Annotated in this window: 61 protein-coding genes, 1 tRNA gene and 3 riboswitches; of the genes, 20 read left to right on the top strand and 42 right to left on the bottom strand. The window is 39.8% G+C overall.

Annotation, left to right across the window (positions count from 1 at the left end):
* Positions 1-152: 152 nt before the first annotated feature.
* From CVD28_RS15410 to CVD28_RS15400, 3 genes are all read right to left on the bottom strand, one after another.
* Positions 153-650, bottom strand: a complete 498-nt coding sequence (locus CVD28_RS15410; protein ID WP_180954183.1) for a competence protein ComK — start codon at positions 648-650, stop codon at positions 153-155.
* 387 nt (positions 651-1,037) lie between these two features.
* Positions 1,038-1,427 (bottom strand): hypothetical protein, encoded by a 390-nt coding sequence (locus tag CVD28_RS15405; protein ID WP_101593313.1) that lies wholly within the window; start codon positions 1,425-1,427, stop codon positions 1,038-1,040.
* Between the two features lie 51 nt (positions 1,428-1,478).
* Positions 1,479-2,360, bottom strand: a complete 882-nt coding sequence (locus tag CVD28_RS15400) for a helix-turn-helix domain-containing protein (RefSeq protein ID WP_101593311.1) — start codon at positions 2,358-2,360, stop codon at positions 1,479-1,481.
* A gap of 296 nt (positions 2,361-2,656) precedes the next feature.
* Here CVD28_RS15400 and CVD28_RS15395 point away from each other — a divergent pair, with 296 nt between their 5' ends.
* Positions 2,657-2,986 carry a hypothetical protein gene (locus CVD28_RS15395; protein ID WP_101593309.1) on the top strand — a complete coding sequence of 110 codons (330 nt, stop codon included), beginning with the start codon at positions 2,657-2,659 and terminating at the stop codon, positions 2,984-2,986.
* A 240-nt stretch (positions 2,987-3,226) separates the two neighbouring features.
* On the opposite strand, the gene CVD28_RS15390 is transcribed toward CVD28_RS15395, so the two are convergent.
* From CVD28_RS15390 to CVD28_RS15380, 3 genes are all read right to left on the bottom strand, one after another.
* Entirely contained in the window at positions 3,227-3,808 is a 582-nt protein-coding gene (locus CVD28_RS15390; RefSeq protein ID WP_101593307.1) for a TIGR00730 family Rossman fold protein, read from the bottom strand.
* 360 nt (positions 3,809-4,168) lie between these two features.
* Complete coding sequence (locus tag CVD28_RS15385) at positions 4,169-4,804, bottom strand: class D sortase (protein WP_101593305.1); 636 nt, start codon at positions 4,802-4,804, stop codon at positions 4,169-4,171.
* A 1-nt stretch (position 4,805) separates the two neighbouring features.
* Complete coding sequence (locus tag CVD28_RS15380; protein ID WP_101593303.1) at positions 4,806-6,236, bottom strand: processed acidic surface protein; 1,431 nt, start codon at positions 6,234-6,236, stop codon at positions 4,806-4,808.
* A 387-nt stretch (positions 6,237-6,623) separates the two neighbouring features.
* Between CVD28_RS15380 and CVD28_RS15375 the strand changes: the two genes are divergently transcribed.
* Positions 6,624-7,157: a hypothetical protein gene (locus CVD28_RS15375; RefSeq protein WP_101593300.1), complete on the top strand. Its 534-nt coding sequence runs from the start codon at positions 6,624-6,626 to the stop codon at positions 7,155-7,157.
* Between the two features lie 31 nt (positions 7,158-7,188).
* Here the strand turns inward: CVD28_RS15375 and CVD28_RS15370 are convergent, their stop codons facing one another.
* The 3 genes from CVD28_RS15370 to CVD28_RS15360 form a co-directional block, all read right to left on the bottom strand.
* Complete coding sequence (locus tag CVD28_RS15370; protein ID WP_101593297.1) at positions 7,189-7,731, bottom strand: methylated-DNA--[protein]-cysteine S-methyltransferase; 543 nt, start codon at positions 7,729-7,731, stop codon at positions 7,189-7,191.
* Between the two features lie 25 nt (positions 7,732-7,756).
* The gene (locus CVD28_RS15365) at positions 7,757-8,368 is read right to left on the bottom strand and encodes a bifunctional transcriptional activator/DNA repair enzyme AdaA (protein WP_101593295.1); all 612 of its coding nucleotides are present in this window, start codon (positions 8,366-8,368) and stop codon (positions 7,757-7,759) included.
* 126 nt (positions 8,369-8,494) lie between these two features.
* On the bottom strand, positions 8,495-8,857 hold the full coding sequence (locus CVD28_RS15360) for a cupin domain-containing protein (protein ID WP_101593293.1): 363 nt from the start codon (positions 8,855-8,857) through the stop codon (positions 8,495-8,497).
* 143 nt (positions 8,858-9,000) lie between these two features.
* On the opposite strand from CVD28_RS15360, the gene CVD28_RS15355 reads away from it, so the two are divergent.
* Positions 9,001-9,408 (top strand): RDD family protein, encoded by a 408-nt coding sequence (locus tag CVD28_RS15355; protein ID WP_101593291.1) that lies wholly within the window; start codon positions 9,001-9,003, stop codon positions 9,406-9,408.
* 101 nt (positions 9,409-9,509) lie between these two features.
* Here the strand turns inward: CVD28_RS15355 and CVD28_RS15350 are convergent, their stop codons facing one another.
* Genes CVD28_RS15350 through CVD28_RS15345 form a run of 3 tightly spaced genes read right to left on the bottom strand, consistent with a single transcriptional unit; the run spans position 9,510 to position 11,055 of the window.
* Positions 9,510-10,175: an HAD family hydrolase gene (locus CVD28_RS15350; protein ID WP_101593289.1), complete on the bottom strand. Its 666-nt coding sequence runs from the start codon at positions 10,173-10,175 to the stop codon at positions 9,510-9,512.
* 55 nt (positions 10,176-10,230) lie between these two features.
* Complete coding sequence (locus CVD28_RS28160; protein ID WP_180954182.1) at positions 10,231-10,389, bottom strand: hypothetical protein; 159 nt, start codon at positions 10,387-10,389, stop codon at positions 10,231-10,233.
* Between the two features lie 36 nt (positions 10,390-10,425).
* The gene (locus CVD28_RS15345) at positions 10,426-11,055 is read right to left on the bottom strand and encodes a hypothetical protein (protein ID WP_101593287.1); all 630 of its coding nucleotides are present in this window, start codon (positions 11,053-11,055) and stop codon (positions 10,426-10,428) included.
* Between the two features lie 341 nt (positions 11,056-11,396).
* Between CVD28_RS15345 and CVD28_RS15340 the strand changes: the two genes are divergently transcribed.
* Positions 11,397-11,951, top strand: coding sequence for a sigma-70 family RNA polymerase sigma factor (locus CVD28_RS15340; protein ID WP_101593286.1), 555 nt, complete (start codon positions 11,397-11,399; stop codon positions 11,949-11,951).
* A gap of 92 nt (positions 11,952-12,043) precedes the next feature.
* On the opposite strand, the gene CVD28_RS15335 is transcribed toward CVD28_RS15340, so the two are convergent.
* Together CVD28_RS15335 and CVD28_RS15330 are read right to left on the bottom strand one after the other, a co-directional pair.
* Complete coding sequence (locus tag CVD28_RS15335; RefSeq protein WP_257985882.1) at positions 12,044-13,126, bottom strand: CapA family protein; 1,083 nt, start codon at positions 13,124-13,126, stop codon at positions 12,044-12,046.
* A gap of 226 nt (positions 13,127-13,352) precedes the next feature.
* Positions 13,353-13,547 (bottom strand): hypothetical protein, encoded by a 195-nt coding sequence (locus CVD28_RS15330; protein WP_101593284.1) that lies wholly within the window; start codon positions 13,545-13,547, stop codon positions 13,353-13,355.
* Positions 13,548-13,747: 200 nt separating this feature from the next.
* Here CVD28_RS15330 and CVD28_RS29310 point away from each other — a divergent pair, with 200 nt between their 5' ends.
* The 3 genes from CVD28_RS29310 (at position 13,748) to CVD28_RS15315 (ending at position 15,528) form a co-directional block, all read left to right on the top strand.
* The gene (locus CVD28_RS29310) at positions 13,748-13,885 is read left to right on the top strand and encodes a hypothetical protein (protein ID WP_374702538.1); all 138 of its coding nucleotides are present in this window, start codon (positions 13,748-13,750) and stop codon (positions 13,883-13,885) included.
* Positions 13,886-14,263: 378 nt separating this feature from the next.
* The gene (locus tag CVD28_RS15320) at positions 14,264-14,455 is read left to right on the top strand and encodes a YkvS family protein (RefSeq protein ID WP_101593279.1); all 192 of its coding nucleotides are present in this window, start codon (positions 14,264-14,266) and stop codon (positions 14,453-14,455) included.
* Between the two features lie 386 nt (positions 14,456-14,841).
* Complete coding sequence (locus tag CVD28_RS15315) at positions 14,842-15,528, top strand: hypothetical protein (RefSeq protein ID WP_101593277.1); 687 nt, start codon at positions 14,842-14,844, stop codon at positions 15,526-15,528.
* Between the two features lie 75 nt (positions 15,529-15,603).
* Here the strand turns inward: CVD28_RS15315 and CVD28_RS15310 are convergent, their stop codons facing one another.
* The 4 genes from CVD28_RS15310 to CVD28_RS15295 form a co-directional block, all read right to left on the bottom strand.
* Positions 15,604-16,647, bottom strand: coding sequence for a YkvI family membrane protein (locus tag CVD28_RS15310; protein ID WP_101593275.1), 1,044 nt, complete (start codon positions 16,645-16,647; stop codon positions 15,604-15,606).
* 309 nt (positions 16,648-16,956) lie between these two features.
* A complete protein-coding gene (locus CVD28_RS15305) occupies positions 16,957-18,651 on the bottom strand; it encodes a M3 family oligoendopeptidase (RefSeq protein WP_101593273.1) in 1,695 nt (564 codons plus the stop codon).
* Between the two features lie 65 nt (positions 18,652-18,716).
* Entirely contained in the window at positions 18,717-19,769 is a 1,053-nt protein-coding gene (locus CVD28_RS15300) for a hypothetical protein (protein WP_142384787.1), read from the bottom strand.
* Positions 19,770-20,034: 265 nt separating this feature from the next.
* Positions 20,035-20,475, bottom strand: a complete 441-nt coding sequence (locus tag CVD28_RS15295; protein ID WP_101593267.1) for a MarR family winged helix-turn-helix transcriptional regulator — start codon at positions 20,473-20,475, stop codon at positions 20,035-20,037.
* 190 nt (positions 20,476-20,665) lie between these two features.
* Between CVD28_RS15295 and CVD28_RS15290 the strand changes: the two genes are divergently transcribed.
* Positions 20,666-22,159 (top strand): PAS domain-containing sensor histidine kinase, encoded by a 1,494-nt coding sequence (locus tag CVD28_RS15290; RefSeq protein ID WP_101593265.1) that lies wholly within the window; start codon positions 20,666-20,668, stop codon positions 22,157-22,159.
* A gap of 96 nt (positions 22,160-22,255) precedes the next feature.
* Positions 22,256-23,482, top strand: coding sequence for an MFS transporter (locus CVD28_RS15285; protein ID WP_101593262.1), 1,227 nt, complete (start codon positions 22,256-22,258; stop codon positions 23,480-23,482).
* A gap of 116 nt (positions 23,483-23,598) precedes the next feature.
* Here CVD28_RS15285 and CVD28_RS15280 read toward each other — a convergent pair whose 3' ends face one another.
* Complete coding sequence (locus CVD28_RS15280; RefSeq protein ID WP_142384786.1) at positions 23,599-23,805, bottom strand: hypothetical protein; 207 nt, start codon at positions 23,803-23,805, stop codon at positions 23,599-23,601.
* A 402-nt stretch (positions 23,806-24,207) separates the two neighbouring features.
* Between CVD28_RS15280 and CVD28_RS15270 the strand changes: the two genes are divergently transcribed.
* On the top strand, positions 24,208-24,936 hold the full coding sequence (locus CVD28_RS15270) for a ZIP family metal transporter (RefSeq protein WP_101593255.1): 729 nt from the start codon (positions 24,208-24,210) through the stop codon (positions 24,934-24,936).
* A gap of 206 nt (positions 24,937-25,142) precedes the next feature.
* Here CVD28_RS15270 and CVD28_RS15265 read toward each other — a convergent pair whose 3' ends face one another.
* The 6 genes from CVD28_RS15265 to CVD28_RS15240 all read right to left on the bottom strand — a co-directional run bounded on the left by CVD28_RS15265 (position 25,143) and on the right by CVD28_RS15240 (position 31,453).
* Positions 25,143-25,724, bottom strand: a complete 582-nt coding sequence (locus CVD28_RS15265; RefSeq protein WP_101593252.1) for a PilZ domain-containing protein — start codon at positions 25,722-25,724, stop codon at positions 25,143-25,145.
* 930 nt (positions 25,725-26,654) lie between these two features.
* A complete protein-coding gene (locus tag CVD28_RS15260) occupies positions 26,655-27,194 on the bottom strand; it encodes a cupin domain-containing protein (RefSeq protein ID WP_101593250.1) in 540 nt (179 codons plus the stop codon).
* A 28-nt stretch (positions 27,195-27,222) separates the two neighbouring features.
* Positions 27,223-27,864: a methylthioribulose 1-phosphate dehydratase gene (locus CVD28_RS15255; RefSeq protein WP_101593248.1), complete on the bottom strand. Its 642-nt coding sequence runs from the start codon at positions 27,862-27,864 to the stop codon at positions 27,223-27,225.
* Positions 27,861-28,517, bottom strand: a complete 657-nt coding sequence (locus CVD28_RS15250; protein ID WP_101593246.1) for a 2-hydroxy-3-keto-5-methylthiopentenyl-1-phosphate phosphatase — start codon at positions 28,515-28,517, stop codon at positions 27,861-27,863. Before CVD28_RS15250 ends, CVD28_RS15255 begins: the two co-directional genes overlap by 4 nt.
* A complete protein-coding gene (locus CVD28_RS15245) occupies positions 28,514-29,737 on the bottom strand; it encodes a 2,3-diketo-5-methylthiopentyl-1-phosphate enolase (protein WP_101593244.1) in 1,224 nt (407 codons plus the stop codon). Before CVD28_RS15245 ends, CVD28_RS15250 begins: the two co-directional genes overlap by 4 nt.
* A 241-nt stretch (positions 29,738-29,978) precedes the next feature.
* Positions 29,979-30,127, bottom strand: a riboswitch (SAM riboswitch).
* Positions 30,128-30,277: 150 nt separating this feature from the next.
* Positions 30,278-31,453, bottom strand: coding sequence for a pyridoxal phosphate-dependent aminotransferase (locus CVD28_RS15240; RefSeq protein WP_101594188.1), 1,176 nt, complete (start codon positions 31,451-31,453; stop codon positions 30,278-30,280).
* A 131-nt stretch (positions 31,454-31,584) separates the two neighbouring features.
* Here CVD28_RS15240 and CVD28_RS15235 point away from each other — a divergent pair, with 131 nt between their 5' ends.
* Complete coding sequence (locus tag CVD28_RS15235) at positions 31,585-32,370, top strand: carbon-nitrogen family hydrolase (protein WP_142384784.1); 786 nt, start codon at positions 31,585-31,587, stop codon at positions 32,368-32,370.
* 280 nt (positions 32,371-32,650) lie between these two features.
* Positions 32,651-32,785, top strand: a riboswitch (SAM riboswitch).
* Positions 32,786-32,880: 95 nt separating this feature from the next.
* Positions 32,881-34,068: an S-methyl-5-thioribose kinase gene (gene mtnK / locus CVD28_RS15230; RefSeq protein ID WP_101593241.1), complete on the top strand. Its 1,188-nt coding sequence runs from the start codon at positions 32,881-32,883 to the stop codon at positions 34,066-34,068.
* 70 nt (positions 34,069-34,138) lie between these two features.
* On the opposite strand, the gene CVD28_RS28845 is transcribed toward mtnK, so the two are convergent.
* Complete coding sequence (locus tag CVD28_RS28845; protein WP_257985881.1) at positions 34,139-34,336, bottom strand: hypothetical protein; 198 nt, start codon at positions 34,334-34,336, stop codon at positions 34,139-34,141.
* Positions 34,305-34,562, bottom strand: a complete 258-nt coding sequence (locus CVD28_RS28840) for a hypothetical protein (protein ID WP_257985880.1) — start codon at positions 34,560-34,562, stop codon at positions 34,305-34,307. Before CVD28_RS28840 ends, CVD28_RS28845 begins: the two co-directional genes overlap by 32 nt.
* 209 nt (positions 34,563-34,771) lie before the next feature.
* Here CVD28_RS28840 and CVD28_RS15220 point away from each other — a divergent pair.
* Together CVD28_RS15220 and CVD28_RS15215 are read left to right on the top strand one after the other, a co-directional pair.
* A tRNA-Arg gene (locus CVD28_RS15220) sits at positions 34,772-34,845 on the top strand.
* Between the two features lie 343 nt (positions 34,846-35,188).
* On the top strand, positions 35,189-35,380 hold the full coding sequence (locus CVD28_RS15215; RefSeq protein ID WP_101593239.1) for a DUF1272 domain-containing protein: 192 nt from the start codon (positions 35,189-35,191) through the stop codon (positions 35,378-35,380).
* 170 nt (positions 35,381-35,550) lie between these two features.
* Here CVD28_RS15215 and CVD28_RS15210 read toward each other — a convergent pair whose 3' ends face one another.
* From CVD28_RS15210 to CVD28_RS29305, 5 genes are all read right to left on the bottom strand, one after another.
* Positions 35,551-35,997, bottom strand: coding sequence for a hypothetical protein (locus CVD28_RS15210; protein ID WP_101593237.1), 447 nt, complete (start codon positions 35,995-35,997; stop codon positions 35,551-35,553).
* A 48-nt stretch (positions 35,998-36,045) separates the two neighbouring features.
* Positions 36,046-36,456 (bottom strand): DUF2512 family protein, encoded by a 411-nt coding sequence (locus tag CVD28_RS15205; protein WP_180954181.1) that lies wholly within the window; start codon positions 36,454-36,456, stop codon positions 36,046-36,048.
* Positions 36,457-36,526: 70 nt separating this feature from the next.
* Positions 36,527-36,934 carry a hypothetical protein gene (locus CVD28_RS15200; RefSeq protein WP_101593231.1) on the bottom strand — a complete coding sequence of 136 codons (408 nt, stop codon included), beginning with the start codon at positions 36,932-36,934 and terminating at the stop codon, positions 36,527-36,529.
* Between the two features lie 223 nt (positions 36,935-37,157).
* Positions 37,158-38,042: a YitT family protein gene (locus CVD28_RS15195; RefSeq protein ID WP_257985879.1), complete on the bottom strand. Its 885-nt coding sequence runs from the start codon at positions 38,040-38,042 to the stop codon at positions 37,158-37,160.
* 128 nt (positions 38,043-38,170) lie between these two features.
* On the bottom strand, positions 38,171-38,281 hold the full coding sequence (locus tag CVD28_RS29305; RefSeq protein WP_374702540.1) for an SPOR domain-containing protein: 111 nt from the start codon (positions 38,279-38,281) through the stop codon (positions 38,171-38,173).
* A 173-nt stretch (positions 38,282-38,454) separates the two neighbouring features.
* On the opposite strand from CVD28_RS29305, the gene CVD28_RS15190 reads away from it, so the two are divergent.
* Positions 38,455-38,994 carry a hypothetical protein gene (locus CVD28_RS15190; RefSeq protein ID WP_101593229.1) on the top strand — a complete coding sequence of 180 codons (540 nt, stop codon included), beginning with the start codon at positions 38,455-38,457 and terminating at the stop codon, positions 38,992-38,994.
* A 231-nt stretch (positions 38,995-39,225) separates the two neighbouring features.
* Here the strand turns inward: CVD28_RS15190 and CVD28_RS15185 are convergent, their stop codons facing one another.
* Positions 39,226-41,421 carry a PAS domain S-box protein gene (locus CVD28_RS15185; protein ID WP_101593228.1) on the bottom strand — a complete coding sequence of 732 codons (2,196 nt, stop codon included), beginning with the start codon at positions 41,419-41,421 and terminating at the stop codon, positions 39,226-39,228.
* Between the two features lie 665 nt (positions 41,422-42,086).
* Here CVD28_RS15185 and CVD28_RS15180 point away from each other — a divergent pair.
* Entirely contained in the window at positions 42,087-43,145 is a 1,059-nt protein-coding gene (locus CVD28_RS15180; RefSeq protein ID WP_101593227.1) for an acyltransferase family protein, read from the top strand.
* Between the two features lie 148 nt (positions 43,146-43,293).
* On the opposite strand, the gene CVD28_RS15175 is transcribed toward CVD28_RS15180, so the two are convergent.
* Genes CVD28_RS15175 through CVD28_RS15165 form a run of 3 tightly spaced genes read right to left on the bottom strand, consistent with a single transcriptional unit; the run spans position 43,294 to position 46,192 of the window.
* Positions 43,294-44,016 carry a LutC/YkgG family protein gene (locus CVD28_RS15175; protein WP_219621200.1) on the bottom strand — a complete coding sequence of 241 codons (723 nt, stop codon included), beginning with the start codon at positions 44,014-44,016 and terminating at the stop codon, positions 43,294-43,296.
* Entirely contained in the window at positions 44,013-45,440 is a 1,428-nt protein-coding gene (locus CVD28_RS15170; RefSeq protein WP_101593225.1) for a LutB/LldF family L-lactate oxidation iron-sulfur protein, read from the bottom strand. The genes CVD28_RS15175 and CVD28_RS15170 overlap by 4 nt, the downstream gene beginning before the upstream one ends.
* A 35-nt stretch (positions 45,441-45,475) precedes the next feature.
* A complete protein-coding gene (locus tag CVD28_RS15165) occupies positions 45,476-46,192 on the bottom strand; it encodes a (Fe-S)-binding protein (RefSeq protein WP_101593224.1) in 717 nt (238 codons plus the stop codon).
* A 280-nt stretch (positions 46,193-46,472) separates the two neighbouring features.
* Here CVD28_RS15165 and CVD28_RS15160 point away from each other — a divergent pair, with 280 nt between their 5' ends.
* Positions 46,473-48,236: a B12-binding domain-containing radical SAM protein gene (locus CVD28_RS15160; protein ID WP_101593223.1), complete on the top strand. Its 1,764-nt coding sequence runs from the start codon at positions 46,473-46,475 to the stop codon at positions 48,234-48,236.
* Between the two features lie 456 nt (positions 48,237-48,692).
* Here the strand turns inward: CVD28_RS15160 and CVD28_RS28155 are convergent, their stop codons facing one another.
* Complete coding sequence (locus CVD28_RS28155; protein ID WP_180954180.1) at positions 48,693-48,848, bottom strand: hypothetical protein; 156 nt, start codon at positions 48,846-48,848, stop codon at positions 48,693-48,695.
* Entirely contained in the window at positions 48,845-49,003 is a 159-nt protein-coding gene (locus CVD28_RS28150) for a hypothetical protein (RefSeq protein ID WP_180954179.1), read from the bottom strand. Before CVD28_RS28150 ends, CVD28_RS28155 begins: the two co-directional genes overlap by 4 nt.
* Positions 49,004-49,212: 209 nt before the next feature.
* On the opposite strand from CVD28_RS28150, the gene CVD28_RS15155 reads away from it, so the two are divergent.
* Positions 49,213-49,542, top strand: a complete 330-nt coding sequence (locus CVD28_RS15155) for a DUF3905 domain-containing protein (protein WP_101594183.1) — start codon at positions 49,213-49,215, stop codon at positions 49,540-49,542.
* Between the two features lie 332 nt (positions 49,543-49,874).
* Positions 49,875-50,066, top strand: coding sequence for an alpha/beta-type small acid-soluble spore protein (locus CVD28_RS15150; protein ID WP_101593222.1), 192 nt, complete (start codon positions 49,875-49,877; stop codon positions 50,064-50,066).
* 176 nt (positions 50,067-50,242) lie between these two features.
* On the opposite strand, the gene CVD28_RS15145 is transcribed toward CVD28_RS15150, so the two are convergent.
* From CVD28_RS15145 to CVD28_RS15130, 4 genes are all read right to left on the bottom strand, one after another.
* Complete coding sequence (locus tag CVD28_RS15145; RefSeq protein WP_101593221.1) at positions 50,243-51,430, bottom strand: anti-sigma factor domain-containing protein; 1,188 nt, start codon at positions 51,428-51,430, stop codon at positions 50,243-50,245.
* The gene (sigI, locus tag CVD28_RS15140) at positions 51,427-52,170 is read right to left on the bottom strand and encodes an RNA polymerase sigma factor SigI (protein ID WP_101593220.1); all 744 of its coding nucleotides are present in this window, start codon (positions 52,168-52,170) and stop codon (positions 51,427-51,429) included. The genes CVD28_RS15145 and sigI overlap by 4 nt, the downstream gene beginning before the upstream one ends.
* A gap of 298 nt (positions 52,171-52,468) precedes the next feature.
* Positions 52,469-53,677 carry an MFS transporter gene (locus CVD28_RS15135; RefSeq protein ID WP_101593219.1) on the bottom strand — a complete coding sequence of 403 codons (1,209 nt, stop codon included), beginning with the start codon at positions 53,675-53,677 and terminating at the stop codon, positions 52,469-52,471.
* 169 nt (positions 53,678-53,846) lie between these two features.
* The gene (locus CVD28_RS15130; protein WP_101594180.1) at positions 53,847-54,611 is read right to left on the bottom strand and encodes a TerC family protein; all 765 of its coding nucleotides are present in this window, start codon (positions 54,609-54,611) and stop codon (positions 53,847-53,849) included.
* A 44-nt stretch (positions 54,612-54,655) separates the two neighbouring features.
* Positions 54,656-54,805: riboswitch (yybP-ykoY riboswitch) on the bottom strand.
* Positions 54,806-55,159: 354 nt separating this feature from the next.
* Between CVD28_RS15130 and CVD28_RS15125 the strand changes: the two genes are divergently transcribed.
* Positions 55,160-56,347 carry an FtsW/RodA/SpoVE family cell cycle protein gene (locus tag CVD28_RS15125; RefSeq protein WP_257985878.1) on the top strand — a complete coding sequence of 396 codons (1,188 nt, stop codon included), beginning with the start codon at positions 55,160-55,162 and terminating at the stop codon, positions 56,345-56,347.
* Positions 56,348-56,390 lie beyond the last annotated feature (43 nt).

Raw genomic sequence — 56,390 nt, 5'->3', positions numbered from 1 at the left:
AAATCCTGTAAAAAGCATCTTACTGTGTTGTTTTAGCAATCATACTACGTTTAATGTATAAATTAGGTAAATTAATAAATAAATCACAAATAATTAATCTGAGTCAAAAAGAAAGACCTCTTGTAAAAATAGCACAGGGTCTTATCTTCTGTTCATTTCTTTAATGGCCTGCGAAAGGAAAGATATTCGATACTTCTTAACTCATCAGGTTTGCACAGTTTGATGGCAAGGTCTGCAGCCCTGCCTTTTTGTTTATGAAATACGTGGGGTGAGCAATTTACTATTAGCTTGGTTCCGTTCTTAAAGGTAGCAGTGTGTGTTGCGTCATCAAAGCTCTGTAAGTGGCGGGGAAAGATCCACATGCATTCATGAGACTTTGGAGAATGTGTAGGAAAAGCATATATTCGCTGCAAGGGACAAATAAGTAATGGAGTCTTCTTATAATGCTTTAATAACCACCTGGCAGATTCAAGCCTTCCGCTGTACCCTGCCCCTCCATTTAAGCACGCCTCATTTAACAGCATCCGTATGGACTTTCGCGTATAATATGTACCCTTTAAATCGGATATCTTTGTTTGATACAGAGGATGCTGTGCCGGTTCAAGCGCCATTGTCGACCGTGAAACCTTATATCGTTCATTTTCTTCCATTACCAAAATCCCCTTCCTGTACACTCCTATATAATATTTAATAATACAGAAATCGGAAATTATTTTCTTCCACATATTTACTGTTATTGTTACAAAATTTTGAATTATTTGTCAAAAATTGAGATTTGATTTAAATGCAAGTAATATAAAGAATTCACTCGGAGGTATGCCAGGCTCTGGCGGGTTTGGATTCTCTGATCCTGATGGAAACTCCTTATCTGACTGTAATGTTACCCATGCAGGGCAGGAGTGATTGAAAAAAAAGTGGTTCTGTTAACTACTTCTCATATTCAGAAAGCTATTATTAAATAAATAGCAAGTTTATGCAAATAAGCACCACTTAACGTTTGAGTTAAGTGGTGCTTATTTGCTCATCTATTTTCCTCGTTATCCTATTAGCTTTACGCTATGCAATGATGGAATGTCTGCAACCTCAAACTCACGCTTTACGCTATGCAGTGATGGAATGTCTGCAACCTCAAACTCACGCTTTACGCTATGCAGTGATGGAATGTCCGCAACCTCAATCCCAGGTTTTACACTATGCAGTGATGGAATGTCCGCAACCTCAATCCCAGGTTTTACACTATGCAGTGACGGAATGTCTGCAACCTCAATCTCAGGTTTTACATTATGCAAAGACGGAATATCTGCAACCTCAATCTCAGGTTTTACATTATACAAAGACGGAATATCTGCTAATTCAGCTCCATTTACTAGAGTGGCTGCAGTAATTAATCCAAAAGCTAATGTGCCAGCAATAAGTTTTTTCTTCAAAAAACCCACCAACTTTCTACCATATTTTTCCCTATTATAAAAATACTAACATTAATCCATTAGATTTTCCATTTTTATTTTTAAAATCTCAGCCATTTTTTGATTTCCCTGCAGTTCAAATAAATGATGGGCTTCTTTTATAAAGTAATTCCCTTTTTTAAATTCTTCCAGCTTAAGATAGGTAAAGCCAGTTTGATAATGTAATTCAGCCAAAGTATACAGTGTTTCATAATGCAAGCAAATTGCAATACCTTCTGTGCTATACACCAATGAATCCTCATACTCTCCTTCTAGAGTCAACGCTTGGGATAATCCAAATAAAACTCTCAAGTAGGCCTTAGGATTTAATATTTCAGGCAGGTTTTGAAAAAAATTATAAGCCTTTGTGAATAAAGAAATTGCTTCACGATAATTTTTTTCTTCCTTTTGAAGAATTGCAATACTAGTAAGAATTTCCAATTCCCTTTCAGTCATATCATCACGTTTAGGATTAGTTAAATCAATAGCTTGGTATAAAAGTTTTTCTGCTTTAGAAATATCACTTTCCAGGTAATATACACAAATTCCTTCATGCCACAGGAGGTATTGTTTAAGTTCGGTCTGCATAAAAATTGGATTATTCTTTTCTTTTTCGATTATTTTACTTATCGCTATGTAATTACGCTCTTTTTTATATTTACTTATTAAGTCTGCAATGGTATCAGAATAACTGTGATAACTCTTTGTCGCCAATGTAAAAAAATAATTTAAATCGACATTCAATCTCCCTGCTAAACTATGTAATTGATCAATTGTTGGATATTTGCTTTCTCTTTCAAAAAGTTTGTACTCATCCTCAGAGCAGATATCTTTCGTTAATTCTTCAATGGATATTTTTTTATATTCTCGTAAATCCTTAAGTGCTTCCCCAATTGCATAGTCCTGTAGACTCATTTTTATCACTCCATTTATAAACGTTGCCTATAGTTAATATACCATTCTATTGGACATGTTTCTGTTAAAATCTTTTGTTTTGTTAATTTTTTTAAAAATTCAATTAACTATTAATAAATAACTATTATTTCCTATCTAAATATTCACAAATAATGAGCATTATGCCCTAATGAATTTTGGTAAATAAACCCTTATTATAAAATAAGAATTTGTTCTCTTAAGTTTATTATAAAGTGAAAGAGGGTTAAATCAAGTTGGTTCCCACAAAACTAAAATGCCCAAACTGCAGGAATTCTTTGTTTGATAGCAAATCCTTCAGTAATCAGCTAAATCAAATGAAGGATATTTTCACCAATGACAAGGATGCCTTTATGGAGGGAGTAGAAGATTTACTTGTTGTGTCCCCTTTGCCTTTTGATATAATTATTGAAATTCGCAGAACCATTACAGAGGAATTAAATAAGAAAGTTACAACATTTAAAAAAATCAAACAAACAGCACAGCTTTACTTCATATATGAGCAACAATGCTTTAATTGCGGCTATTTTCCAAAGTCAAATTTATCCAAAGATTTTAAATTCCCTAACTTTGGCTGGCCATTGAAAAGTTTATTCAGCGGAAAATAGATTTTATTCCAACTTACCGGATGCTAGCTAAAAAAATGAAAAAGCAGCCTGGGATGAACCCGAGCTGCTTCTTTTCTTAGTTTTTCAACCGCTAAATAAATTTAATTTTGGGTAAATAAATCATAATTTCTGGCTAAATGTTTCTTTGTGAGACGCCTGATCTGCACAGAATTTTTTAACCGGGTTTCCCGCTTCAAAGCAGCCCCCATTACCGGGCAGGTGAATGCCGCCCTCCCTCTATCAAGTCTGAGCTTCATTAATCCATGTCTTCACTGCCGGCGGATGGTATGAACTGAACTTTTCAATAAGTGTTTCCGGGTTAGAATCAACGAAAACCATTGACCGGTACTTTTCATCCATGAATTGCTGTTCGGTCATGTGATCAAAAAAGGAAACCAGCCTATCATAATAGTTATTAACATTTAAAAGCCCAAAAGGTTTTTGATGAAGCCCCAGTTGGGCCCACGTAAATATTTCAAAGAACTCTTCCATAGTCCCAGGCCCCCCCGGCAAAGCAATAAAACCATCTGCTAAATCTGACATTTTGGCTTTTCTTTCATGCATGGAACCTACAATTATTAATTCAGTTAGATTAGGATGCGAAATCTCACGGTCCTCAAGCATTTGAGGAATGACTCCGATCACTTGCCCGCCCTCTTCCAGAACGGTGTCAGCTATCTGGCCCATAAGGCCGACGCTTGAACCGCCGTATACAAGCGTAATGTCTCTTTTAGCCATCTCCTTGCCTAACGCGATTGCTCCATCTCTATATTTATCTGAAGCTCCGCTCCGTGAACCGCAAAAAACCGCTAAACGCTGCATCTTTTTTTCCCTCCATTCGAAAATTCATACCCATCTTCTTACATAATACTCTTTCCCTTTCTCCAGCAAGCAAGAAACTCAGAAAATTTTTTTAACCTTTAGAGCTTCTAGTAGATAAGAAATGAATCATTTCCCGCTGGACTTTGTAAAATGTAATGGTATTGAGCTTTGCATAAAAAACGATACAGAAGCTAATTAGAATAGCCCGGCAAAGATAACTGAATAGAAAAGATAAAGTAGAGCAAAAACGCTTGGTTGTCAGAATGAACTTAAACCAAGCGTAAAATAGGTGGAAATTATACTGTCCAAAGAAGTTTGACTGCCTTTAGTTAACTAAATCTCTGAAAACCACTGGAATAATTAAGAAACCAGGTAAGCAACCAAAACATAGCGTTCCGGGGCTGATCCGATATATTCAAACGGATAGCAGGTGCTGACAGTGAGTGTTGCTCTTGGTTTAGGGACGATAACTGTGCGGTCGTCTTCATCTACAATTCTTACTTTGCGAACCTTATAATGAAATTCTCCTGCCGATGTCCGAACAATCAGCAAATCGTTTTCACCAACCTGGCCAAGCTTTCGGAACACAGTATCCCGATGGCCTGAAAGAACTGAGTTGTCTTTTTCTCCCGGCAACACACTTCCTGCAAAGTGTCCGACCCCTTTCGCCAGCTCTTCTTCATTAGTTCCATGAAAAATGGGAAGAGTTGCCTTTATTTTTGGTATATACAACTCTCCAATTTCTTCACCTTTTTTGGGACGGACCGGATATAAGAATTCAGCATCGCTTCTTTGCTTTTTCTCTAATTTATCCGGTGCATTCCCCGTGGTTACTGTATTGCTACTGGTTCCATGTGCTTTGTATAAAAAATAACCTTTAACAAATTTGTAGCCATTCGTGGTTGTAAACCATGCGCCGCCCAAAATTAACAAAACAGACAACGATAGAAGAATAAGCCGGACTTTACGGCTGGTTCCCTTCTTTTTGTCATTCATATTAAGCCTTCCTTACCTTTCGGAACATCAATACCCCTCCAAGGGCAAGAAAAATTCCAATGAGCGTATTTTCAATATAGTCAGAAGCAGTCTTGGGCAGCTTTGCCCCTTTTACAGTTTTGAATGGACTATTCTGCTGTTTTTCACGTTTCTCAAGGATTTTTTCCTTTGCTTTTACAATGGGAGCCGTTTGTGCTAAAGCTACTACCTCTTCTGCGGACTCATTCATTTGTTCTCCAGCAAGCGTAACAGTCTCTGAATCTACCAATTCGTCTGTAATCAAAAGATCTGCAAGAAAAGTTCCATCTGTGCTGTATAGAGCAATTTTTAGTTTAGCTCCCTTTAACTCTTCCAGCTGCATCATATCTGCAATGGACAATGGAGTTTCTGCATCATTTAATACCAGACTATATGATGCCTTTAATTTAAAAACAGAAAGGAATTCTTCATAAATGCTGTTCAATTCAGCCAACTGCTCTGGAGTGATTTCCTCAATCGAATTGAAATCCCCAAATTGCATCATTCGTTCACCCAATTGCTCCATGCGCTCTAAAATCACCTCATCGGAAAAATAATCTTCCAATGCAGTGAAATGGTCTTCGAGCCGTTTAAGTTCTTGTTCGGTAAGCCCAAGCTCTTCTTCAAACATCGGCAGAAGCTCTTCTGTCAGCTCTTCTTCCATACCGGGCAGCCTTCCTTCTGAAAACTCCCAGATATCAGCCTCTAACTCATCAATATAAACATAATCGGCAAGACCTTTTCCATTCTCTTTCAGCAAGGAAATGATAGCCTGTTGGTCAAGCTCGTAATTCTCTTTAAAATAATCCAAATTGCTCATATCGGCTTTTATAACATCACCGAGGAATTCTTTCAAGTCTTGAACAGTTTCATAGCTTTCAAGATCATCTCCAAAGAAATTTAGGCTTGATTCAAGTTGTGCCTTAGTAACTTTGAATCCTCTAATTTTACTGATTTCAGTTAAATAATTTGTAAGTTTCTGCTCGAAATCAGTTTCACGTTCAAAAACGCCATCTTCTTCTGTATAAGTATATACTGCTTCATAAAGGTCATCCACGAAGATATAATCAGTCATTTCTTCACCATTCTCTTGCAGCAATTGCTCAAGGCTTTCCTCATTCAGCGCGTTTTCCTCAAAAAACTCATCCAAGTTGCCGTAATCAGCTTGAATGACTTCACCTAAAAAATCACTAACCTCTTTAACCGTACCAAATTTACTTAGCGATTCGTCGTAGGCAGCAAGTGACGCTTCTATATCTTCTTTTGTCACTTCGAAACCTCTCGCCACACTTGATTTATGTAGATATTCAGTTAGTTCTTGCTCAAAATCAGATGATTGAGCTGCCATTGTTAATTGCGGAAAAAATGCCATTAACATGGATAATGAAAGGATAATTGCCCCCAATTTTTTCATGCTGTACTCCTCTTCTTTCTTAGATGTAATAGGATTCTAAGAAATTATAAGTGAGCCTCAGTCTTTTAACAATGAGGATAGTGTTTCCAATTAGACGTTTACAAAACTGCAATTTTTGGCTCTGTTAAACTTGGCTGTGATTTCCGCTCCAAGCGCTCCCTTTCCGCGGGCGGTTCATGAGCCTCCTTGGCGATTTGCGCCTGCTGGGTCTCCCCTGATCAATTAATCCCGCAGGACATTGAATGGGCTTCCTTGAAAAAACACCGCAAGAAGGAAATCCGAATACGGCCTGCAAGTTAACTATTTTGTACGTCAATCCATTTTCGTTTTTAGTTTATTTTTACTTATAAGTGGTAACGTAAAAAATAAAAACAGGGAGGCTTGATAATGAATATATCTGCCAAATTTGTATCTGTTCCTCTTAGTTTAAGTCTGTTATTGCTTGCTGGCTGCAGCAGTGAAGAGGCTTCACAGGAAACAAATAAAGCAACAGATCAAGTTGAAAAGAAAGCAGAACAGGCCGCTGGGACAGTGAAGGAAAAGTCTGGGGAACTTTCTGAAAAGGTCAAAAGCGAAACCCCTATAATCATCCAAAACATGAAAGATACGTATAAAGAGACTGAGCAGAAACTTAAAAAAGATACTCTGCAAAAAGGGGATGAAGCTATTACAAAAAAAGACGGTTTGCTGGCATTGACCCCGGAAGCATACGATGAACTCTATCAGCTGATTGAGGTAAATGATTTAAAAGGTGTTGAAGATATTGAAAAAGAAAACCAGGTAACAGAAATAACGAAGGATACTAAAGTGGAGATTGTAGAAAGAGACGTAATACGGACGAAGGTAAAAATTCAGGAATCTGATAAAGAAGGTTATCTTCCTACTTCCCTTCTTGAACCCGTTAATAAAGACGCCAAATAGGAGCAGGATTATTTTCCTGCTCCTTTAAAACCTACAGCAGATTCCTTGAAAGCAATGAAGTTTCCTTTTCCAGATTGAGCAGCTGGACCTTCATTTCCAACCCCCCCCTGTAGCCGGTAAGGGAACCATTTTTTCCGATTACCCTATGACACGGAATTGTGACCAGTAATGGATTGGCGCCAATTGCTGTTCCTACCGCGCGGACAGAAGCAGGTTTTTGAATGGCATTTGCAATTTCCGAATATGTTCGGGTTTCTCCATATGGAATTTTACCAAGTGCGTCCCAAACAGAAAGCTGAAACGGAGTGCCATATAAATCGAAAGGGGCTGTAAAGCTGTTCTGTGCTCCTTTAAGATACCCGTAAAACTCCATGGCAAATGGCTTCAGCTTTTCATCATCCTGAATCAGAAAACTGCCAGGCATTCTTTTTCCTGCCCAGACTAGTAATTCATCAAACGACTGATTTTGTGAACCAACAAAACAAAGCCCCTTCTCTGTTGCTGCAATGTGAATTTTCCAATCCTCATGAACCATTAAACTCCAATAGATTGGCTGTTTAGTCACGGCTCCCATTCCCACATCACCTCCGAGTGATTTTCTAATAATTAAGTTGACGATATTCAGTCGGGGTATAGCCGGTTTTCTTTTTAAATAACGTAATAAAATATGAGATATTAGGCATGCCAACAAACAAGGCAATATCAGTAACAGCTATTTCGGATTGAGCAAGATACAGCTTCGCCTTATTTACTCTCGTTTCCTGTATATAAGCAACTGGCGTAATTCCTTTGACTTTTTTAAAAGTTCTGTGCAAATGATAAGGGCTGCCCAGGCAGGCTTCTGCCAGTACTTCAAGTGTTAACTTTTCGTTATAATGGGTATCGATGTATTCAGTGATTGCCGAAACCCATTCTTGATCAGGCAATTTTTTGGCTGTTGGTCTGCAGCGTTTGCAAGGGCGGTAATTTGCTGAAAGGGCCAATTGGGCAGTGGAAAAAATCAGGACATTTTCTTTTTTGGGCATTCTTGATTTACATGATGGCCTACAAAAAATTCCAGTGCTTTTAACCGCGTAGAAAAATTTACTATTGTAGTCGCCATTATTACTAATAATGGCTTGCCACAGCTCATCTGTCAGCGGTCCGCTGGCATGGCATGCCGCGCTTGTTTCATCCGTTCCCCCGTGCCATCTTCCTTGAACTTTTCCCATCACCTGCACCTCCACGAGTAGTATACCTCGGAAAATGTCAGGCTGTCCGCAAATAAAAGTGTAATAGCAAGATTTTGAAATAATAATGAATAATGTTCGCTAACTGAATTTTGATCCAAATGTGTTTCAACGATAATGTAAGCTATTTGACCGGGCCAGTACACGATCGCCTTTGCTATTAGGCTGTGAAATAACCAGCAGCTCTACTTCTGAATCGGTTTGGTTAAATATCTGATGCGGTACAAGAGGCGGTACCTCATACCCTTCCTGCTGATTCAAAATTACTTGTTCCCCATTCACTTCGAGCATGGCGGAACCTGACAGGATAAAGAAAAACTGGCGTGATTGCAGGTGATAATGGCGGACTTCACATGTATTGCCTGGCATACGTTCATGAATAATACTCAAATCCTGATTCTTAACTAAATGCCAGCCGTCACAATTATCACCCCAAAGATAATGTTCAGCATTGTTTTTACTTATTTTCATAATACTCACCCACTTTCGAAAACCACCGTTTATAATAATTATTCTTATCTGAAAGGTACTATGGTTTTTTTCAATAATTTCCTATATCCGTTTATAAGATTTGCTTGTAAAATGTATGAGAAAAATAACAAAGGGGACTTAGTATGCACAATTACAAACCAGCAGGCTTTTGGATCAGATTAGGGTCTATTATTATTGACGGGTTACTATTTCTGCCAATCTATTTAATTTTCTTTTTTCTTGGAATTTCAGACACAACAACAGAGATTCTTGTAAACAGTATTGATTTTCTCTATTTTCTAATTGTTCCTGTCTTATGGGCCGGGTTTACTGTTGGTAAACGAGCTGTCGGAATCCGTATTGTGCGGATAGACGGCGGAAAAGTAACTATTTGGACTACAGTCAAAAGATATATTTTGGCTTCACTAATTTATGTTGTTACACTTGGTTTTGGAATTATAGTAAGTGCGCTTATGATCGGGCTTCGTAAAGATAAGCGCTCTATCCATGACTTTGTTGCCGGGACAGAAATTGTTCATTTCCGTAAATAATTTTCTAAGATTATCTCGATACAAATAAACAAAGCCTGTAACGATCAATCACACAGGCTTTGTTTATTTGAGTTTGAAACCAGCACTCCTTGAAAACAAAGTTAAAGCTTCTCTGATACTGCAAGAAGGCTTACCACTTCACTTAGTCTCTTTTCCCCCATTGAAGTGAGCCTTGCATGATGATTTTCAAATGCCAATCCTTCAGTAACTGGGTTTGGAACGATTACACATTTTAACCCTGCTGCCAAAGCGGCTTGCAGTCCATTAAGGGAGTCTTCAAAGGCAATAGCTTCTGTTGCGTCGATATTAAGGGCTTCAATCGCCCTTAAGTACAAATCCGGAGCTGGTTTTACTCTTTCAACATCATCTCGTGTAATAATATGGTCAAAAAAGTGGATGAGCCCAAGTTCTCTTAAATAGGTTGTAACCCATTCTTTTGAAGAACTGGAAGCCAGAGCAATTTGATATCCCGAATTACGGGCTTCCTCCAGATATTCATGTACTCCTTCCCGCGCCTTCGGAGAAGTCATTTTTGCCAATACTATACTTTTTGCTTTCTCTTCAATTTCCTCTTTATTGCAGGTTTCCCCCATCTGTTCCTCTAAATACGCAAAAAGCACAGTGTCACTGGTCCCAATGCATTTTGCAAATTCCTGAAGCGGCAAATCGACGTTATAAGAAGTCATCGTTTCTTTATAAGCGTCGTACCAAACCGATTCGGTATCTACAATTAATCCATCAAAATCAAAAATAACTGCTTTTATCATTTAATATCTCTCCCTAAATTAATTGCTTACGTCCATATCCTGGAGCACGTGCCAATCATTTTTTCTTTGCGGCCAGCCTCTTTTGCAATTCAGCAAACAGCTGATTTTGCAGATTAAAAGAGAAGCCCCTTTCAATGGATTTCTCGGCTTCTTCAAATAGTTTCGCTTTTATTTGAGCATCTGCAAGTGAATACCAATAAAACCAGGCATCCATCTCTTTGATCTTTCTGTCATAAAAGTCTTTTATTACTTATTCCGAAAAGGTTTCTTCATCGGGAACCAGCTGTTTTCCATCCCATCTAAGGACATTAACTAAGTATGTATCACAACAATATCGCTGCCAAACAGCGAAACGGGTTTGATTATTTTTTTTAATAAGCTCTAATTTATGATAGTATGCCAGGTCAGCAATCTTTTTCAGGGTGCCCCCTTGCCATTGAAAAACTTCCATTTCATTTCCTGCGGATGCCCCAATCATCCAGCCGAAGAGAAGTTCATCTGTTCCATCCCCAGTAACATCCGTTAAAGCCGCACGGTCTAAATCGAACCCCTTACCTGTCGTTTCCCACACCTTATTCCATTTTTCTTTTTCTTTTTTCAAAACTATTGCCTTCATTAGATTCGGGGAATCCGGTACCTTATATACAGCGATTATTTCAGTTTGCCCGTCTTTATCAAAATCGTACTGTTGAATTGGCTGGCTGTCCAAAGGCACCTCAGGCTTTATTAGTTCAGATTTGGGAGGCAGGATAGCTTTTAAGATTATTTTAAGTTCGCTTGATTGAGTTATTTCTGTTGAGAGGAAGTTCAGAGAACCAAACGCTAAATAAAAAAAGAGGCCAATAGTCTTCACTTTTTCAGCTCCTTTGAATGTAATCAAAGGTTACCATTCCCCTTAATAGTGAATTTTAAAGATTTTTTACTCCCATCGTAATTGCCCTGTCCTCTCTATTGTTTTTAATCAACTTTCTTAGTTTATTATAATGATTCAAACCAGCTGTTTCTACTAATTACTGTTAATCTATCCCTTTTCACTTATAAATGCCAGGATCTAATTTTAACATTTCGATGGAACTATGCATCCTTTAATAATTGTGCCAAATTATTAAAAAATTCTATTATCTTCATTTTTATACTTTTAAAGATTTCGTTTTGCAGGTTCAAACGTTTAAAATAGTCAGATTTTTCCGTCAAAAAGTCAATTATTAATTTTAGACGCACATTTGTTTTCGGTTTAAGTTTAGGTTACCCGGGAATAACCGAAAAGCGCTTTTCAGAAGGAAGCAGAATTGGAAACATTTTTCTGATTTAGCTGTTCAATATACGCCCTTAATCAAGAGCATAATTCGCTCCTTATCAATTTACAAAAATAAGGAAGAATTTTTCCAAGTCGGCCTGCTTGCACTATGGGAAGCTGAAACAAAGTATGATCCCCAAAAGGGGACCTTTCAGACATTTGCCTACTCTATTATTAAAGGCAGAATGCTGAATGAGCTAAAAAAAAGCAACAAATGGGAAACGAGGAATCAGCTTACCTATGAACAGGGAGGTGTTGTAGGTGAAGCCCTGCCGTTTCATGCAAATTTCCTTGAACTCGAGCAGCTTGACTGCTACTGTGAAGGCTTGACTGTAAACCAAAAACAATGGCTTATTCTTACATATTTTCATCGAATGTCAATAACTGAAATAGCCATGCACACGAATACAACTCCTTCGGCCGTAAAATCATGGCGCCGTTCTGCTTTGAAGAAATTAAAAGATTCAGTGGATAGGTGACAGTTCTACAGATGTGTCACTGCAGCTGAAAATGCTTTGCCCCCCTCATAAGAAACGGCCCTGATTTGAAAATATCAGGGCTGTGTGGTTTTCTACTTCTTCACTATTTTTCCATTTTGAATCTTTACACCATACGAAATGGCCTGCAGCTTGCTCCAAACCATTTTTCTTGTCTGTAAACTTTGCGCTATAATTTGGTCCTTAGCAATAAAGTAAGGGGTAAAAGATGTTGTAATAGCGTTGTTTTGTATATCAATGTGGTACAAACCAGTTTGAGCCGCGTCTCCCCTAACATAGTCGGGAAATAGAAAGTTCCCAAGCGAATAGGCGATCGGCTTTCCTTTATAGTATTCAAAACCTTGCAGTACGTGAGGATGGCTTCCAATGATCCCATCTGCCCCTGAATCAATCATTTTCCTGGCCCAATCCCTTTGAAACGCTTCGGGAATTTTGCTCTTTTCTTTTCCCCAGTGAATATAGACAAACAGATAGTCCGCGGTTTTTCTTTCTTCCTTAATTCTTGTTTGCATTAGCTTTAAATCATAACCTGTTGCAAGACCTGCTCTGTTAAAGCCAGCTATCCAAAGTGTGGTGGGGAGAACTCTGGAAAAGGCGAGAAATTTTATTCTCTTTCCTTTTACTATTTGTGTATGAGCGGCATAAGCTGCTTTGGAATTTACACCGGCGCCGATAAAGGTAAGATTATACTTTTTCAAATTATTGAGGGTATCTGTCAGGCCGGCCTTTTTATAATCCATAGAATGGTTGTTGGCAAGCGATACTATATCAAATCCTGCATTTTTCAAACCGGCAAGTGACTTTGGGTCAGATTTAAAGGTGTATTGCTTGCTCTCTTTTTCAGTTCTGGTTGTTACAGCGGATTCCAAATTGGCAACCGCTATATCACTTTTTAAAACCTCACTTTTTACTTGGCTGAACGGATAATCAGCCCCTTTTTTGTTTATTGTTGTCTTGATAGACCAATCCATCATCGTGTCACCGGCAAAAGTAACTCTTATAGGTTCAGCCGTCTTCATTTTGTCGCTCGTATTGGTTTTCTTGGTCATTGCAGTTTGCTTTATTGAAGAATAACTGCTTGCTTCTGGCTGGCTAACTGAAAAAAATAAAATACCAGCAGCAATAAATACTTTAAAAATCAAATTTAAATTTTTCATCAACAGATCCCTTTCCTTACTAATTCCCGTATTTTAATAGAAACCCAGTAAAAAGACTGTCGAACGCTGTATTAATTTTTATAAAAACAAGGCTTTCACTAAGAAAAGCGTCAGAGCCCTGATTAGAGGAAGAACGGCTCAACAATGAAAGCATTAACAGAGCCATAAAAAAACAGGCACTCCCGTTTACAACAGGATGCCTGTTTTTCAAATATTTAAAGTACAGTCAGCTTCTTGCTTCAGCTGTGTATCGATAAATAACTTCCCCGCCATGCTGGGCTATTCCCCTGAAGTGCTTAAAATCCGGGCGTGTTACCAGTACAGAGCGAAATGTTAAAAATTCCTCTTTCGTTACTTTAAATTCCTCAATTTCCTGGCGGGAAAGCTGTTCCAGGATCCTCTTTACTTCTTCCTCTTGCAATACTGACACCTCTTCGTATGAATTGAATCTATCCATTCTTATTTTATCATGTTAAAGAGGATGAGATGCCTTTCAAACAGAAATTACTGCTATAACTTAAATTGCTGTATTTTGGACTGCAGGTGCTCCGCCATCCCAGAAACCTTGGAATTAAAATGATCCAAATCACCAGCGAAAAAGTAAAATCAGGCGAGATAAGCATGGAGGATGCTCAGGATTCAGTGAAGGAACAGCTGCTCGGTGTCAAATCGGCAGAGGGAAAAAGGAAAATTCAAAAGATATTGACATTGGCGAAAACGGTTGCTTATATGTGGTTGACAGTAAAGGCAACCTTCTGATGCACCCTGTTATTGAAGGAGATAACCTTTACAATTGCTACAATAAGGCATAAAACTCTTTAAAAGTACAAATTAATTTTTATTTCTTTAAAATTCTCCTGTCCTGCATCTGTTTAGCGGCGAATAAATAAGCCGGCGTTTATGGATAGATTAATAAATTCATTTAGGAAAAAACAGTAAATTTCCCATATTTATTTCTTTACGAACATGATAAAATAGTGCAAACTGTATGTATTATTCAAAAAATGAAGCAGTATTCATATTATCAGTGATACAGGAATATCATTTAAAACACCTGCTTTAATAAGTTCGTAAAATACCTAATAACATTACATTGGGAAAAGCCGAGTTTTTACTAAGATGAAAAGGGTGGGTACATTGAAAATAGCAGAAGTTGGCGATGTTATTGAATTTCGCGATGGATTAAAAGGCATTGTTGAAAAGGTTAACGAAAATTCCGTGATCGTAGATGTAACATATATGGAAAATTACCGTGACCTCGAATTAGAACAAAAAACAGTTGTAAATCATAAAAATTACAAGATTATAAAAGAAAGAGCAACTTCTTAACGAAGAATAAATTGAAAGCCCTGTCACAAAAATTACAGGGTTTTTTTATGCTTCCTAACGGCGAAATCCTCTGTTTATTTCATCAAAGCTTAAGAGCGTTCCCTATCATTTCAGTTACTTAATATAAAGATGGCGATTCCTGGAACTATGTCAATTTACTCTTATAAATAGTGTGCTTTACTATTATAATATAGATATAGGTAAGCTATGGATAAACTGGCTGTACCTTTCAATGGATGTAACCTTTTCCAGGAGGATACGTCTATTACTGTAAATTTGCTATGGTTATCTGCCTATGGACGATTATGAACAACAGAATTGCACCGAAATATCAAAGCCAGCATCGAAGCTGGCTGATATCGGACAAGTTACAGGAGGAAACAATAATGAAATCACTAAAAAAGCTATTTATCGGCGTGAGTATTACTGGCCTGCTTTTAACCGGCTGCGGTACCCAAGCAGAACCGGGAAAGTCTGATGAACCAAAGGAAGAAGCCTCTGCACAGCCTGAAGCTGCGGAGAATAAAAATACTAATGCAGCAGGAAACAAAGAAGCTGCAGCTGAAACGAAAGATGGAAACAGCACAAAAAGTGAAACTGGGACAGAAACAGTCCGTACGCTTGAACAAAATCTTCAATTCTCTATTAATGGGGAAACTAAAGAAGCAACGGCATTCCTTAAAAAAAGTGAAAACCAAAACTACTCTTTATATGTGCTGCCTGAATATGAACTAACTGGCGAGGAGCCAAATAAAGATCTTCTTTTTTTCAAGGAATCTGAAAATATCTCTATGAGGATTGAATTGCTTCCTGAGGACGTCGATTGGGCTTTAGCAGAGGAAACTGCGCGCACTCAGCTTCAAGCCACATCAGAAACAATTACAGCCCCCACCGATCCAAAGCTGGCGATTTCTAATGGTGTTGCCTTAGAAGCCGCGTCCGGCGACGAATTAACAAATATCTTCCTAATAAAAGACGCCAAAAATCCAGTTAAGCTGACAATCTTTACAACAAAGAATGCAGATCACCGTCAAGCATTCCTGGAAATGGGTAAAACAATCCTAAAAAACTAAAAAGAATGTAAAAACCTTGCCGTTAATAAAAGCGGCAAGGTTTTTTGCTCGATTAATAATATAGATTCCCTTTTTTTACCCGCCAGGATTTCCATTCTTCCGCCAAACCAGGAATAAAAACAGCAGGCTGATGTATCCGAATACAGGATATAAATAAGAGAGCAGCTTTCCATATTCAACAATGCTAATCAAATATGTAACCAGGAAGATGCCAATAAAAATCAGCGGCTCCGGAAGCTTAACATACGTTTTAATCTGCCTGCCAAGCCCAAACAGATTTCCTATTACCGATGTGAATATTTCTCCATAGATCACGAAAATGAAGATCCAATATAGCCCGCTTGCAGTGTTTTTCATCAGCTCGGCTGTTGGTATGCCATATTTTTCAACCTCTGGAAGGGTACTTAATGAGATATGGCTTGTCAGCAAAATCACTGTCAGAAAAAAACCTCCCAAAACAGCACCCCTATAAATTACTTTCTTATCCTTCACTTCATTCGCGACAGGCACCAGAACCACTTGGGCGAGTGCCAGATTAAAAGCTGAATAGGAAAATGGCGAAATTAAAGCCCGCCAGCCTCCTTCTTGTAACTTCGAAGCAAATAAAACTTCATGAAAACCAAGCCCTCTTACTGTCAGGACACAAAGAATGATGCTGAATAAAATCATTATAGGCACTACAAAAGAATTCACCGCAAATAAACCTTTAATACCGCCCATCAATATAGCAGCTGCCAGAAATATCGTCAATAGTATTCCAACATTTCGCGAAAGGCCCAGCTGCTCATCAAATACTGCACCTGCACCTGAAATCATTACGGAGGTTACTCCTAATAGCATAAAGAGAAACAAAATATTGATATACCTTGCAAATCGTTCACCGAACAGGTAATTGTTTAATATTTCATAAGAATCAGCGCCTATTTTAGCTGACAGCACCATGATCTTAGCCCCTATAAAAATAAACAAATAGCCCGTAATTAATATACCGATAAGTCCAGAAAACCCGAATCGGGTAAAAAACTCTACTATTTCTCGTCCCGTAGCAAAACCGGCACCAACAATGGTCCCGACATAGACCGCCGCTATCTGGAAAGCACCTGACCATCTTGCCAACATTCAATCTCCCCCCATTTCTATATATGTTATCGGAGAGAGCTTTAGACAGGCTGCCGTCAATTCTTTTTTTAGAGGGAAACTTTAACAGAGAACAAACGAAGTTAGCGAACCCAGACAAAGCATTTCCCATTCGATACACTTTAAGGAATCCAGAAAAGCAGTATATGCTAAACTTTTGCTGAAGTTTACCCGTTTTTTAAATACTTGGAGATCAGAAAATTTTGCTTTCAAACAGAATGATTGATTCATTTCACATTAACAACAACCCCCAATTTCTTAAAATTGGGGGAGAGTATGTTACTATTCAATTCACAGAGACTTATCCTTGACGGATGAAAGCCACTCGTCAATAACATCTGCTACAGATTCTACTGTACCTTGCTCGAATGGAGATCTTAGATTCGCTATTTTTACCAGTTCAAGGAATGACTTGCTTCCGCCCTGCCTGCACAGGTTTAAATAATCGTTCCAGGCCGTTTTGTCGCCTTCCATCACTCGTTTCCAAAACTGGAACGCGCAAATCTGAGCAAGCGTATAGTCAATATAATAAAACGGTGAATTATAGATATGGCTCTGCCCCTGCCAGAAACCTCCCTCTTCCAAATAGCCGTTTCCATCGTAATCACGGTGCGGCAAATACTTTTGTTCGAGGCTGCGCCAGTATTCTTTGCGTTCCTTAGGTGTTGCCTTTGGATTTTCATAAACAAAATGCTGAAATTCATCTACAGCAACACCGTATGGCAAAAACAATAATGCATTGCTTAGATGAGAAAATTTATATTTCTCAGTATCTTCTTTAAAGAAGAGCTCCATCCAAGGCCATGTGAAGAATTCCATGCTCATGGAATGGATCTCACACGCCTCATAAGTCGGCCAGATATATTCAGGAACATCTAAATGCCTGCTGCTGTATACTTGAAACGCATGCCCTGCTTCATGAGTCAATACATCGATATCTCCTGATGTACCATTGAAATTCGAAAAAATAAAGGGAGCCTTATAATTCTCAATGAAGGTGCAATACCCGCCTCCTGCCTTGCCTTTTTTCGCGACCAGATCCATAAGATCGTTATCAATCATGAAATTAAAGAACTCTTTTGTCTCAGGTGATAGTTCTTCATACATTTTCCTGCCATTTTCAATAATCCAGGAGGCATCCCCTTTAGGAGCCGCATTTCCAGTTGTAAAATTAAATCCCTCATCATAATGCTTCAATTCATCTACGCCAATACGTTCAAGCTGACGATCCCTAAGCTTTGTTGCCAGAGGTACTATATACTCACGGACCTGCTCCCGAAATCCAGCTACCATCTCTGAATTGTAATCTGTTCGGTTCATCCGGTAATATCCCAGCTCTGTAAAGTTGTTAAATCCAAGTGTACGGGCCATTTCGTCACGCACTTGAACCAGCTGGTCATAAATCTCATCAAGCTTTTCGGCATGTTCTTCACGAAATCCGATCCTTGCCAAGAGCGCATTTTTTCTCATATTCCGGTCAGTTGACTCAATAAATGGCTGCAGCTGTGACAGTGTACGTTCTTCACCCTCAAACATAATTTTTGCTGAGGCCATAAGCTGAGTGTACTCTGTCGATAGCTTATTTTCCTTTTGCATTAAGGGAATTATTTCTGGTGAGATTGTTTTTAACTGTGCTTCAGACAGTGCAAATAGCTGATTCCCCCACTTTTCCTCCAATTCCCGTCTGAAAGGGGAGTTTAGCAATTGTCGATAAAATAAAGAAACTGTCTCCTCAACCTCAGGCTGGATTTCATCAAGGTATTCATTTTCTGCTTTATAAAATTCATCAGTTGTATCTATTGAATGACGTATATAACATAAATTAAACATAGTATTCATATTGTTTCTGACTTTGTTTATTTCTTTTATTGCCTCAATTTGGCCGGCTGCACTGTCAGCTGATTCAAAACGCTCTAGTACAGCCAGAAAGTTTTCTTTAAAATTTTTTACATCAGGGCGTATATACTCATATTGTTCAAATTTCATCTGTGCACATCCTTTTACGTTACTATTAATATAGAGAGCTATTACACTATCGTTTGAAGCTGCTTTTACCTGTTTTGATTGGATACCTTCTCCTGCAATGAACCGTAAAAAGACTGGGATTCATCCACGGTCACATGGACATAATCAACCTTGCTGCGGAGGCCGAACGGATATGACGCATAGACTGATTTATTCAGGATTATTTCATATTGAGGGGGCTCAGGGATAAATCCGCCCAGTACTGCATTAAAGCTTTTATTCCTTTTATCCTTTGGAACTTCTTCTTCTTTAAACTGCTGGATTTCTTTTATATCTGAATAACGTATTTTCAAAGTCTTCATAATCCCAATTTGAAAAATTATTTTATCATCCTCCAGACGAATTGGACAGCTAAGCACCGCTCTTATATCGGCAAGGAAAAATAATACAGCATAAGCGTTTAAGCCCAATAAAATCCACGACAACACTTCATTGATGCTATGCAGCCAAAAATGAAAGCCCACAGATTCCAGTACAACCGCATGGATCAGCATAATATTAAGGGCAATATAGCTTGATTTTTGATGATATGTATATGTGTTGGACCCAAGTGCCGTACCCTTTTTCCAGGAAAACAAACTGTAGTGGAAAACGGAAAGTTCAGAAGCGATCATTCTTATAGCCTTTTTCTCTCCAAACACATCTGCCAGCGTATTTAGAATACGGAGGTTGAAAAATGGCTCTAGTGTTTTTGCATTATTCCAAGCCTTTCGCATTAGAGGAACTTTTTTTGAAACAAAATATGCTGCCATTATAAGGAACAAACCTTCAATTGAGAATATAATCAATTTTAAAAATTGAAGGGAACTAAGCTGTTCTTCAGGGATAATAAAGGTTGCGGTCAAATAGCTCGCCAAAATAATCGGCGCCATATAGGTCAAGGAATGCTTTTTTCTGATAATAAAAAAGTAAATAATCAAGGGGATAACGACGAGAAAATCCACCAGCGATCCTAGGACTATCCCCTGCTGTACAGGCTGGGCAAACGAAGTCGTATGCAGGATAACATTGGATAGCAGAACTGCCATAAGCATAGCCATACAAATATATGCCTTTCTATTCCTTAGCTTAAATGTCATAAAAAAACTCCTTTCTACTTCCATTATATAATAAAATATGAAAGGGTTTACATAAGTAAAGCGCAAAAAGAAAGAAGGAATAATTCTGTCAATTAATAATTCCATAAAAAATTACCATTCAAAGCGCTGGATATTCCGTGAACCAATATATGTGTCTATATAAAATTGTAAAACAGCACAAAAAAGGATGGCCGGGAATCGGTTTGAGATGATGCCTAACGCTTCTCATCCCAAACAATCATCCTATTCCAGCCATCCTTAATCGTTATTGTCCATCCGCATTCAATCCAATTTTTTTAAGAAGATTAATCGCGGTTTCTCTTTCACTTGCCGTTAATACGCTCATCATGTCATGAATACGGGCTTCATGTTCAGGAAAGATTGATTCGATGAATTCCTTTCCCTTTTCCGTAATTGAGGCAAATGTTACACGGCGATCGGTCTTGCAGGCGACCCTTGTTAAATATTCTTTTTGTTCCAGCTTGTCGACCACATACGTAATACTTCCGCTTGCCAGGAGGATTTTGCCGCCAATTTGCTGAAGGGGCTGGTCACCTTTATGGTAAAGAAGCTCAAGCACCGCAAATTCAGTTAAATTCAGGCCTTTATCAGCAATAAATGAATTAACTTTATCATTAATGGAACGATGAGCTCTTGAAAGTACAATATAAAGCTTCAAAGACTGCTGGATATCGTCTTTTTCCATCTATGGCACCGCCTTATAAATTGTAAAAAACTTAAATATCTCGAATTCAAAATTATTATATTAAAATTCAGTTCTGCTTGTCAAACTGTCGGAGAGATGCAAAACAAGCAAAAATCAAATTATTTTACTCTTGTGTAAATTTGCTATAATAAGATAGCAGCTAATATGTAAAAAAATGAGTGAATAATTATTGAAAAATAAACAGTTAAATTTATATGTGCTAGCAGTAGTTCTGCCAGTCCTCTTATCCCTTGGGCTCTTTCTGTTTTTTTCGGACAAAGCTGCTAAACATCAACAGGCTCAAAGAGCTGAGTGGATCGGGTCTATCCACCTAAAATACCTCGACCAGCTGATCGGGGAAACAAAAAGCAGACTCGAAATTCTTGCACTTAGCGGGTCTGCAGTCTACGATGAGCCTAAACAGATAAAAGATCTGTTAGCGAAAGCAGAAAGGATGGATCCCCGATTTGGAGGAATGTATTGGATTAATAGCAATGGGGAGGTTAAAGCAGCAACCAATAATTATTTACCGAAACATTATTTCCAAAAAGATACCTCCATTCAAGGCGCGCTGCTTACAAAAACCTCGATTGTAGCAAGCCAAAGGGAAAAATGGGGAGGCCATTTCAGGTATTTTACTGTTACCACACCTGTGCTTGATGAACAAGACGGTGTGAAGGGATATATTATTGCATGCCTTCGCCTTGATTATATAGAAAATGTAATGGGAATTCTGACACCGGAGGTCCCTGTTTTAATTGAAGACAAAACAGGTGAACCAATTATGACTATTAATAAGGAACTTGTGAATAAAGACGGATCAGACTATGTTTCACTCCCGGTTGATGATGTATCTTGGACAATGAAGATTCAGATTCCATCATCCATTCCAGCAATCAATTATCAGTTCTTAATTAATTTTATGCTGACTGTCGTGGCTGTGGCCCATATATTATTTTTATTCATTAAATATCTGCTCCTTAAGCGTGAGGCAAGAATGCAGCAAAAATTAATTGATGCTCAAAAACTTGAGGTTGTGGGGACATTGGCCGCCAGTACTGCTCATGAAATAAAAAATCCTCTTACCGGTATAAAAGGGCTGATCCAGCTGCTTAAAGAGAAGCATATTGATCAAGAGGATCAATTTTACTTCTCCGTTATCATGGAGGAAATTTCAAGAATAAATGATATTGTGAGCGAATTCATAATTCTTGGAAAGCCGGCTGCCCCTTTAATGTCAGTAATGGATATCAGGGAAGTTGCAAGTGATTTGGCACCGATTATTGAATCCGAAGCAAGGCTCTATAATGCGGAATTCCATCTCTCCCTTCCTTCCGACCCCCTCATGGTAAGCTGTTCAAAAGATCAGCTGAAGCAGGTTATCCTAAACGTCTCCAAAAACGGCTTTGAGGCACTCCGGGAGCAGGGAGCTTTGAACATTAGCCTTTCAAAAAAGGATACTAAGGTATATATTGTAATTTCTGATAATGGAATCGGTATCAGTGAGGCAGAAATTGAAAGAGTGTTTGATCCCTTTTATACTTCCAAGAAGTCAGGAACAGGGCTGGGACTACTTATTTGCAAGCGTATTGTCGAACTTTTTCACGGAACAATTTCTATCTCGAGTCAAGAAAACGAGGGGACACAGGTCGCTATTATCTTGCCGGTTATTCTGGAGAAATAACATACACTTTAATTGGAGAATTGCCATGTGCTCGGAATCTGGCACGTGGTATTAGTTTTTATATTTTTTATCTATAAATGTTAGGAGATTATCTGCATGAGTTCTACGGCTATCCAAGTAAAAAAACAAACTGGGAATGAAATGGCTACTGCTTATAGAGTTTTGTTCATTATCGGGTTTTGTCATCTTTTAAATGATACCCTTCAGGCAGTGGTTCCGGCTATGTTTCCCATCCTGGAAAAATCAATGGCATTAAGCTACACTCAAATTGGACTCATCGGATTTGCGCTGAATATGATTTCTTCTGTCATGCAGCCTGTAATCGGCTGGTATACGGACAAAAAGCCAATGCCATATGCCCTTCCGGCTGCACTGGCAAGCTCGCTCTGCGGCATAGTTCTGCTTGCCGTTGCCCCAAGCTATGGTATTGTAATTCTTTCAGTTATGCTAATAGGCATCGGCTCTGCGGTATTTCACCCGGAAGGATCCCGAGTAGCTTATATGGCAGCAGGGCCGAAACGAGGTCTGGCTCAATCCATTTACCAGGTAGGGGGTAATTCAGGACAGGCCCTTGCTCCTCTTATAACGGCGCTTGTGCTCGTGCCAATCGGACAAAAAGGAGCCATGTGGTTCGTTCCTGTTGCAGCTTGCGCTGTACTGTTGTTAGCCTATATAGCTAAGTGGTACTCTGCTCAGCTCCTAATCTTTACAGCGAAAAAGAAAACTGGCAGCCAGGGCAGCAGCAGAATCGGGGCCCGGATTAAAAAAGCCCTTATAATAATACTATTCGTCATTTTTGCACGTTCCTGGTATATCGCATGCATGACAAACTTTTACGCGTTTTATATTATCGATAAATACAATTTCAGCATTAAAACTTCGCAGATCTATCTGTTTGTTTTCCTCGCCGCAGGTGCGCTTGGGACATTTTTTGGCGGCCCGCTTGCTGACAGATTCGGCAGAAAGAATGTAATATTGTTTTCACTTGCTGGCAGTGCACCATTAACGCTCCTTCTTCCTTATGTGCCGGCATCAGTTTCGCTTATTCTGTTATTCATTATTGGTTTTATTCTGATGTCAAGCTTCTCGGTAACTGTTGTTTACGCCCAGGAGCTTGTACCCGGTAAAGTAGGCACCATGGCAGGCCTGACAGTCGGATTAGCGTTTGGAATGGGAGCAATCGGTTCTGTTGCACTTGGAAAACTTGCTGATGTTATTAGTCTTGCTGCTACAATACAAATTGTTGGTGCCATGCCTTTACTTGGATTATTTAGCTTCTTCCTTCCTTCTGACAAGGAACTTGCTGAGTGGCATACAAATTAACTTAGGAAAAGCGCAAGCGCCCTATTAAGAGGAAGAACGGATAGGATCGCCAGGGTTGTGAACATAAAAATTGTTACAACCTTCGTCCTTTGGAAATGCCGTTTTGACCCACATCCTCACAAAAGCGGCCCCTTTGCCGCAAAGTGGAATAAAAGTTGATACGCGCTGAAAGCTAGAAAATCTGTACCTGTTATAAAAATTACATTCAAACCTTCAAAAAAAGCCTCGGAATTCTGAGGCTTTTTTAATCCTTTCTGCTTTAACCTCGCCCAACTGTCACTCTTGCAGTTCAATCCAGTATCCTCTTTTTCTTTTTCATTCAATATCCTTTCCGCCATGGGAAACAATATTTGTTCTTCTTTGGCAAAGTGGCTATTTACTGCTTGTGCTTTTGTTCACAAAGAATGGGATAGAATTTGCCTGCTTCACCAAAAATATGTGACAATAAATTGACTGGAACATTTTTTCAAATAAAGGATAAGATACTATTGGATGTTTTCTATTCTGATGGAGATAAATTTCATCGTCTAAGCAAGAACCCTGGTGGGAAGAAGAAGTATGGAATTAGTGATATGTCTGAACAACCCCATTCTGCTGGAGTTTTTCATGTAATAAAGCTTCACTACTATAACTATATTAAAATTCAGAAAAATACTATGATAAAAATCACACTAGCCTGGCTTGCTTACATTTAGTTTTAATTTTATTTCACATAGGAGAATAACATGAGTGAAATGTTAGTTGGCAGTATCCTCTCTGCTATGTCAACCGGGTTGGGAGCTTTGGTGATTTTATTCATTCAAGGATCAATCACCCACAGATGGAAGGATACACTCCTGGCTTTTACTGCAGGTATTATGATGGCAGCATCTTTGCTTGGCCTTATTCCTGAAACACTTGCAACAGGCGGTTTTTTACAGCTGGTTATTGGTATATTTTTAGGAGTACTATGTTTAACCCTTTTAGAGTCATACATTCCCCATATGGATCTTGAGCATTCAAAAAGCGGGATCCAGTTTGATGAAAAAGCAATGCTGATTATTGCCGCCATCACACTCCATAATATTCCCGAAGGTCTTTCGGTTGGGGTCAGCTATGCCTCTAGTACAGGCGATACCGGCAATTTAATTGCCTTTGCCATCGGGCTTCAAAATGCACCTGAAGGCTTACTGGTTGCATTATTTTTAATCAATCAAAAAATAAATAAATTTAAAGCGTTTATCCTGGCCACTTTAACCGGCACTATAGAAGTTGTAACGTCCATAATGGGATTTTACTTAACTTCTTATGTAGAATTCCTGGTCCCTTATGGTCTGTCGTTCGCTGCAGGTGCAATGCTGTTTATCATCTATAAGGAATTGATTCCAGAAAGCCATGGAGACGGCAATGAGCGAACCTCTACCTATGCCTTCATCGTTGGCCTTTTATTCATGATTCTTCTGCTTGAGATCTAAAGGCAAATTTAATGCGACCTTCCTTGAAGAACATCTTAGGAATTAGAAACAAGTAAATTCCCGAATTAAAGATCCGAGCCTATTTTCCATGGACGGTCACAGCAAGGGGAACTTGGCCATTTTAGGGAGCTTGGACTGCTGCCCTTAATGAATATATGCTTCTTCGCGCAAGAAAAACCTTGTCTATTTAGTGACAAGGTTTTTTGCTATGCAATCCCGGGATCAAGCTGCTGGGACTCTTCTTCAATTTTCTTTAGCTGTTCCATAAGAATATAACGTCTAATCTGGAAGCGGCTTTCCTCACTGATGGTGGTAATTAAGCTGCCGCAGCGGACACATCCATTTCCCATCTCATTCTGGTTTTTCACTTCTATGCCGCATGTAACCATTTGTTCAAGAATAGGAAACGCGATTTTCAATTCTGACTCTTCACCAAGAAGGGCGGACAACTGAAAGGCAAGCCCCTGGATGCTTATATCGATTATTTCTGACTCCAACGTCGTATCGATAATGTTAATTGTTGCAGGCACTTTAAGCTCACACCTTGCAGCCTTTCTTCTGTTCTCGTTCATAAGCTGCTCAGTCATAGGAAGGTAAAGGTATAGATTAAAATTATGCTTTTTAATAATTTTAGTGGTAAATTGACCTGAGTCAGATATGCAGGTAACTGATTGCCCAATCTGGAACCGGTCAACGTCCTTTACTATTATATTGATTAATTCACCTTCAATAAAGAAAAGGGCCCCCTGTGTTGCTTCGCCATTTGCCATAAGTTGAATGCTTTCCATTTCTTTCAGCTCCAGAATCAAGTTCCTTTTATTATAACAGATTCCTAAAATACTCTAACATCAGAAAACGATTTTTGCATAATAATAACTGTTTTCTTAAAAGCGATTTTGACTTCTGACGCAGGCTGTTTTTCAATTGTCTGATACACATTCATTAATTTATCAAGTTCCTGGCTAAGCGGAGTGTATGCTCGCTGTTAATCCCATTTCATTGGCTAATTTAATCATTTCTTTTCGTTTCTCTTGAATAAGTTTCCCGATTTTTTCTAAGCTAGCAACCATATCAAAAACGCTTCCCTTTCATTTGAAAAATTAAATACTTATGGATTATTACAAAATTTTCAACCTCTGTAAATAGATTAGCAACATTAGACAAAAAATCCAAAATTTCCACTTTTTTCTCTATTCTATTCTGCGGCCAGGAACTTTATTTCTAAAAGAATGGTAAAAATGCTCTGCCAAACTTAGCTGTAGATTGCAGCGAGAAGGGCTCGCTTTCCGCGGGCGGCTCAGGTGCCTCCACGGTGCTGCCCTGCGGGGGTCTCCCTTGACCCGTTATTCCGGGGTTAATATCCCTGAAAAAACACCGCACGAAGGTAATGTGAAGCATTTTCGAAGAGTCTCGCTCCTTCCGCTCCAATATAGAAAAGCGAAAGCGCCCAAAGGACCGTCGACTAAAGTTCTGGCAGGGCTGTAATCAAAAACCATTACAGCCTCCGTCCTGTGCCAAACATCAACGCCAGCACATCCTACAAAGCTGACGCTTTGTTTCGTGCGATGTATCGCTGCCGTAGCGTTCCTTGTCCTGTGAGTCGGGGCTGGGCGCTGAACCTAGACATCAACATAGTGGCAAAATCAATAATGAGCTTAAACAAGCAACAAAGCCTTGCCGGAAAATGCGGCAAGGCTTTTTCTTGTTCATATAATAAATTAGGCATCCACCTGACTGCCCTCATCTTCATAAATCGGAACCCAGCCCTCTGTAGTAACAAAGATACGTACAGCAACAACTTTTCTGTCTTCCATCAAAGTAAAGTAATGCCGGGTGTTTTCTGGTACGGAAATCAAGTCTCCCGGGTTAAGACGGACATCAAACCATTCTCCGTTGGCACCCTGGATGACAAAAATTCCATGTCCGCTGACAATAAAGCGGACTTCATCATCGCTATGGCGATGTTCACGCTGGAAATTTATTAGCAGCTGTTCCAGATTCGGCGTAGTCTCTGAAAGGGAAATAACATCCTGCGCTTTATAGCCCCTTCTTTCTGAGATATCCCTGATCTCCGTTTCAAACACGGAAAGGATCTGACTTTTCTCTCCTTCTGATAGATTATAGTTCTCCTGCAGGTTTTCAGGAAGCTTTGAAATATCCCATTGCTCATAAATAACCTCTGATTGATTCAGAAGTGCCAGAACCTCGTCATGGTTTTCAATAATTTCATTGTTTTGGTGTAATCTGATAGTTGCCATTTTCATTCCTCCTTATAAAATTAATAATCTATTTAACAGTTTGATAGGACTTCGGCAATGTTTTATATTGCGACAGCATTATTTCATACCGAAAAAGAAATTCGCAGGCTTCCAGCATTTTTTTTGCTTCAAAGCCATTCCTGCCCCAAACAGTTATCCCATGATTACGAATTAAAACCGCTCCCCAATCATCCTTTACATGTTTTGCAAAATCCCTTGCAAGTGTTGGAATATCAGCGAAATTATGGATAATTGGAACTGTCAGTTCAGCATCTTCTTCCCATTTACCGAACGCTTTAATAAGCTCCTGACGTTTAAAAACCACTTTTCCTTCATCACCATAGATCTCTGAAATCACATTGTTCTCAACGGTGTGAACGTGAAGGCAGCAGCCTGCGTCTGTTCGATTATATACTTCTACATGCAGCAGCGTTTCTGCAGACGGTTTTAACGCAGTCTCTCCGGCTGGCTGTCCTTTGCAATCAACGAGAAGGAAATCTTCATCTGTTCTTTTCCGCTTATCCTTACCGCTTGCTGTTACCAGGAATGTTAGCGGATCATTGTCGACCTTTATGGAAAGGTTCCCGCTTGTTCCCATAAACCAGTCACGCTGGGCCAGTTCATCTTTAATATCAGCCAGCTCATTCCAGCGGATAACCTGCATACTCATTTAGCCACCTCCAGCGTGCTTTCCAATGCCGCTCTGCAATCGTGGAAGGTCTCAAACGCTATATGGACAATTCCTTCCTGCTCACATGTTTTCTTCAGAAAGTCCCTTGCCAGTACAAGATCCGCCTTTTTCGCCGCCTCAAGATCAGTAATTGAATCACCGATGACAATAGTGAAATCATCAGGGCCTGCGATTTTTCTCATAATCGACGGCTTGCAGCAGCCACAATCATTGCTGCAATCACCATCGCAGCTGTTTGGCCATTCGATACGGATAAATTCTCCATCAAATTTAGCATTGTTGCAATAAATGTCTCTCAGATCAAACGGTTCTAAAATTGGTTTTATAAAAAAGTCCATTCCTCCGCTTATGATATAAAAAGGAATCCCATTCTCTTTTACGAAGGCAATGAATTCCTCAAAGCCTTCTCTGATTTTCGTATGCTCAAGGAGAAAGGCAATTAATTTCTCCTTATGTTTGCTTTCCAGCAGCGAAAACATCTCGCCAACACCTTCGCGGATCGATACTCTCTTTGAAAGAACATCCTCTGCTATTGGCTCCCATTCCGGCGGGGCAAATTCCTTCATCAGCGCAATAATGTTGTCGCTGTTCGTTACCGTTCCATCAAAGTCACAAAATATAATCGGTCTCACTTCGCTTTTGCACCTCCCCAAAGATCAAGCGCTTTTTTCAGCTCACCATATTCCATCGCCGCTTCGTCCAGCGTCACCCCTTTAAGGACAGCATCCACAGCCTGGCGGAAGGCAAGTCCCCCGCCTTTTGCTCCATCCGGATGTCCATGTATCCCTCCGCCGGCATTGATCACACTATCTATTCCAAAGTCATGCATCAGCTGCGGCACCATTGCTGGATGTATACCAGCTGACGGGACAGGGAATGACGGTTTCCATTCATCAGCCTGTTCCGTAAGTGCGGCCTTGATTCCCAGCGCGTCCTCGCGAGGTATTGCGACATTTCCATAAGGAGAAGGGAATAGCGAAAGGTCGGCTCCGGCAATCCTGGTTAATTTTCCAAGCAGCAGCGGATTTGACACTCCATAAATTGCCGATGACGTGATCGCTCCGCTGAACGCCGGATGAGCCATTAGGGGTATATTAATTCCATCATCCTCGCGTAATGCTTGAAGAACATCGAGCCCGTAGGAAAAAACGTTGAATAGCAATGCGTCCGCTCCTGCCTCGGCAGCTTTACGGGCTTTATCGCGAAGTTCAAATGTTTTTCCTGTCAGGTTTACAGCGTACAAAGTTCTGTGTCCGGTCTCTTCCCAAACTCGCCGGAGCACTTCCTTCCCTTCTTTTATCCGTTTAAAAAAAGGAGTCTTATCGTTTTCAAACAAAATCTCATCGTCCTTGACAAGATCCACACCACCGAGTGCCTGCTCCTTTAGCTGTGCAGCCATGTAGCTAAGATCTTTCCCAAGCACTCCTTTAAAAATGCTCATTACAAGCGGTCTGCCTTCTATTTGCAGACTGTTTCTAATCCCTTTTATTCCGTAAAGCGGACCCGGAAAGCTTTTTCGCAGGGATCCTCTAATCTCCAAATCCATCAGCTTAATTTTCCCATCCAGTGACAATTTTCCAAAAACAGTCGTGATGATGGCCGGCAAATCTGCCGAAAAATTTGCTGCCGGATACGCGATTTCAATAACACCATTGTCCGATCCATCCTGTTGCCGGCCTTTTTGAACTTCCGTCCTTACGACCCTGCCCTTATGAACTTTAAGCTGGTCCTGTTCGAGTTTAGGCAGGTCTGTCCATGTCCCGACTGTCAAACCAAGAGCGATTCCTTCCGCTTTCTTTTCCAGGTCACCTGCAATATCACTAATTAAGTATGTGGCCACTACTTCACTCATATCTGGACCCCTCCTAACATTCTAGCTATTTAACATATATGTTTTTTTTTGAAAACTTTCATGAAATTGGCACATGCAAACACAAAAAAGGCGGTGTGAACAAAGCGAAGCTAAATGCTAAAAATTCCCACGTGATTCTGCATTTTCATTTCAATAGTTTCATGCACCGGACAATCGTGCAGCTCCGCCCCTTTTCCACAAAAAAACCTCTTCAGCAAGAAGAGGCTTTTGATCAGCCATCTTCTCATCTATCAGCTGCCGCTGCTAGAATTAGCACCGTGCCTTTTTGGATCTTTACATCCGGCGCTTTTTTGCGCCCCATCCGTAAATGGAATTCGGTCGGTTGCCGGGCTTCATCGGGCTAGTCCCTCCACCTGCTCTTGATAAGAAAATGCAATATTATTTTATTGGTTTCAGTTTCATTAATAATTGACGAAGGTTTAACTAACCTCACAGTGGTGAAATTACTATGGATTATGACAGTTTACAAAAATTCTGTCAATATTTTTTCAGAAAAATGTGACTCTGGTCCATTCAGGCTCATTTAAAAATATCCAAACCTTTAATTCTTTTCACAGCTTCCAGCAGCCGTTCTTCTGAAGCAAGGAGCCCTGCCCTTACATATCCCTCTCCATACTGGCCAAAACCGATTCCCGGAGCTACCGCTACGTGAGCCTTTGTAAGCAGGTAATCCGAAAATTCTTCAGAAGTAAAGCCATCAGGAACCTTTAGCCATGCAAAAAACGACCCAGCAGGGGAAGTTACATTCCAGCCAGCTTCCTGCAGTCCGGAAATAAATGTTTTTCTTCTGGCTTCATACATTTCCACCAGCCCTTCAACACAATCCTGAGAACCAAGCAACGCCTCAGCTGCCGCCTCCTGAACGGCAGAAAATAAGCCCACATACAAATGATCCTGCAGCAATTCAATTGCCCTGATCACGCTTTCATTGCCTACTGCAAACCCGACGCGCCAGCCTGCCATATTATAGGTTTTTGATAGAGTATAAATTTCTATACCAACATCTTTCGCACCCGGCGTTTCCAGGAAACTTATTGGTTTATTGCCGTCAAACCCTATTGATCCATATGCGAAGTCATGTACTACACAAAGGTCATGCTTTTCAGCCAACTCTACAGTCTGCTGAAAAAACTGTTCATTGGCGATTGCGCCTGTCGGGTTGTTTGGATAGTTCAAGAATAATAGCTTTGCCCTATTAAGTACTTCAGAATCAACTTTTTTATAATCTGGGAGAAACCCATTTTCCTCTGTTAACGGCAAATATTCCATCTTTGCCGCAGCCAAGGCGATTCCTGACCAATAATCCGGATATCCCGGATCAGGAACAAGGGCTGTATCCCCGGGATTCATCAGGCATTGGGGAAGTTCAACCAGCCCGGCTTTACCGCCAAATAAAATTGCTACTTCCTTTTCGGGATCTACGGTCACCCCATATTCCCTTTTATAGAATTCCGCGGCTGCCTCCTTAAAGTACATATGGCCCCGGAACGGCGAATATCTATGATTTACTGGATTTGCAGCTGCTTCCTGCAGTTTTTTAACAATATGATCAGGTGTCGGCTGATCTGGATTACCCTGGCCAAGGTTAATCACATCGTGGCCTTCTGCAGTGATTTTACCAACTTTTTCTACAAGTGAAGCAAAAAATTGCTTCGGCAATTTTGTCAGAAGTTCTGATTGTGGAAATGTTTTCAGAATGTCCACCTACTTTTTAAATTTTCTTGAAAATCTAGTCACAAATAATATATCGTTAATATCATAGTTGTAAAGAAAAAAATGTAGTATGGCTATAAATACATAATTTTAAATTAAAAGGTGGAGAGAGAATGATCTGGAAAATTGCATGTATCCAACTTGACATTGTTTTCGGCAGCCCCGTCCAAAATTATCAAAATGCAGAGGAAAAAATTAAACAGGCTGCGGCGGAGAAGCCTGATGTGATTGTACTGCCTGAGCTTTGGACTACAGGATATGACTTATCAAGACTGGATGAAATCGCAGACTCTCATGCAGAAGTAACGCTAGAATTACTAAAAAAATGGGCCAAGCAATACAACGTCAGCTTTGTCGGAGGCTCGGTGGCAAACAAAACAGATGATGGCGTTTTAAATACACTTCTTGTTGTCAATTCAGCGGGTGAAGTTGTTAAGCAATATAGCAAGCTGCATCTGTTTAAGCTTATGGATGAGCATAAGTTTCTCCTTCCAGGCAGCTCAGATGGGAATTTTACACTTGAGAACATCCCTTGTGCCGGTTTTATTTGTTATGATATCCGCTTTCCAGAGTGGATCCGTACCCATACTGCCAAGGGGGCTGAAGTCCTGTTCATTTCAGCCGAGTGGCCGCTTGCAAGACTTGCCCATTGGCGTGCCCTGCTCATCACGAGAGCTATTGAAAACCAGTGCTTTGTTGTAGCCTGCAACCGGTCTGGCAGTGATCCGAATAACGAGTTTGCCGGCCATTCCATGATCATTGATCCGTGGGGAGAAATTGTTGCCGAAGCCGGTACAGGTGAAGAAATTCTAACTGCCTCCGTTGACTTCTCCCAGTCTGTTGATATCCGAAAGCAAATCCCGATCTTTCAGGACAGACGGCCTGAATTCTATAAATAAAAAGTTACGGTTACCTACCCGACAAAAGAATTTTCTGAAATTTTTTTCAAAATTCAGTTGACAATCTATTTTCAAAATTGCTATTATTCTTCGTAAGTAAGAAAGGCGCAAGCGCCCTGGTTAGCTCCGACAAGCATAAGACAAGCGCTGGCGGAAGGCGTTTTTTGCCTCCAGAAGCGATTGGCTTATGACCTCGAGGGGCTGGGTGCTGGAGCTAGACATTTGTATTTATTAAAAAAGTTATACCTTCTATTTTTTTTAAAACTAAATTGTAAGACTACTCTTATCCAGAGCAGGCAGAGGGACTTGGCCCGATGAAGCCCAGCAACCGACCATCCATTCTAAACAGCGAATATGCAGTTTAGAGGCACGGTGCTAATTCCATCAGAAAGCTATGCTTTCTGGCAGATAAGAGGTGAGAAGACTGCAGCTTCAAGCCTCTTTTTACACGAAAGAGGCTTTTCTATTTGCCCTAAATAGGAGCCTCCAATACTCAGGGAGGAATGAAACATGTCAGTCAATACAATACAAGGCTATGAGCCATTAACTTCAGAAACAGCAGTTGCCCTGGCCAGAAGATTAGGACTATTTGAGAAAACAAGTGTGCTTGAGTGCCAGGAAATCGGTGACGGCAATTTGAATTATGTTTTTCATATAACAGACCATCTTTCAAAAAAGGGGATTATCATTAAACAGGCTCTTCCGTATGCAAAAGTGGTAGGCGAGAGCTGGCCGCTGACTTTGAAGCGTGCCGTCATTGAGGCCAACGCACTGCAAATTTTCGGAAGCTATGCACCTGACCTGGTTCCAAAAGTGTATTATTCCGATGAGCGCCTTGCGGTTACAGTGATGGAAGATTTATCCCATTTAACGATAGCGAGAACAGGCCTGATTTCAGGAGAAAACTATCCGCTGCTTTCCAGACATATTGGCGAGTATTTGGCAAAGACCTTGTTCCATACTTCAGATTATGGGCTTGGACACGGCAAGAAAAAAGAATGGGCCAAAAATTTCACCAACCCTGAACTATGTAAAATAACCGAAGACCTTGTTTTCACTGACCCTTTCTTTGACAGTGAAACGAATGACTTTGAAAATGAACTTACAGATGCCGTCCAGCAACTTTGGAATGATGGTGCCGTTCAGCTGGAAGCGGCTAAATTAAAAAAGTGCTTTATTACTGAACAAGAAGCTCTCCTCCATGGAGATTTGCATACAGGAAGCATTTTTGCAAGCAGTACAGAGACAAAAGTAATTGACCCGGAATTCGCTTTTTACGGGCCAATCGGTTTTGATATCGGACAATATTTAGCCAACCTTATTTTCCAGGCCATTGCCCGTGAACCTGAATACCGGGAAGACATATACAGCCACGTTCAACAGGCGTGGGAAACATTCCAGGACCATTACACAATACTATGGAATGAAGATAATCAAGACCCCTTTGCAGGAACAGAGGGATACCTTGAATTTATTCTTAATAAAAGCTTCCAGGATGCTCTTGGATTTGCAGGGTGTGAACTGATCCGCCGCAGCATTGGTCTTTCGCACGTAAAGGATCTGGATGGAGTTGAGGATAACGGCAGGAGAATCTCCGCCAAGAAAAAAGCAATTGAGCTGGGGAAAAAATTGATGACAGGAAGAAAGCATTTAATAAATATAGACGATGCTCTTCAATTGATAAAAGGCATTTTGTAAACTTAAAAGATCCTCCTGCCATCCTGACAGGAGGATCTTTTAAAAAGGACTTCCTTTTAGATCTGTTCCATTACCCTATGGATGCAGCATGCAGAGGTATTTTATAAGCAATTTCTTCAAAGTATTCCCCGCCGATTTCAACTGTTTCCTGGCCTATTTGTTGTCCGCCCAAGTTTTCATAAAAGTACCGGGAAGGATTATCCTTTAAAACCCAAACAATCATATTCCTGAAATTATCAATTATTAAATCGCCCATTACTTTGTTCACTAATCTTCTCCCAATCCCCATTTTTTATATAAACAGCAAACAGCTCTCCGCAGTCTCCGTTAAATTCCCCAGTACGCTCCTTGCCTCCATTTGCAAAACCAACAATTTGTCCTTCTGAGTTTTCAGCAGCATACACAAGAGTGCCCTTCGAAAGAATTCCTTGCCACATTTTAATTCTATCATCGTAAGAAAGTGACCCTAAGTATTCGAATGGAACTATATTCATATATGTGGTTTTCCAGCTATCAACATGTACAGCAGCAATATTTTTTGCATCTTCAATTGAAGCTATTTTTAGCCTTATTTTAAATTAAATTTTCCTTTACAGTTCCAAAATTTATTTCTATAAGGGATTCAATCCAAAAAATATCATGAAATTCCCCTTGAATTAATGGCTTAAACAATATATAATTGAATTTGTCTTATTTATTATATGTCCCAGTAGCTCAGCAGGATAGAGCGACAGCCTCCTAAGCTGTAGGTCGTAGGTTCGACTCCTATCTGGGACGTCAGCTATCCAAAACCCGTTAAATGATCGTTGGTATCTGGTGAATAACCGGCAGCCAAGACGATATCATGGCGGGTTTTTTTGTTGTACATAGAAAGTCAAAGGTTCATCTTTGACCATGGCAGCTTACCGTTTTTTTAAGTTTTTCATAACAATCAAATCTTCCCATAACTGAAAACATTACAATGTCTCCTACCTGAAGATTTTTTACTGAGGCGAAGTTTTATTTTTTGTCTTATCCGCGATCTGTACTCATCATTAATTTTCAAACTGTCCCTTAATTAAAGTAAATAAAAATGTTATATTTCTCCTATGGAAAATACTTGAAAGGGGAACTTACTATTATGGCTTTAGAAATGAGAGAAAAGTGTGAACGTTGTAACTCTAAGATTGAGGATCATACTCCAGCATATATATGTGTCCACGAATGTACATTTTGCGCTTCTTGCACTGTAGAAATGAATAATGTTTGCCCCAATTGCGGTGGAGAACTGGTAAGAAGACCTTTAAAACCACAAAAAGCATGCACACTTTAAAATGATTAACAGGGATGATTTTATCCCTGTTTTTTGTTAGTAATAGTCGCCGCTATACAGTACAGATTGGATTTACTTATAAAATCCAGCTGAATCTTTGGCAATTTGAGCATACGTAGTATCTCTAAAAAGTTTTTCCGGCTGTCATTTTCCAGAAAGTTTATATGCACTTAAATCAAATTATATCTGCGGGCAATCTTATAATAAGTATAGGCTATAATGTAAGCGACCAAATAACTTATCCCAGTCCAAAATATATTCCAGCCATTCCGGTATGTTACTTGATCCCTAATAACGGCAAACAATTCGAAAAGAGTAGTAACAATAGTAAAAAGCAGGAACGCCCACCATTTATTTACCTTGTTATATTGGATAGAGGCTACAAATAAACAGCCTAATACAGGGAATAAACCTAAATTAAAAGGCATAGCTGCTAAAAACATTTCCTTATAAGTGTGATTTAATTTCCAGAAGTAGGTGAAACCAATACCGTTAATTAAAAAAGATGTTGCAATGCCAACTGGTACAAAAAGTATCATCAGCTTCGGATTTTTGATAAAAAGGTAAACTCCTACTAAACATGGTAAGATAAAGCCTATGACAATGCTTAAAACCATCTGGTATCCCCTCATTCATTTTCCTTACCATGCCCACTTCTTCGGGAATTATGATGTGATGGAAAAAAGAACTGCTTTAGATTTTGAATGAAGCAGCACTACTCTTTTCTGTCTAATAGCAGATTGTCTTGATTGCCCGTACCATATATAAAAAAGATACTCATTTCCACTAAGCAAAAGAGAAATAATTAAACAGGGAACAATAATTTTATTTAGACCTAAAGTATCTAAGCCGATGCCAAAAACTAAAAATGAAGTAAAGAAATTAAAAGGGACAGCAATCATTTCCCCGATTCTAGGTATGATTAAAATGTCAATTAATAGATACCCAACAATCGAATAGATTAAAGCTAAGCTTGAAATTTCAATGACAGAAAACTTGGTAAGCAGCAATAAAATTAACAAAACACTTGAAAATGACACAATGGTCTTAATGATAAAATATCTTAGATGCTCCACTGCTTCTTCCTCCAAGGACTTTTTCAGTGTTATTTCCAAGATAAATAAATTTGAAACCTTTATCCCATTCTCACATCTTACAATACTCCTCTTGAACTATTTGCCGTATGCTTGGATCTTTATAATCCTGACGGTAATAAATATTCTCACCTTTTAATTGGTAATCGGTTACTGCATACGGATCCCCTTCAGACGTAATTTGAACGAATCGAATACAGCCAGTTTTCTTATTTGGAATGTTATATTTGTATTGTGTTATTTTTTTGTGTTCACTTGGAGTAATCTTAATTGGCTTAATGTCACCATTTTTAATGTCTTCATGCATTCTATATATCTTTCGAATTTTGTTAGGATCCTTTTCACCTGTATAGTTTACTTCTTTCTCAGAACTATATTCCGAAACAGCTTCAACAATCTGGCTTGAGAATACACCTATAAAAAAAAGAGCTGCAACAAAAACATATGCTATTTTCTTCAATCGCCTTACCCCGTCTCTCTTTTAACTGCTCATACAAACATTAGACGTATATTATAGGGGCTTGGTTTCAAATTTTTATAAAATTACAAATTATAGCAGCAAAAGCGATGGAGTTTTTCTATATCATTGCTTTATTTTCCTTTAACTTGCGGCTTAGAATTTTTTCTTAAACAAAAAAAGCCAGCATAAAAACTATGCTGACTCTTAATACTTATTTCCCATTTTAATGGATACTTCTCTTTTTAAACCGTCCTCCACGCACTTCCGAAATATCTGCTATTGCAAGGAAGGCCGAAGGATCGATTTCTTCAACAATTGTAGTAAGTTTGGATTCTTCGAGCCTTGTGATTATACAGAAAATAACTTTCTTATCATCCCCGGTAAAGGCTCCTTCCCCATACAGGTAAGTTACTCCCCGTCCCAGCCGATGGGTTATTGTATCGCCTATCTCTGTTGCTTCATCACTAATGATCCAGACTGATTTTGACTCTTCCATTCCGGTAACCACAATATCAATGGCTTTTGCAGCAACTACATAAGCAAGAATAGAATACATTGCACGGTCCCATGTATAAACAAAACCTGCAGAACCCAGGATGAATAAGTTCATGAACATTACAATTTCGCCAACGGAAAAAGGCAATTTTTTTGTAAGTACAATAGAAAGTACTTCCGTACCATCCAACGCACCTCCGTTACGAATAACCAAACCAACTCCTATACCTAAGAAAATCCCTCCAAAAATGGTAGCCAAAAGAATGTCTTCAGTAAATGGCGGAATCGGGTGAAAGTAAGTAGCAAAAATAGAGAGCATAATAATACCGTAGATCGTCGAAATCGCAAAGGTTTTCCCAAACTGTTTATATCCAAGATAGACGAATGGTAAATTTAGAAGAAATAGAAAGATACCGAGTTTCATTCCCGTTATATGGGAAAGCATAATCGATATACCAGTTACGCCTCCATCAATTACATTGTTTGGAACCAAAAAGATTTCCAATCCTGTTGCCATTAACAATGCACCAATCGTAATTAATATCGCCCTCTGAACTATTTTAATTGGGGTTAATTTACGATGCTGCTTTTTAAGTGGTAAAACCTCAGCCAAATAATCACGCCTTTATAATGTTTTTGTAATATAAATTATACCGTAATCCTCGGATTTAGAAAAATATTCAATTCAGTTCGAAGTTTTAGCCTCCATTAGGAAGCCCTCTCAGTTGAAAGGAGCCTTCTCTATTCCTCTTTTACATAGGTTAAATAGCCAAATTCTTTTTTGAGCTTTGCCGCTCCCGCTTCAGCGTCTGCTTTTGAGGCAAAGGGGCCGGTAAATACAGGATACCAGATGTACTTTAACCTCCAAATTGAGCTGGAGCTGAAGTTAGGTAAACAGCGGAAATACCCCTAATCCATAAGTACCATCCTGCCCTTAAATTCCACGAATTAATCAGGCGGTTTGTCCATTCACCTAATATGCTGATGAATATACTACTCATAGGTTTAGGAAGGGAGAGTTTACAATGGGGAATAATTCAAATAGCGATTCACGTTCAGACAGCAATTCTAATGTTGATTTCGAATTAGACAACCATACGCGAAGCGATAGTGATGTTGAGAGCGATAATGAGGTTTCCAATAAGAACCGGAATACTAACATCGCGAAGCTAGAATGCAGCGGTAATTCTGACATTGATCTGGACATCGATGTAGATTCTAACTCAAGGACAAGGGTGTTCTCCCGGGCAGAATCCGAGGCAGAACAAGACCAGGATCAAGAGCAGAATCAGGAATTTGAAGGGAATAACGGTGGCAGAGGTGTTGGAGGAATTGGATCCGGCAATCGCGGCAACCGAAACCGAGGCAGAAATAATAATGACAGGGATAGGAACAGGGACAGGAATAGAGACAGGGATGAAGACAGGGACAGAGACAGGAACAGAGACAGGGACAATAATCGAAACGATCGTAATAGAAGAGACGATGACTCGCGCCGGGGTCACCAAGACAAAAAAGGGAATGGAAGAAACAACGTCTGGTTTAACTCCATGTGGGGTTTTTAAAATTCCAGCATAAAAAAGGGAGCATTGGAATCTATCCCTGCTCCCTTTTTTTATTTGGCCAAATTTATGAACAATAGCCGCAAGAACCTTGATCAGAAGCGCGAAAAGAAGCAGGAAAAGACGGAGAGCAGGCTTGCCTTCGTCAAAAAACGGCAAAAAAGCTGTTTTTTCCTCCGCATCCTTCAGAAATAGCAAATTTCCTTGCCATCAGATGCTTTCTCTCGTAAAAGCCTATTCCCTTGAAAACTTATTCTCTTCTTTATTGACCGGGAGATAAATATGAAAAGTGGTACCTACACCGATTTCGCTTTCCACCTCAATGCAGCCGTTATGTTCCTCGATTATCTTATAACTTACCATCAAGCCCAGGCCAGTTCCTCTTTCCTTTGTTGTATAAAATGGCTCACCAAGTTTTTTGATTTTTTTCTCCGGAATACCCATTCCTTGGTCTTTGATTGATATTTTCACAAAATTTCCTCTATACCGTTTGCTGGAAATATGGATTACTCCCCCATTTGCCATGACCTCAATGGCATTCTTAATGATATTGATAAAAACCTGTTTCAGCTGATTTCCTTCACAATAAATGATGAAGGGGTTTTCCTGAAAATCTGTATCAAATTGAATATTTTGCATTAAGGCCTGTGCAGCAAGCAAGTCTAAGGTGTCCTGCATTACCCCATTAATATTTCTTTCCTGATAGTTCATTGCCTGCGGCTTGGCAAGAACAAGGAATTCCGTAATTATCGATTCAATCCGCTGCAGTTCTGAAGTAATAACATTAAAGTAGGTCGAGAAATCTTCTTTGACACTGCTTTGCAAAAGCTGGATAAACCCTTTCAAGGCTGTCATTGGGTTGCGTATTTCATGGGCAATGCCTGCAGCCAGTTCACCGACTACACTTAGCGTATCGGACTTTCGAAGCTGTTCCTCCATTTCCAGTTTTTCTGTAATGTCCCTAAATAAAGTAAGATGGAGTTCCTGGCTTAAAAAGGGCCTTGTTGAGAATTCAATATGTTTTACCCTGCCATCGGGAAATGTAATAGGGATGGTTACTAACTGTTCCTGTGAGCTTTGGACTTCTTCCATATAAGATTGCAAAGCGAAAGTATTCTCAGGAACCATCTTTAATATTTCCTGAATTGACCAGGCAAGCAGTTTCTCCTTATTTATTTCAAAAATCCTTACCCCATTTTCGTTTATATCTTCAATCTTTTCTTTATTCCAGAGAATTATGCCATCCATCGTTCGTTCAAAGATTTTCCGGAACTTCTTTTCACTCTTCCTTAACTCATCTTCAATACGCCAGCGTTCACTGACGTTCCGGAAAATTATTATATTATAGCCCTCACTTGGATGGGAGTTCGCTGTTAACTCAAGCAGTTTTACCTGCCCGTTCGGCATAGTAAAGAAAAGTTCCCCCCTTACAGATCCGGTTTCAATAAATTCACTTATTAGGTTTCTGTATTCCTTATTGAGCCTATCGGTATATTTGGCAACATGTGTGCCGAGCAGTTCCTCCCTGGTCGACTCAAAAATCTTGCAAGCAGAATTGTTTACTCTGGTAATGATACCGTTTTCATCCGAAAAGACAATTGCATCAATTGCCAGCTCAAACAGCTGCCCAAATATCTCTTCACTTTTTTTCAGCTTGCTTTCCATCATATATTTTTCTGTAACGTTCCTGAAAATGGACATATAGAGACCATTAAATATATTGGAGCTAGTAGTATATTCAAATCTTAGTTTATTTCGTTTAATTTCTACCTCTACCTGGCCTGCTGAAGAGCCCGTTTGCTCGACTTCCTTTAGGCTTTCAATCCATACCGGAACGGATTCCAGTGTCAGCAAATTTTGAATCTTGCCTCCAATTACCATTAACTTTGACATTTGAATCGAATGGCAGAAGGCAGGATTTACATCTACAATGACCCCATCCCGGTCAAAAATTAAAATGCTGTCTACAGCCTGGTGGAACACATCCTGGAACATTTGGACTGAAATTGTGCGTTCCCGCTCCAGTGTACGCTCTAACGTAATATCCTTAATTTTATAAATTGTATATCCTTCATAAGGATAGTCAAATGATTTGAATTCAACATGTTTGACTATGCCATTTGGGAGGCGAAGTATCCATTCATCGGTAAAATTTCCCTCTTTAATTATCATTTCCTCTTGATATTGGAGGATGTGGGGCGGCACCTCATGCAAAAAATCAGTGATCTTATATGCAAGAAGCTCTTCCCTAGCCATTTCAAATAAAGAAAGGGCAGCTTTGTTTACATGGGTAATTTGTTTTTTCGAGTCAACCATGACTGCCGCCTCTGCCACATTTTCAAAAAAGTCATGGTAAAAAGATAATTGCTTTCGAAGCAATTCGAGCTCCTTTAAGTTATCTGTCGTTTCCTGACCTGCTCTTCCAGCCATTAAAAATTCACCCCGTATTAAAAGCAATGCTTGCACGATTATATTTATATCATTCTACAAGAAGATGGAAAATTCCTATTGAAAATGCTAAAAAGTAGCTTTTTTATCTTTTAATAATAAAGTGATATTTTATTCACAAGGTGCATATCAGCTGCAAGAGAAAAAGGGCCTATATAAATAAACATTATTATTTTGAGGAATACAAAAAGAGCATCGGAGTGATGCTCTTTTTGATTTGCAATTTATATTATTAATGCTGTGTTCCTTACACACACTCTCTCTGTATGGTGAATAAATAAAGTTCTGCCAAATTGCTTAATTGCTATTGTATTAAAAAAATTTCGTTCAGCTGAGATTTATATCAACACCGCAGTAATTTTTTGAAACACTTTTCACAAAGCGAAAGAAAACACTATTCTTCACCAATTGTAAGCGGATACTTATTTATATAACAGAAATTATTATGTATTATAACAGATGAAATTCTAACTGCACCCCATACTATTTTACTTCCGGTAAAATCAGGAAGATTAATTCCTAAAAAAGATGGGTAAAGATGGTTGTAAAAATTGGAGGCTTTAAAAGAGGTAAACATTGTTGTAAAATTGGATACTTAAAACGAAGTAAGCTTTATAAAATTGAAGGCTTCCAAAACGGAGGAAATTATGAGACCACGAGATTACTATTTTGACAACGCGAAATTCATTCTCATCTTTTTTGTCGTCTTTGGCCATTTATTAAAGACCTTTATTGAAGACAATGAGATTATCTATTCACTCTATAAAACCATCTATACCTTTCATATGCCGGCTTTTATTTTAGTATCAGGCTTCTTTGCAAAAGGCATTTATGAAAAGGGCTATGTAAGGAAATTTGCAAAGAAATTAATCCTTCCTTATATTATTTTCCAGATTATTTACTCAATTTTCTATTTTTATCTTTACAGTAAAAGTACTTTTAAAATGGATTTGCTGAACCCCCATTGGTCACTCTGGTTTTTAATAAGCTTGTTTTTCTGGAATTTAATGCTTCTTGCCTTCTCTAAGGCAGGACCGGTGAATGGCCTTGCAGCGTCCTTGGTCATTGCCTTGTTAGTCGGCTATGTAGATTCAGTGTCCAATTATTTGAGCCTATCAAGAACGTTTGTATTCTTTCCCATGTTCCTGCTTGGCTATCATCTGCGCAGGGATCATTTAAAACAGCTTGTCCATCTAAAAGGCAGAGCTATCGCTTTTTCCATATTTGCCGTTGTATTTATCGGATTTTATTTTTATCCTGACATCAATTACAAGTGGCTGCTTGGCTCCAAACCATACTCAGAACTGGAAGCTCATGGAGTGATTTCAATGCTGACCAGGCTCGGTTTTTACATGGTAAGCCTAATTATGGTCTTTAGCTTCCTGGCTTTTGTGCCAAGTAAGCAGTACTTCTTTACAAAATGGGGCAAACAAACATTATATGTATATCTGCTTCATGGATTTATTGTCCGGTTCTTTAGGGAAAGTGAAATAACAGGCTTTTTTACAAGCGTTGAAAACTTCCTTCTGCTTGCGGCAATTTCCTTGCTCATGACTATGATTCTCTCAAGCAGTGTAATAGCTTCATTTGCCCAGCCTATTATCGAGCTGAAAATGAACCGTTTCAAGGGTCTGTATAAAAAACTAGTACTATATATCCGATTCTACAGGGAGCGCTGGAAAAATCAGACCTCTAGCTATAATTGATTTTTCCAACCTGCTGCAACTGGATTATTATTAATTTCGGATAATGAAGCGCACCCCAATTGTTAGACAACCATCTAACAATTGGGGTGCGTTTTTTTCCTTATTATGAAAATTTAGGATAGTTAAGTTCCACAGGCTTTGGTCGTTACTACATATCATCGACTAGTATATATGCAGCCTTAACCGGCCCATGGACGCCAACCACCAGGTTCATTTCAATATCCGCCGAGTTGCTCGGACCAGTAACAAAGTTAATGCAGGACGGAAGGACTTCCCCTTTTATCAGCTTTGCTTGAATTTGCCGGGCTGCCTGTGTCATCCTCGGGACAATTGTGCTCTTTGGAATTATGGCAATAAATGTTTGAGGGAGCAGGCTGACGGACCGGCCCTTTTCATCTGAGCTGAACAATACAACTGTACCTGATTCCGCCAGCGTAATCTCACTAAAAACAATGCCAACGTTGGAGCGTTCAGCAAGCTTTATATTTTCTTTTGCGAGTTCAGGATTCCACTCGATTACCTCCATTTGCTCGGCAGGCCACTCCTCTGTAAGGAGCTGAGACAGCCCAAATTCGCCAAAGCGGGCATCCTTTGCGGTAATGACAGGGCCGCCCCCAAAATCCCGGACCACCTCTCTTACGATTTTCGGCAAATCCCCCGCCTTTGTACGGTAAAAGTCAGTATGAATCCGAACACAATGTTCCTGCAGAACAGTTATGAGCTCCTCCATGGAAGCTCCTTTCATTACTTCATGCTGCGGCTGATGCTTCCAGACCGGGCGATCAATGGTTTCTTTGATTGTGTCCCTTCCAAGCCTGCCGGCAAGCCTATTTAAAAAAGCTTCACGATTCTGGATGGTTCCTTGCATTATTGATTGCCCCCTTTTTCCCGATTGTTAAACCAATCTCGGAATCTCTCTTTTTGAGGAGCAGGAAAATCGCGGATTTCCGTCCAGGCTTTTAAAGGACCTGGCCCTTTTGTAATCGACTCACCCACTGTAAACGGATTCAAGGCAGCTGGAGCAAATTTAGATCCGAGCTTATATAATGCCGGGGATGCAGCTCCTAGTCCGAATGCTTTCATGGCCATTTTTTCGGAGATCGGCGCCCTTCCTTCCCGTTCCACAATTACTTGGCGGTGCTTATGCAGCAATTCATGAAGCGGAATTTTCACCGGGCAGGCATCTGTACAGGCCGCGCAAAGTGTAGAAGCATACGGAAGTTCTTTATAATCATCATAGCCGCCCAAAAGCGGTGACAGAACAGCACCAATGGGCCCGGAATAAATCGAGCCGTATGAATGCCCTCCAACATGGCGGTATACCGGGCAGACATTGATACAAGCCGCACAGCGGATACACTGCAGAACGGATTGAAATTCAGAACCAAGGATGCTGGAACGTCCATTGTCTACAATAACCAGGTGGAATTCCTCAGGGCCGTCCGCTTCCCCAGGCTGCCTTGGACCGGTCAATGCGGTAATATAGCTGGTCAGCCTTTGTCCGACAGCACTCCTTGTAAGCATACTGACCAGCACTTCAAACTCTTCAAATGAAGGAACAATCCGTTCCATCCCCATTACAGTGATCTGAACCTTCGGCAGACTCGTTACCATACGCCCATTGCCTTCGTTAGTAACAAGGCCGACCGAGCCGCTTTCAGCAATAGCAAAATTACAGCCCGTAATTCCAATGTCGGCTTCAAGGAATTTTTCCCGAAGGACTTTTCGCGCATGTGCCGTTAATTCCTCGGGCTTTTCAGTTTCCTTATAACCAAGTTTTTCTCTAAAGACATCCCTAATCTGTTCTTTATTTTTGTGAAGCGCGGGCGCAACGATATGGGATGGAGGATCATGGTCATCCACCTGAAGGATATATTCGCCCAGGTCGGTTTCAATAACCTCACATCCTGCTGCTTCAAGAACCTGATTAAGATTAATTTCTTCGGTAACCATAGATTTTGATTTAACAACTTTTTTGCCATTCTTTTTACCGATCACTTCTTTTATGTATGTGCTGGCTTCTTCTGCCGTTTCAGCGAAAAACACATGTCCGCCCTTTTTTGAAACGTTTTCAGATAACTGGAGAAGATAGTAATCAAGGTTTTCCAAAACATGCTGCCGGATTTCCTCCGAATGATTTCGCCATTCCTCCCAATTTCCAAGCTCTTCTGCAGCAGCAAGGCGGCGGCCGTGAAGCCTCTCCTGTGCACTTGAAACAGCAGATCGCATAAATGCATTATTGATGCCGGTTTCCACTCGATCCTTAAAGGTTTCTTCCCCTATTTTCATTGGCATGATTATCACGCTCCTTAATTGTAATATGGAGTGCCTTAACGGCTGTTTAGCACCTCAGCGATATGCATTACCTTAACCGGCCGGCCCTTCCGGTTGATCCTGCCTCCGATATTCATTAAGCAGCCTGCATCGGAACCAATGATGTAATCAGCGTCCGTTTCCTCTATATGTCCAACTTTTTCGTCTACCATCTGTTCTGAAATTTGTCCCATTTTGACAGAAAATGTTCCGCCAAATCCGCAGCAATTGTGTGCATTAGGAAGCGGGATATATTCCAGATCTTTTACATTGCTCAGCAAGATCATCGGCGCTTCTTTAACATGAAGCAGGCGGGTCATATGACAGGATGTATGATAAGTAACCTTACCATGCAATCTTGCACCGACGTCCTCAACTTTAAGCACATCGACGATAAACTGAGTAAGCTCATATGTCTTCGCAGCCAATTTCTCTGCACGCTCTCCCCAGGCACCTTCATCCTTGAGTATGTGCGGATATTCCTTGAACATCGCAGCACATGAACCTGACGGTGTCACTACGTATTCAGCGTGTTCAAAGGCTTCAATCATCCTTTTCATAGCATCCTTTGAATCGTTAACATAACCGCTGTTATAAGCTGGCTGGCCGCAGCATACTTGAGTTCCAGGAAACTCCACCTCACATCCCAGCCGTTCCAGCACTTCTACGGTCGCTTTCCCAACCCCCGTCTGAAACATATCAACCAAACAGGTTGCAAACAGAGATACCTTCATCCTGAATCCCTCCCTTTACCTATCTCCCTTTAAAAACCGTGACAATTCTATTATAATGTGAAATTTCTGATAAAGGAAAATGTTTTCTTGACACTAACTTATTCCGGTTAAAAATCCAAACATTATTCACAAAATAATAGGCTGTAACAGGGTAGGTATTATTTTACCTATTGAAAATGGCAAAACTATGATAAAATATTAAGTTAGTGTTTGTAAGTTAAAGGATCATATTATTGATCTTGAAAGGAGTCCAGGCGTTCTCACCACGCATTTTTGAAAAATGAAAATTATACTAAGTACTTTAAATGCAAAATACATTCATACAAGCTTATCTATTCGAAACCTGAAGGCGTATGCCTCACCTGAATATGACATCGAGCTGGCAGAGTATACAATAAAAGATCCGATTATGAATATTGTCGGTGACCTCCATTCAAAAAAGCCCGATATTATCGGATTCAGCTGCTATATTTGGAATATCGAAGAAACAAAAAAAGTAGTGGAGCTGCTAAAGAAAGTAAATCCCCAGCTGAAAGTTATTTTGGGCGGCCCCGAGGTTACTTATGATGTCGCAGACTGGCTTGAGGAGATTCCCCAGGCCGATTTCATCGTAATCGGCGAAGGGGAAGAAACATTCAAGCAGCTGCTTACCGAGCTGCACGGTGAAGGAAATTTTGCTGAAATAAGCGGATTGGCCTTTCGTGACGAGGGCAGGAACAGGATCATGCCACAGCGAAATAAACTGGATTTAAAGCAGCTTCCATCACCCTTCAGATTTCCTGAGGATATTCCACATCTGTCTAAACGGGTAATTTATATTGAAACCAGCCGCGGCTGTCCGTTCAGCTGCCAGTTTTGCCTTTCTTCTATTGAGGTCGGCGTACGTTATTTTGATCGCGAGAAGGTAAAAGATGATATTCGTTACTTGATGCAGAACGGTGCAAGGACGATAAAGTTTGTTGACCGCACCTTCAATATAAGCAGAAGCTATGCGATGGAAATGTTTCAATTTCTTATTGATGAGCATCACCCTGGGACCGTGTTCCAATTTGAAATTACAGCGGATATCATGAGGCCTGAAGTAATACAGTTCCTAAACGACAATGCACCGGCCGGGTTATTCCGTTTTGAGATCGGGGTACAATCAACAAACGATTACACAAATGAACTCGTCATGCGCAAGCAGAATTTTGAAAAGCTGACAAGGACCGTAACAATGGTCAAAGAAGGCGGCAAAATCGATCAGCATTTGGACTTGATTGCCGGATTGCCTGAGGAAGATTACAATTCATTCAAGAAAACCTTTAACGATGTGTTTGCCATGAGACCGGAGGAGCTTCAGCTTGGTTTTCTGAAAATGCTGCGCGGCACTGGCTTGCGGATTAGAGCAGCTGAATGGGAATATGTGTATAGCAACCACTCTCCTTATGAAATTCTTGGAAATCGCGTTCTAAGCTTTGATGATATTGTGAGGATTAAACAGGTTGAAGATGTCCTTGAAAAGTACTGGAATGACCATAGGATGGACCAGACAATCGAGTTTCTGGCTGGCCATGCATTTTTGTCGCCATTTGACTTTTTCCAGGACTTCGGAACTTTTTGGGACCAGCAGGGGTGGGCAAGAATAGGCCATCAGCTGGAGGATTTATTTAAGCGGCTGAACAGCTTTTTATCAAATATTGATTTCAGCGATTTGGACGTGGCTGAAGGGCTCATGAAATATGATTATTTTATTAATCAAAAATATAAGCCGAGAAAACCGTGGTGGGATCAATCTTATGATAAAACCGAAAGAACCGGAATTTACCGTTCTTTAATAGAAAACCCATCCCTTGCGGGGAGTGCGTTTACAGAACTTTCCCTCTCTGAAAAGGACCTGTATAAACACACAATGCTTGAGGAAGTTCCTTTCGATTTAAAAGCGTTTCTGTCAACAGGTGAAATTATTAAACAGCCGTCCGTAATGGTTGCCTATTTTGATCCAACGGGCACTGGAGCAAAAATTTATCCTATTTCGACTAGCGCATTAGCTCACTTAAGATAAGGTACTGGCGGCAGGCAAGATTTAAAAAGCTGCTGGGAAAACTAGAGTCTACTTTCTGTCGGATTATGTCATTTTATAGTGAGAAATCGGTATTTCACCGATAGTGTTTGAAAAAAATTAAAAGTGGACGATAAAATCGCGAACTCGATGATAAATTTTCGAAGTTGACGATAAAATTTAAGGAGTCGATGATACCCGGTCTCCAAAAACTTCTCCATAAATTTCGCAGCTTTGGAAATAACCGATATCTTATTAGTGACGTTAATTTACGTAACAAAGTCGATGATAAGCCACAATAGTTTGAAAAATAGAGCACGGTAACTTGACGATAAGGAATACTCCGCTAGGTGCCCATGCAGAATATGTGCAAAACTGCAAGAAAAACGTTAAAATCGTCTCGAATCTACAAACAATATGCAAAAACGCTGGATTATAGATCCGGCGTTTTTGCTTTTCTCATTGATTTGTCTTTTTGTCAGACTTTTTATTTTTCGAAATCTCTAAAACATCATTGATTTTATCTGCATTTATTCCAAAGGCAAACTCACTGCCTAATTCTTCACGAGTATTAGCAGCCTTATCTTCCTGCCGCTTATCAGCTCTTTCTCTCATGCTCTTCCTTTTCTCCCCTGCTTGGAATTGCGGTTAAAAGCCTTCATTACATTTTCCTTCCCTGTAAATTCTGCAGAGAATTCAGATTCCCCTAAATTTTTCGTTGGTGTATGACTCGCCTTTACGGCTGCGTTATGTTCAGCTTTTCTTTTCATATTATCAATTGCTCCTTTCATAGGTTCGAGCATTATATTTTGGGGCCTTAAGCATAAGATTTATACACATCTGGGATCATACTGGCACTGGAGATTTCAGGAATATGGGGCTTTTAGAGGTCCAACGGATAATTGCTGTTATTCAGGAGACGATAAGCAAAAGATACTTTATCGGAGTGATTGAAGTGAGAAAGGACGACGAAGAAAAAATGAAATCGCCTGCAATCGATGAAGCAATGCCGCATCAGATAAATGCACCCAGCTTCCAAAACACTGGAATTCAAATGTCCTCTCCTTTTGTAAATTCATCTGGAGTCATAATCGGTGACAGCATGTATGCCTCAGAAAACTCCCCCCTTGAAAACTGGACGGAAGAAACTGATCCCGAGGTTATGTCTGGCGACCAATGGGTACATCCTACAAATGATATAGGGTGGAATACAACTGAAAACAGGGAACTGCTTGAACAGCAAAGGAAGCCCCAAGGATATCCTTTTATGCACCCGGATAAAGAAGTCAGCAGCCGCGCTACAGATTAAAAGGTGCGGCTTACACAAGCTTGATTGACGGGTGCTTCCTGATGCTTCCATTGTTAAAATTTATAAAATAAGAAGCCAAGTCCGTGGTTTAATGACATGCTTCTTGCTAGTTAGCCAAAAAGCTTCTGAATGTAATCAGACATCTTTATTGATAAGCCGGTAAAATTTTAACTAACTTTATCAAATCAAAAATAAACAGCAAACTTCATGAAAATATAACCTGATTTTCCATTAACTTTGCTGACAAGCAGCAAGTAAGAACAATGTTAAAGTCCCATACTATATTTAGAGGCATTGGTGCCTCATCAAACTGAAAATAAGGAGAGACAGCAATGGCAAACAACAGAAATAAACTTCTGGTTCCGGGTGTAGAGCAGGCTCTCGAACAATTCAAATATGAGATTGCCCAGGAATTCGGAGTTGCCTTGGGATCGGATACAGTTTCACGTGCAAATGGATCTGTTGGCGGAGAAATTACAAAACGCCTGATAGCTCAAGCTCAATCTGAGCTTCGCGGAAGATAAAAAATTTCATATGCATGGCTTATTAATGGAGCAATCATTTTTGCTTCAATTATATCCACATTCCAAATGTGGCAAAATGCATGCCCCTTTTGCATAAATACAGAACCGAAAAAGGCCAGCTAAGACAACTGCTGGCCTGCTTTCTTATATAATCCCCTTTTATAACAATACAATTATTAATCCTTATCTTTATCTTTGTTATCGTTATGTTGTTTATTACTTGGATTATTCTTTATGTTACTTCTCTTTTGCCCGGATACCTTATCTTTCCAGTCATTTCCCTTGTCACCAGATTTCTTGTCTTCTTTCTCTTTAGAACCATTTACCTGGTTTAGAGTATCCCGCTTAACCGAATTGCCATTATTGTTTTTTGTTTCTTTTGTAGGCTTAGACGGATGAGCGGGGCGATTAGGTTTCACTGGTGCTTTGTAGGGTTTCAATGTTGGGGGGATTGTCTCCCCTAGATTTGCTGCTGGTTTTTTAACCGTTTTTGGATGATTATTTCGATCATCATGGCCGGTTTTTTTATTTTTCTCAAAGGTATTAGGAGCTACCGGTTTTATGGCAGCTTCTTTTTTAATAGGTTTTGGCTCAGCCGGAATGATTTTTTTGTTATCAGGTTGGTTCTTTTTAGGCTGGCCGGTTTCACTATTCTTTTTTGGCTTATTTTTTTCTTTAGACATTTTGCCGCTTTCAGGTTTGTCTTTATTCTCTATTTTATCGATATACCTGCCAGTTGACAGTCCTTCTTTCTTCGCCTTTTTCCTGTCAGCTGCAGAACCTTCGAGTACTGTTACCTCGGCATCCTTTTTAGAGGCTGAAGCCAGCAGCTTCATTTCTTGTTGGAGCTCACCGCTTAATTCTTTATTGTCCCGGTCAAGTAAAACTGTCGAAAAGACAATTTCCTTTTCCTTTTTTAAATAACCTCTGGATTTAGTTTCCAGAATTATTTTACTGGCAATTTCATGGACGTTTTGTTGTTTCCAGTCATCCAATTTTTCCAGAATCTGCTTGCCTTCTTTATTTAATCCGTTAAGCTCGATCACTTCGAGTCCTTTATTCAACCCAATTTCAATGCTTGGATTTACATCGATTGTCATATATGCTGATACAGAATTGTTATTCAGGAACGGGAGATACGTCAGCCCAAAGAGCATGGCGGCTGCAGCCCCAGCTGTCAGCACCTTTTTAGAGTTTAAGCCCAGAAAGATTCCTCTGTATGCTTCACTGGAAGTTACCAGCTGGACTTCTTTGCCGATTTCATAGGAATCCCGCTTTTTCCGTTTCATTTTAATAAATTCGCCTTCGGGGGTCATTAATGTAACGAATCGGTTATCGACGTCCAATACCACACCCTTTTTCAATTTTCAAGCACCCCTTTTATATAATCCTTTAGATAAAAAAATTCACCATCCAATATAATTGAAATGGCTATAATATATTTCCGGTTTCTCTCTATTGTTTTCCGGCTAACTTTGACCCTCTGCTCAAGCTGCTTGACCGGCAGTCTTTTTTTGTCAAACAGTATTTCTTTTAGTTCCTCATCTCCAACGAGCATCTTTGCAATGGAAATTGCGTTTTGCCTCGCATCAGCATGTTTTGGAGAATTCTCAGCTAAATCAGAAAAAACGAGATCAAACTCCAGCAGTTTTTTCTGATAAAGAAGAATTTCTTCTTTTCTTTTTTCTGCATCCCGGACCATATGAAATTGCTGCATGGATTTCTCTGTTTCCAGGTAGGATTCGCTCTGTTCTTGATCTTCATCATTTTTATACTCCAGTAATAGATCCTGCTTTCTGGCCTGGCTCCGGAGATAATCAATGACCCTCCGTTTAACAATTGTCTCTGCAAAAGCCAGCAATGAACTTCCCTTTTCAGGTATGAATTTATCTATCGCCTCATTGAAAGCAATCAGGCCAATACTGAATTCATCATCAGATTCTGTAATGTATCTACGGCAAACAGAAGACACCGTTTTTGCTATAAAAGGCTTAAAAGAGACCAGGAGTTCTTCGCGGAGTTCCTGATTGCCGCCTTGAATTTCCATTACAGTGTTTTCTAAACTGCGTTTGCGCTTTAATGGCGTAAACAACATACTAAACATTTGCCCACCTCACTAAGGACACATTATAACATACGCTAAATCGATTCTATTTTTAGGGGTAGAAAATAATAAAAAAAGCTGCAAAAGGACTATCTTTTCCTATGGCAGTTTATCCCTGTTCATTTGAAGAGAAAAATATTAAATAACCTCATCTCTTTAATAAAGCATGACTTACAAAGCTCCAAAGTCCAAGAGGCAAACAATATTTTGCGTACTGCGACTAGTGTCCTAGACACAAAGACACCCCTCCATTTGGCATGAAGGGGCTGAAAAGTAATTAATCTGAAAGATAGAGTTTTTAAGCAGATGGTGATTTGAATTCTTCCACTGAAGAAGAGCGAGGCTGTTTTAGCATAAAGTATACGACAAGGAGTACTGAAACAGATCCAAAGCAAAGCACCATATTCTTGAATCCGATTGTATCAAGAAAAAGTCCGGCGGTGACAAGAATTACCTGGAATAATACCCTATCCATCATGCCGCGGAATGAGAAAAACCTGCCATGGTATTCTTTCGGAACTTGCTTTTGAAACATTGTTGCCACTACCGGGAAGAAAATCCCAACAGAAAAACCAAATACTGCAAAAGAGATTATGGATGCGAGTTTAATGTCAGCTAAATAAAGCGATAAATGGGCCGCGGCAATGATAACAGCACAAGCATTCAAGATTTTCACGGGATTTCTTCCATTCGAAAGCCTTTTAGTAATAAAAGCTCCGATCATAAAACTAACACCTTCCGCAGTGTAAAGCCATCCTTTAATTGAACTGTCATCCTGAAGCTCGCTAATTTCCAATACCATTAGGTTAAAGCTTCCGAGGAATAAGGTAGGCACCAGTAATAAGAAAAGAGCCATAACCACCTGAGGCATTGTTTTTAGAAGAGGCATGAGCTCTGAGAAGCCCCCTGTTGAATTTTTAACTGTATGTTTAGCTGATAAAGCCTTTGTTTCATCTATTTCCAGGAAAAGAGTGCCCAATAAAATTAATATATACGATAGGAGTGTGAAGAAATACAAGTTAAATAACGATATAGTAATCAATAAAATTCCCGCTATGGAAGTGCCGGCAATTCTGGCAATTGTGGCTACATTCATATGAAGCCCGTTAATGCTTAATAATTCCTCATTTTTAACAATCAATGGTATTGCTGCCTGAAGCGCAGGGAAGTAAAAGGCTGCTGAAATACCAATTACAACCATGTAAACGACCATCCAGGCAACTTGATCGTAGCTAATCGCCATAAACATAAACAGGATAGAAAAAATCCTCACCAATCCTGAGTAAACAAGGACTTTCTTTTTTAAATTTTTGTCAATTACTCTGCCCGCTAAAGGGCCAACCAGCAGACCTGCAAACATCCCTGCCAATAGAATGAGCGATTTATGAAAATCTGAAGGAACAAGCTGCTGCAGAAATTCCAGATTGCCAATAACCCCAAGCCACATTCCAAATCCTGCAACGAACTCTCCGCTCATCAAAATCCAAACATTTCTGTTTCTAATCATTTTTCAGCCTCATTTATTTACTTCGTAGTACTAAATATACTAATGTGTTCCAATCCTTCTGTCTAGAAATTTTTCAGCAAAATCATCAATCAATCAATACGGAGTCCTACTTCCCCACAACAAAGGTCCTGAAAGTAATCTGCTCCCTGCAGAGCCTTCAAGTATGCAGCTATACTTCTTGTGTGCAATCATCCTTTTTTCTTGAAAACAATAATCCGCCAACCGCCAGGCCAATCAGAACCACCCAAAATGTCAGCTTCCATTCAGCCGATTCCGGGAAATGCTCGTTAAACACTGCAATATTGGGGTGCGCCAAAGTAAAGACTGCCAATTTTATTCCTACCCACCCCACTATAAAAAACGCTGCTGTTTCCAAAGAAGGTTTCTTCCCAAGCAGCTTAACAAATCCTTTTGCTGCAAATCTCATGATAACCAAGCCAATGATCCCGCCTAGGAACATGACCGTAAATTGGCCGCCATCAATGCCTCCGAATGTAAACCAGCCCGATTTGGGCAATGTTACCGCAAGTGCCACAGCAGCAAGCATGGAATCAACAGCAAAGGCGATATCTGCAAGCTCAACCTTTAAAACGGTCACCCAGAGGAGCGATTCTTGATGTTTATTTAAATCTGTTATTTTCGCTTTTCCGACAAATCGCTTGTAAAGATGGCGAGCTGCAATAACAAGCAGGTAAATCGCTCCCAGCGCTTGAACCTGCCAGACATTCACCAGATATGATATGAGGAACAAGCTAGCAAAGCGGAAGGCAAACGCTCCAATCAAGCCATAAAATAATGCCTTTTTTTGCTGCTCCTCCGGGAGATGTTTTACCATGACCGCCATGACAACAGCATTATCAGCCGCCAGTATCCCCTCTAAACCAATAAGTACAATTAAAACCCAGCCATATTCCAGTAACATCGATGCATCCAACATCCTCAACTCCCAACAAGTTAGTGTTCTGCATTTCCCCTGTTAGCATGAGGACAAAAGAAAAAGACCCCTGCCAAATAGGCAAAGGTCTTGCTGAGCACTACTCATGCCAACAAAGCCGATGGATGGAAAGTCCATGGAATGACGACTTTGTTTTAGGGCGAACCCTAACGCTACTCCCCTTTGTAAAGGAAAAACAGTATTCAATTATCTAAAACTTCCAAAATAAGTCCATTATAAAATTCCAGTAAAGCCGCTTCTTCAGAACGACATTCTACCTTCTCGTTCAGTATACTCTTTGAATCTTAATATGTGCAAAAACCATTGAATAAAGTTCAAAGAATCCCGTAAGAAATTCTCCTTAAAAAATTATTATATCTAAAAAGTATTTTTTATCGACAAATTGGGCATCTGCGGTCTACAATGGCAAATATGTAATCGTATCTTGCGGAATTTATCGGTAAATTTATATTGTTAATAGAATAGGAAAGGATTAATATTTTAGATAGCCGCCTGTGTATAACGGCAGGCTTACAGAGGTGATACACGTGAAGAAAATTATCAAAGCCTATGACTTCCCAATATTCATTACTGTTGTGCTGCTTTGCTTATTCGGCTTAGTAATGGTATATAGCTCCAGTATGGTTACTGCTGTTGCCCGCTATGGCGAGGAAATGGACTTCTTCTATCAAAAACAAAAGTCCGCGATGATATTTGCTTTTTTAGGTATGCTTATAGCAATGATATTACCGTATAAAATGTATCAGCATAAGAGATTCTTAGCGCTTATGATGAGCGGTATTGTTGGTTTCCTGTTACTCATTTTCTTTATTGGGCATACAGCAGGAGGAGCACAAAGCTGGATTAATATAGGTACACGGGCTATACAGCCTGGCGAATTTTCTAAACTGGCCATCATAATTTATCTGGCGGCGATATTTGGCAAGCGTCAGCACCTAATTAATAATATTGATCAGGCGGTCGTCCCTCCAATTACCATGCTGCTAATCATTTGCGGGTTAATTGCGGTTCAGCCTGACTATGGAACTGCATTCATCATTTTGCTGATTGCAGGCTCAATTATTATTGCATCCGGAATGTCACTGAAAAGCCTTGGCAAACTGTTGGGCGTCACCCTTATTTTAGCCGCAGTTATTTCCTTGGTGATCATAATATCAGGTAATTTTTCTGAGGTTGTTTCAAAAGAAAGGGTTTCGCGTTTCACCGGCCTGAAAACTCCATTTGATCCCGAAACAATTAAGGATGAAGGCTTTCATTTGGCAAATTCCCTTATCGCATTCGGATCTGGAGGTGTGAAGGGACTCGGCCTTGGAGATAGCGTCCAGAAATACGGATATTTGCCGGAATCGCATACAGACTTTATCCTTGCCATAATTGGTGAAGAACTCGGCCTATTCGGGGTATTATTTGTCCTCGGTGCACTGGGATTCATTGTTCTCAGAGGCTTTGTGCTTGCCGCACGCTGTACTGATCCATTTGGAACCCTCCTGATGATCGGGATTTCATCAATGATCGGCATCCAGGCGTTCATTAATGCCGGCGGGGTTTCAGGGCTCATTCCTATTACCGGAATTACCCTCCCATTTATCAGCTACGGAGGCTCTTCCCTTTTGATATTAATGGTATCCGTTGGGATACTCCAAAATGTCATTATGAGGTCAAACAGGCTTGCAGAGAAAAAGATGCAGGAAACAGGAAAGAACATTCAAATGTAAAAACAGGCCTCTAAAAAATCATTGATTTTTTAGAGGCCTGTTT

This window comes from Bacillus sp. M6-12, assembly GCF_002860285.1.
GTDB lineage: Bacteria > Bacillota > Bacilli > Bacillales > DSM-1321 > Peribacillus.
The sequence above is the reverse complement of the archived record's forward strand: the minus strand, read 5'-3'. Positions and strand labels throughout refer to the sequence as shown.

Bases quoted from the DNA above. Each gene is read 5' to 3' on its own strand.
- CVD28_RS15410 (WP_180954183.1), bottom strand. From the start codon at position 650: ATGGAAGAAAATGAACGATATAAGGTTTCACGGTCGACAATGGCGCTT.
- CVD28_RS15215 (WP_101593239.1), top strand. From the start codon at position 35,189: ATGGCTTTAGAAATGAGAGAAAAGTGTGAACGTTGTAACTCTAAGATT.
- CVD28_RS15335 (WP_257985882.1), bottom strand. From the start codon at position 13,126: ATGAAAAATTTAAATTTGATTTTTAAAGTATTTATTGCTGCTGGTATT.
- CVD28_RS28155 (WP_180954180.1), bottom strand. From the start codon at position 48,848: ATGAGAGAAAGAGCTGATAAGCGGCAGGAAGATAAGGCTGCTAATACT.
- CVD28_RS15370 (WP_101593297.1), bottom strand. From the start codon at position 7,731: ATGGGAGCCGTGACTAAACAGCCAATCTATTGGAGTTTAATGGTTCAT.
- CVD28_RS15380 (WP_101593303.1), bottom strand. From the start codon at position 6,236: ATGAAAAAATTGGGGGCAATTATCCTTTCATTATCCATGTTAATGGCA.
- CVD28_RS15315 (WP_101593277.1), top strand. From the start codon at position 14,842: ATGAAATCACTAAAAAAGCTATTTATCGGCGTGAGTATTACTGGCCTG.
- CVD28_RS15305 (WP_101593273.1), bottom strand. From the start codon at position 18,651: ATGAAATTTGAACAATATGAGTATATACGCCCTGATGTAAAAAATTTT.
- CVD28_RS29310 (WP_374702538.1), top strand. From the start codon at position 13,748: ATGGAGGATGCTCAGGATTCAGTGAAGGAACAGCTGCTCGGTGTCAAA.
- CVD28_RS15185 (WP_101593228.1), bottom strand. From the start codon at position 41,421: ATGGCTGGAAGAGCAGGTCAGGAAACGACAGATAACTTAAAGGAGCTC.
- CVD28_RS15245 (WP_101593244.1), bottom strand. From the start codon at position 29,737: ATGAGTGAAGTAGTGGCCACATACTTAATTAGTGATATTGCAGGTGAC.
- CVD28_RS15190 (WP_101593229.1), top strand. From the start codon at position 38,455: ATGGGGAATAATTCAAATAGCGATTCACGTTCAGACAGCAATTCTAAT.
- CVD28_RS15300 (WP_142384787.1), bottom strand. From the start codon at position 19,769: ATGACATTTAAGCTAAGGAATAGAAAGGCATATATTTGTATGGCTATG.
- CVD28_RS15390 (WP_101593307.1), bottom strand. From the start codon at position 3,808: ATGCAGCGTTTAGCGGTTTTTTGCGGTTCACGGAGCGGAGCTTCAGAT.
- CVD28_RS15155 (WP_101594183.1), top strand. From the start codon at position 49,213: ATGAAATCGCCTGCAATCGATGAAGCAATGCCGCATCAGATAAATGCA.
- CVD28_RS15150 (WP_101593222.1), top strand. From the start codon at position 49,875: ATGGCAAACAACAGAAATAAACTTCTGGTTCCGGGTGTAGAGCAGGCT.
- CVD28_RS15180 (WP_101593227.1), top strand. From the start codon at position 42,087: ATGAGACCACGAGATTACTATTTTGACAACGCGAAATTCATTCTCATC.
- CVD28_RS15365 (WP_101593295.1), bottom strand. From the start codon at position 8,368: ATGGGAAAAGTTCAAGGAAGATGGCACGGGGGAACGGATGAAACAAGC.
- CVD28_RS15235 (WP_142384784.1), top strand. From the start codon at position 31,585: ATGATCTGGAAAATTGCATGTATCCAACTTGACATTGTTTTCGGCAGC.
- CVD28_RS15270 (WP_101593255.1), top strand. From the start codon at position 24,208: ATGAGTGAAATGTTAGTTGGCAGTATCCTCTCTGCTATGTCAACCGGG.
- CVD28_RS15295 (WP_101593267.1), bottom strand. From the start codon at position 20,475: ATGGAAAAAGACGATATCCAGCAGTCTTTGAAGCTTTATATTGTACTT.
- CVD28_RS15350 (WP_101593289.1), bottom strand. From the start codon at position 10,175: ATGATAAAAGCAGTTATTTTTGATTTTGATGGATTAATTGTAGATACC.
- CVD28_RS15170 (WP_101593225.1), bottom strand. From the start codon at position 45,440: ATGCCAATGAAAATAGGGGAAGAAACCTTTAAGGATCGAGTGGAAACC.
- CVD28_RS15360 (WP_101593293.1), bottom strand. From the start codon at position 8,857: ATGAAAATAAGTAAAAACAATGCTGAACATTATCTTTGGGGTGATAAT.
- CVD28_RS15355 (WP_101593291.1), top strand. From the start codon at position 9,001: ATGCACAATTACAAACCAGCAGGCTTTTGGATCAGATTAGGGTCTATT.
- sigI (WP_101593220.1), bottom strand. From the start codon at position 52,170: ATGTTTAGTATGTTGTTTACGCCATTAAAGCGCAAACGCAGTTTAGAA.
- CVD28_RS28840 (WP_257985880.1), bottom strand. From the start codon at position 34,562: ATGAATATAGTTCCATTCGAATACTTAGGGTCACTTTCTTACGATGAT.
- CVD28_RS15260 (WP_101593250.1), bottom strand. From the start codon at position 27,194: ATGGCAACTATCAGATTACACCAAAACAATGAAATTATTGAAAACCAT.
- CVD28_RS15385 (WP_101593305.1), bottom strand. From the start codon at position 4,804: ATGAATGACAAAAAGAAGGGAACCAGCCGTAAAGTCCGGCTTATTCTT.
- CVD28_RS15285 (WP_101593262.1), top strand. From the start codon at position 22,256: ATGAGTTCTACGGCTATCCAAGTAAAAAAACAAACTGGGAATGAAATG.
- CVD28_RS15375 (WP_101593300.1), top strand. From the start codon at position 6,624: ATGAATATATCTGCCAAATTTGTATCTGTTCCTCTTAGTTTAAGTCTG.
- CVD28_RS15400 (WP_101593311.1), bottom strand. From the start codon at position 2,360: ATGAGTCTACAGGACTATGCAATTGGGGAAGCACTTAAGGATTTACGA.
- CVD28_RS15210 (WP_101593237.1), bottom strand. From the start codon at position 35,997: ATGGTTTTAAGCATTGTCATAGGCTTTATCTTACCATGTTTAGTAGGA.
- CVD28_RS15135 (WP_101593219.1), bottom strand. From the start codon at position 53,677: ATGATTAGAAACAGAAATGTTTGGATTTTGATGAGCGGAGAGTTCGTT.
- CVD28_RS15160 (WP_101593223.1), top strand. From the start codon at position 46,473: ATGAAAATTATACTAAGTACTTTAAATGCAAAATACATTCATACAAGC.
- CVD28_RS15265 (WP_101593252.1), bottom strand. From the start codon at position 25,724: ATGGAAAGCATTCAACTTATGGCAAATGGCGAAGCAACACAGGGGGCC.
- mtnK (WP_101593241.1), top strand. From the start codon at position 32,881: ATGTCAGTCAATACAATACAAGGCTATGAGCCATTAACTTCAGAAACA.
- CVD28_RS15310 (WP_101593275.1), bottom strand. From the start codon at position 16,647: ATGTTGGCAAGATGGTCAGGTGCTTTCCAGATAGCGGCGGTCTATGTC.
- CVD28_RS28160 (WP_180954182.1), bottom strand. From the start codon at position 10,389: ATGGATGCCTGGTTTTATTGGTATTCACTTGCAGATGCTCAAATAAAA.
- CVD28_RS15255 (WP_101593248.1), bottom strand. From the start codon at position 27,864: ATGAGTATGCAGGTTATCCGCTGGAATGAGCTGGCTGATATTAAAGAT.
- CVD28_RS15165 (WP_101593224.1), bottom strand. From the start codon at position 46,192: ATGAAGGTATCTCTGTTTGCAACCTGTTTGGTTGATATGTTTCAGACG.
- CVD28_RS28150 (WP_180954179.1), bottom strand. From the start codon at position 49,003: ATGAAAAGAAAAGCTGAACATAACGCAGCCGTAAAGGCGAGTCATACA.